General features: G+C 54.5%; 43 protein-coding genes and 2 pseudogenes. 17 read left to right on the forward strand and 28 right to left on the reverse strand.

Translation table 11 applies throughout. The features are described from left to right. Positions 1 to 263, forward strand: a pseudogene (locus tag ACR0FB_RS19980) (hypothetical protein); the annotation flags it as partial. Between the two features lie 474 nt (positions 264 to 737). Here ACR0FB_RS19980 and ACR0FB_RS19985 read toward each other — a convergent pair. Then, entirely contained in the window at positions 738 to 3,389 is a 2,652-nt protein-coding gene (locus ACR0FB_RS19985; protein WP_480621728.1) for an AsmA family protein, read from the reverse strand. 421 nt (positions 3,390 to 3,810) lie between these two features. Here ACR0FB_RS19985 and ACR0FB_RS19990 point away from each other — a divergent pair, with 421 nt between their 5' ends. From ACR0FB_RS19990 to ACR0FB_RS20005, 4 genes are all read left to right on the forward strand, one after another. Then, positions 3,811 to 4,080, forward strand: coding sequence for a potassium channel family protein (locus ACR0FB_RS19990; RefSeq protein ID WP_348539722.1), 270 nt, complete (start codon positions 3,811 to 3,813; stop codon positions 4,078 to 4,080). Positions 4,081 to 4,258: 178 nt separating this feature from the next. Further along, positions 4,259 to 5,338 (forward strand): AI-2E family transporter, encoded by a 1,080-nt coding sequence (locus ACR0FB_RS19995; RefSeq protein ID WP_171634622.1) that lies wholly within the window; start codon positions 4,259 to 4,261, stop codon positions 5,336 to 5,338. After that, a complete protein-coding gene (locus ACR0FB_RS20000) occupies positions 5,335 to 6,399 on the forward strand; it encodes an HlyD family secretion protein (protein WP_210092780.1) in 1,065 nt (354 codons plus the stop codon). The genes ACR0FB_RS19995 and ACR0FB_RS20000 overlap by 4 nt, the downstream gene beginning before the upstream one ends. Beyond that, positions 6,389 to 7,399 (forward strand): DUF2955 domain-containing protein, encoded by a 1,011-nt coding sequence (locus ACR0FB_RS20005; RefSeq protein WP_480621727.1) that lies wholly within the window; start codon positions 6,389 to 6,391, stop codon positions 7,397 to 7,399. The genes ACR0FB_RS20000 and ACR0FB_RS20005 overlap by 11 nt, the downstream gene beginning before the upstream one ends. A gap of 354 nt (positions 7,400 to 7,753) precedes the next feature. On the opposite strand, the pseudogene ACR0FB_RS20010 reads toward ACR0FB_RS20005, so the two are convergent. The 13 genes and pseudogenes from ACR0FB_RS20010 to ACR0FB_RS20070 form a co-directional block, all read right to left on the reverse strand. Further along, a pseudogene (locus ACR0FB_RS20010) lies at positions 7,754 to 8,894 on the reverse strand (IS3 family transposase). A 576-nt stretch (positions 8,895 to 9,470) separates the two neighbouring features. Further along, positions 9,471 to 11,252 carry a thiamine pyrophosphate-binding protein gene (locus ACR0FB_RS20015; RefSeq protein ID WP_480621726.1) on the reverse strand — a complete coding sequence of 594 codons (1,782 nt, stop codon included), beginning with the start codon at positions 11,250 to 11,252 and terminating at the stop codon, positions 9,471 to 9,473. Continuing rightward, entirely contained in the window at positions 11,252 to 12,661 is a 1,410-nt protein-coding gene (locus tag ACR0FB_RS20020; protein WP_171634635.1) for an aldehyde dehydrogenase family protein, read from the reverse strand. The genes ACR0FB_RS20015 and ACR0FB_RS20020 overlap by 1 nt, the downstream gene beginning before the upstream one ends. Next, positions 12,642 to 13,556 carry a sugar phosphate isomerase/epimerase family protein gene (locus ACR0FB_RS20025; protein ID WP_480621725.1) on the reverse strand — a complete coding sequence of 305 codons (915 nt, stop codon included), beginning with the start codon at positions 13,554 to 13,556 and terminating at the stop codon, positions 12,642 to 12,644. The genes ACR0FB_RS20020 and ACR0FB_RS20025 overlap by 20 nt, the downstream gene beginning before the upstream one ends. 154 nt (positions 13,557 to 13,710) lie before the next feature. Continuing rightward, positions 13,711 to 14,901, reverse strand: coding sequence for a Gfo/Idh/MocA family protein (locus tag ACR0FB_RS20030; RefSeq protein WP_480621724.1), 1,191 nt, complete (start codon positions 14,899 to 14,901; stop codon positions 13,711 to 13,713). Beyond that, positions 14,894 to 15,568 carry a hypothetical protein gene (locus ACR0FB_RS20035; protein WP_171724177.1) on the reverse strand — a complete coding sequence of 225 codons (675 nt, stop codon included), beginning with the start codon at positions 15,566 to 15,568 and terminating at the stop codon, positions 14,894 to 14,896. Before ACR0FB_RS20035 ends, ACR0FB_RS20030 begins: the two co-directional genes overlap by 8 nt. Beyond that, positions 15,558 to 16,745: a Gfo/Idh/MocA family protein gene (locus tag ACR0FB_RS20040; RefSeq protein ID WP_480621723.1), complete on the reverse strand. Its 1,188-nt coding sequence runs from the start codon at positions 16,743 to 16,745 to the stop codon at positions 15,558 to 15,560. Before ACR0FB_RS20040 ends, ACR0FB_RS20035 begins: the two co-directional genes overlap by 11 nt. Continuing rightward, positions 16,735 to 17,550, reverse strand: a complete 816-nt coding sequence (locus ACR0FB_RS20045) for a citryl-CoA lyase (protein WP_480621729.1) — start codon at positions 17,548 to 17,550, stop codon at positions 16,735 to 16,737. Before ACR0FB_RS20045 ends, ACR0FB_RS20040 begins: the two co-directional genes overlap by 11 nt. An 8-nt stretch (positions 17,551 to 17,558) precedes the next feature. Continuing rightward, positions 17,559 to 19,451, reverse strand: a complete 1,893-nt coding sequence (locus ACR0FB_RS20050; protein ID WP_480621722.1) for a bifunctional sugar phosphate isomerase/epimerase/4-hydroxyphenylpyruvate dioxygenase family protein — start codon at positions 19,449 to 19,451, stop codon at positions 17,559 to 17,561. Further along, positions 19,451 to 20,746 carry a TRAP transporter large permease gene (locus ACR0FB_RS20055; RefSeq protein ID WP_171634650.1) on the reverse strand — a complete coding sequence of 432 codons (1,296 nt, stop codon included), beginning with the start codon at positions 20,744 to 20,746 and terminating at the stop codon, positions 19,451 to 19,453. The genes ACR0FB_RS20050 and ACR0FB_RS20055 overlap by 1 nt, the downstream gene beginning before the upstream one ends. Beyond that, positions 20,743 to 21,318: a TRAP transporter small permease gene (locus ACR0FB_RS20060; protein WP_171634653.1), complete on the reverse strand. Its 576-nt coding sequence runs from the start codon at positions 21,316 to 21,318 to the stop codon at positions 20,743 to 20,745. Before ACR0FB_RS20060 ends, ACR0FB_RS20055 begins: the two co-directional genes overlap by 4 nt. A 30-nt stretch (positions 21,319 to 21,348) precedes the next feature. Further along, positions 21,349 to 22,359 (reverse strand): TRAP transporter substrate-binding protein DctP, encoded by a 1,011-nt coding sequence (gene dctP / locus ACR0FB_RS20065; protein WP_171634656.1) that lies wholly within the window; start codon positions 22,357 to 22,359, stop codon positions 21,349 to 21,351. A 100-nt stretch (positions 22,360 to 22,459) separates the two neighbouring features. Then, positions 22,460 to 23,536 (reverse strand): Gfo/Idh/MocA family protein, encoded by a 1,077-nt coding sequence (locus ACR0FB_RS20070; protein WP_216598221.1) that lies wholly within the window; start codon positions 23,534 to 23,536, stop codon positions 22,460 to 22,462. A gap of 213 nt (positions 23,537 to 23,749) precedes the next feature. On the opposite strand from ACR0FB_RS20070, the gene ACR0FB_RS20075 reads away from it, so the two are divergent. Continuing rightward, on the forward strand, positions 23,750 to 24,403 hold the full coding sequence (locus ACR0FB_RS20075) for a GntR family transcriptional regulator (RefSeq protein ID WP_171634661.1): 654 nt from the start codon (positions 23,750 to 23,752) through the stop codon (positions 24,401 to 24,403). Positions 24,404 to 24,906: 503 nt separating this feature from the next. After that, the gene (locus tag ACR0FB_RS20080; RefSeq protein ID WP_480621721.1) at positions 24,907 to 25,638 is read left to right on the forward strand and encodes a hypothetical protein; all 732 of its coding nucleotides are present in this window, start codon (positions 24,907 to 24,909) and stop codon (positions 25,636 to 25,638) included. 509 nt (positions 25,639 to 26,147) lie between these two features. On the opposite strand, the gene ACR0FB_RS20085 is transcribed toward ACR0FB_RS20080, so the two are convergent. Further along, positions 26,148 to 26,819 (reverse strand): GntR family transcriptional regulator, encoded by a 672-nt coding sequence (locus ACR0FB_RS20085; protein WP_480621720.1) that lies wholly within the window; start codon positions 26,817 to 26,819, stop codon positions 26,148 to 26,150. A gap of 117 nt (positions 26,820 to 26,936) precedes the next feature. On the opposite strand from ACR0FB_RS20085, the gene ACR0FB_RS20090 reads away from it, so the two are divergent. The 4 genes from ACR0FB_RS20090 to ACR0FB_RS20105 all read left to right on the forward strand — a co-directional run bounded on the left by ACR0FB_RS20090 (position 26,937) and on the right by ACR0FB_RS20105 (position 30,984). Next, positions 26,937 to 27,935, forward strand: a complete 999-nt coding sequence (locus ACR0FB_RS20090) for a TRAP transporter substrate-binding protein (protein WP_010437266.1) — start codon at positions 26,937 to 26,939, stop codon at positions 27,933 to 27,935. 78 nt (positions 27,936 to 28,013) lie between these two features. Next, positions 28,014 to 28,499, forward strand: coding sequence for a TRAP transporter small permease (locus ACR0FB_RS20095; protein ID WP_170357713.1), 486 nt, complete (start codon positions 28,014 to 28,016; stop codon positions 28,497 to 28,499). Between the two features lie 10 nt (positions 28,500 to 28,509). Then, complete coding sequence (locus ACR0FB_RS20100) at positions 28,510 to 29,793, forward strand: TRAP transporter large permease (RefSeq protein WP_480621719.1); 1,284 nt, start codon at positions 28,510 to 28,512, stop codon at positions 29,791 to 29,793. Between the two features lie 45 nt (positions 29,794 to 29,838). Further along, complete coding sequence (locus ACR0FB_RS20105) at positions 29,839 to 30,984, forward strand: alpha-hydroxy acid oxidase (protein WP_480621718.1); 1,146 nt, start codon at positions 29,839 to 29,841, stop codon at positions 30,982 to 30,984. A gap of 24 nt (positions 30,985 to 31,008) precedes the next feature. Here ACR0FB_RS20105 and ACR0FB_RS20110 read toward each other — a convergent pair whose 3' ends face one another. From ACR0FB_RS20110 to ACR0FB_RS20170, 13 genes are all read right to left on the reverse strand, one after another. Then, a complete protein-coding gene (locus tag ACR0FB_RS20110) occupies positions 31,009 to 31,422 on the reverse strand; it encodes a methylglyoxal synthase (protein WP_480621717.1) in 414 nt (137 codons plus the stop codon). Continuing rightward, complete coding sequence (locus ACR0FB_RS20115; protein WP_170596888.1) at positions 31,403 to 31,921, reverse strand: 2,4'-dihydroxyacetophenone dioxygenase family protein; 519 nt, start codon at positions 31,919 to 31,921, stop codon at positions 31,403 to 31,405. The genes ACR0FB_RS20110 and ACR0FB_RS20115 overlap by 20 nt, the downstream gene beginning before the upstream one ends. A 9-nt stretch (positions 31,922 to 31,930) precedes the next feature. Then, positions 31,931 to 32,632, reverse strand: coding sequence for an SDR family NAD(P)-dependent oxidoreductase (locus ACR0FB_RS20120; protein ID WP_480621716.1), 702 nt, complete (start codon positions 32,630 to 32,632; stop codon positions 31,931 to 31,933). After that, entirely contained in the window at positions 32,629 to 33,255 is a 627-nt protein-coding gene (locus tag ACR0FB_RS20125) for a 2-dehydro-3-deoxy-6-phosphogalactonate aldolase (RefSeq protein WP_480621715.1), read from the reverse strand. Before ACR0FB_RS20125 ends, ACR0FB_RS20120 begins: the two co-directional genes overlap by 4 nt. After that, positions 33,252 to 34,172: a 2-dehydro-3-deoxygalactonokinase gene (locus ACR0FB_RS20130; RefSeq protein WP_480621714.1), complete on the reverse strand. Its 921-nt coding sequence runs from the start codon at positions 34,170 to 34,172 to the stop codon at positions 33,252 to 33,254. The genes ACR0FB_RS20125 and ACR0FB_RS20130 overlap by 4 nt, the downstream gene beginning before the upstream one ends. After that, positions 34,153 to 34,842 (reverse strand): RraA family protein, encoded by a 690-nt coding sequence (locus tag ACR0FB_RS20135; RefSeq protein WP_108861947.1) that lies wholly within the window; start codon positions 34,840 to 34,842, stop codon positions 34,153 to 34,155. The genes ACR0FB_RS20130 and ACR0FB_RS20135 overlap by 20 nt, the downstream gene beginning before the upstream one ends. Positions 34,843 to 34,854: 12 nt before the next feature. After that, on the reverse strand, positions 34,855 to 35,886 hold the full coding sequence (locus ACR0FB_RS20140) for a C-terminal binding protein (RefSeq protein WP_480621713.1): 1,032 nt from the start codon (positions 35,884 to 35,886) through the stop codon (positions 34,855 to 34,857). Next, positions 35,879 to 36,373, reverse strand: coding sequence for a lactoylglutathione lyase family protein (locus ACR0FB_RS20145; RefSeq protein ID WP_480492535.1), 495 nt, complete (start codon positions 36,371 to 36,373; stop codon positions 35,879 to 35,881). The genes ACR0FB_RS20140 and ACR0FB_RS20145 overlap by 8 nt, the downstream gene beginning before the upstream one ends. Before the next feature lie 22 nt (positions 36,374 to 36,395). Then, positions 36,396 to 37,184: an SDR family NAD(P)-dependent oxidoreductase gene (locus ACR0FB_RS20150; RefSeq protein ID WP_480621712.1), complete on the reverse strand. Its 789-nt coding sequence runs from the start codon at positions 37,182 to 37,184 to the stop codon at positions 36,396 to 36,398. A gap of 1 nt (position 37,185) precedes the next feature. Then, a complete protein-coding gene (locus ACR0FB_RS20155; RefSeq protein WP_480621711.1) occupies positions 37,186 to 38,187 on the reverse strand; it encodes an ABC transporter permease in 1,002 nt (333 codons plus the stop codon). Beyond that, positions 38,184 to 39,707, reverse strand: coding sequence for a sugar ABC transporter ATP-binding protein (locus ACR0FB_RS20160; protein ID WP_480621710.1), 1,524 nt, complete (start codon positions 39,705 to 39,707; stop codon positions 38,184 to 38,186). The genes ACR0FB_RS20155 and ACR0FB_RS20160 overlap by 4 nt, the downstream gene beginning before the upstream one ends. A gap of 84 nt (positions 39,708 to 39,791) precedes the next feature. Then, positions 39,792 to 40,826, reverse strand: a complete 1,035-nt coding sequence (locus tag ACR0FB_RS20165; RefSeq protein ID WP_480492532.1) for a sugar ABC transporter substrate-binding protein — start codon at positions 40,824 to 40,826, stop codon at positions 39,792 to 39,794. Between the two features lie 26 nt (positions 40,827 to 40,852). Next, positions 40,853 to 41,803, reverse strand: a complete 951-nt coding sequence (locus ACR0FB_RS20170) for an SMP-30/gluconolactonase/LRE family protein (RefSeq protein WP_480621709.1) — start codon at positions 41,801 to 41,803, stop codon at positions 40,853 to 40,855. Positions 41,804 to 41,828: 25 nt separating this feature from the next. Here ACR0FB_RS20170 and ACR0FB_RS20175 point away from each other — a divergent pair, with 25 nt between their 5' ends. From ACR0FB_RS20175 to ACR0FB_RS20200, 6 genes are all read left to right on the forward strand, one after another. After that, complete coding sequence (locus ACR0FB_RS20175; RefSeq protein ID WP_170663106.1) at positions 41,829 to 42,500, forward strand: GntR family transcriptional regulator; 672 nt, start codon at positions 41,829 to 41,831, stop codon at positions 42,498 to 42,500. Between the two features lie 135 nt (positions 42,501 to 42,635). Next, the gene (locus ACR0FB_RS20180; protein WP_480621708.1) at positions 42,636 to 44,201 is read left to right on the forward strand and encodes a sugar ABC transporter ATP-binding protein; all 1,566 of its coding nucleotides are present in this window, start codon (positions 42,636 to 42,638) and stop codon (positions 44,199 to 44,201) included. A gap of 2 nt (positions 44,202 to 44,203) precedes the next feature. Then, positions 44,204 to 45,190, forward strand: coding sequence for an ABC transporter permease (locus ACR0FB_RS20185; RefSeq protein WP_174818509.1), 987 nt, complete (start codon positions 44,204 to 44,206; stop codon positions 45,188 to 45,190). Between the two features lie 56 nt (positions 45,191 to 45,246). Beyond that, complete coding sequence (locus tag ACR0FB_RS20190; RefSeq protein ID WP_480492529.1) at positions 45,247 to 46,242, forward strand: substrate-binding domain-containing protein; 996 nt, start codon at positions 45,247 to 45,249, stop codon at positions 46,240 to 46,242. Between the two features lie 51 nt (positions 46,243 to 46,293). After that, positions 46,294 to 47,196, forward strand: a complete 903-nt coding sequence (locus tag ACR0FB_RS20195) for a hypothetical protein (protein ID WP_480621707.1) — start codon at positions 46,294 to 46,296, stop codon at positions 47,194 to 47,196. After that, on the forward strand, positions 47,184 to 47,993 hold the full coding sequence (locus tag ACR0FB_RS20200) for an NAD-dependent epimerase/dehydratase family protein (protein WP_480492527.1): 810 nt from the start codon (positions 47,184 to 47,186) through the stop codon (positions 47,991 to 47,993). Before ACR0FB_RS20195 ends, ACR0FB_RS20200 begins: the two co-directional genes overlap by 13 nt. The last annotated feature ends 575 nt before the right edge of the window (positions 47,994 to 48,568 follow it).

Raw genomic sequence — 48,568 nt, forward strand, 5'->3', positions numbered from 1 at the left:
CATGTGCATCCCAAGCCGGAAGCAGCCAAAAAAAGCGGTGAAGTACGACAAGCGTCGCTACATAGTCGCACCCCCCCTCTCGTGACATTGCCGTGCAATGCACTGTCGGGCAGTGATACGAGATCATGTTCGGAAGGTTGAAAGATTGGCGACGTGTGGCAACCCGATACGACAGGTGCCCAAAGGTCTTCCTCTCAGCCATCGCACAGGCGGCTACCGTCATCTTTTTGGCTATGAATTCTGACCCTAATGGCCAGTCTTAATCAACCCAGGTACTTATCCAAACCTTGATTTGTGTCCATAAGATCGCGTGGAAACTCAAGGGCATATCACGGGCGCTATTTGATCGGATTCATCGAAGGCTGCGGAGAGAAATCGCGATGGTTGGAAACACAATCTTCGTGCAGCCATTCAAATCGGTAGGTGGGTATGTTGGCGGGTAGCTGGTAAAAACCGCCAATTTTTCCAATGGATTCAAAGTGTCGGGCGACACATAGTTCTGCCACTCACGCTTCACTAAGCTATTGATTTCGCTTTAGCTACCATTTCATCAGAGCACACGTTTTTCCATTTGCGTCTCAAAGGTCTTCCATCATGTCCGCTGAACTCCACGAGAGTCTCTATTCGCCTAACGTGCGGAATATATCGAGAGAAAACCCAAAGCAAAAATCGCTTTCAGAAAGCGATGCCATTCTTTTTGAACTTTAAGAATGGTCTTTTATCGACTGCCTCCGCCACTACTGCAGTTGTAAAATGTCCGGAACGCAAAGCTGTCTTCTTGCCGGCATTTTGTCCGCACCATCCGATCGTTTCAGCCGCTTCGGACCGTCTTTGACCTTGATCTTCGGCTTTGCTAGTGGACCCTTCAAGGTCACGGGCCAAGGGCTCTTCGAAAGAGGTTCGCCAATCTTGCGGGGCTGCAGATTTAGGTCCAAAACCTTGCCCGCCACATTAACACCGCCAAAGACGACGACTTGGACATGATCTGTCTCCAATGTGGTTTGTTTCGTCGAAATACTTCCATTTGAAATACTAATCGGCGCGCGCAAACATACAATTGGAGCAACCTTCTGTTTCTCTTTGGTAAACACCCAAGGTAGCACCCCCAATCCTGCCAGATCTAAAAGCTGGGTCTCGATCGAGCCGTCACGCATAGAAACTGTGGCATTGCCGCTCATGCTATTGGCAAAATGCTTGACTGAATCGGTTCCGCCGGTCACCGAAAAATCTGCATAGATCGTACCGCTTGCGCCCTTTTTGAAGTTCAGGCTGTGAAGAATTTCATCCAGTTGCCAGCCACCTGCCTTGCCGGTCAACGTGAGCAGATGTGCGTCGTTCGATAGATCTATTTGCCCACTGACGTCGAAATGAGCGCCTCCGTATTCAAACTTCAGTGGTCCTGCCTTAAGCGCGTTTTTGTTGAGCGTCACTTCGCTCTGCAGACTGCTGATGCCCTTGGCACCTTCGATGTGCCGAAGGTCAACGTCGACATCCATATCCATGCCGGACAAGAGAATTGAGCGCCCGATAGGTTTAAGCGTTACATCTCTTAACGCGCCTTGGTTGCCCTCGTCTTCTTTCTTAGGTTCTTTCTCTTCCGGATTTGGGCCGCCTAATTTCCGCAACTGTGCGGCAGCCTGAACGATAGTTCGGATCTGATCTATCATTATCAGGTCACTCTCAATGGAACCCTGCAGCACCGGGTCGCTTGTTGCATCATCAAGATCGGCCATAATCTGCAAGATAGAGTCGGCGACCTCAACATTGGCACTCGCGTTCCAATCAGTGCCTTCGCTAACAAGATTGATTTCAAGGCGAGCCTGCCCGGTTTCCACACGTTCAAGCGATAGTGCCTGCAAAAGATCCGCTCCGGATGGAACTGCGACATCAATTGCCAAATCCAGGTCCTCGAATTTGAGTACATTCTCGACAGTGCCATGCACCTCAAGGTTCCAGACGTCTGTATCGCTTGTCTTTCCATCCAAGTTCGTCAGCGAAAGCTGATTGATGTCGCCGTTCAAATGGAAGTCACCGGAAAACCTGCCAAGCTGGTCGTCTGGTCCCAACAATTCTGGCGAGATCAAACTGCTTGCCGGTATATCCACTAGGCCTTCTGCTGAAATGCCTTGCAACTGAAGCGCGTCATCGACCGAACCGTTCAAAATGATAAACGGATCGGCTGGGTTGCCAATTCTAAGGTTGATGTTTCCGACTTTTAAAGCGCCTTCTGGTGTTCTGGAAAGCTCGGAGAACTTAATCGGGGGCGGGCCTTCGCCGGACGTGTCCAACGTGAAACCGTTGGTCTTAATGACCATTTGTCGCTGCGGCACCTGCCCAGGCACGCTGTCGATAACCATGTCGACTGCGATAAGTTTAAGATCATACCGCGAGGCGGCTGGGGCTGGTTCCGCATCTTCTGGGTACAACCTAATTCGGGTTGTCAGGGATACGTCTTCTGGGTTTCCCAACTCTCCGATTTGTCCCGTCAGCGAAAGGCTTTGCCCACCATCCAATTCAGTCAATACAGCCAGGTCATCAATCCGGGCTACGCCGTCGACTGATTTGAATGCTGCACCAATACTCCCTGAACCCTCCAGAACGCGATTGAGTTTCAGGATATCAAGAAGCTGACCAAGTTCGGCAACCTCTATGGTCGTATTCACTTGTAGCCCGTTCTCTTGAGGGACTTCCTCGGCGGCAATCGCAATCTGATCGAAGTTCACCGCGACCTGAAACGAGTCGTCCGCAGGAATGCTCGCGTTCAGAGTAAACTTCTCTCCGTTTAGTGCACCAGCCCCAACCGCGGTCACAACGTCGGTTTCCGTATCACGCTTTAAATTCAGCTCAGGAAGCTGCAGATCCAGACCAAGCCCGTTTAGATCGTTCTGGTAAAGAACGGTGACGTCGGTCAGGTCAATTTTGTGGTCCGTTAGAATTCCAGCCACAGACAGGTTTGCAGGTTTGGCCGGATCCCCGGCTCTAGCGCCCGTTTGGGAAGCGGACTGCCAGTTTCCGACACCGTCTTTGTCCGTGATCAAGTTGAGGTGAACACCCGAGAGAGAAAGCTCACTCAGCGACAATTTGCTGTTCCAAAGGTCGCGGGCAGAAATTTTGAACTCAAGTTTATCGATTGCTGCCAGATTCGCTTCGGCTCTGATCGCGCCGGGTAGTACCAATCCCGCTGCTGATACATGCAGTTGCCGACCAAGGCCTAGACGCACTTCATCATCGATTAACACGTCCTGACCAAGTTTCTTCGAGATCAGGTTTTCAACAAAAGTGGTCCTGACAGAAGAAAACAACGCAGAGGACAGGAAAAGCCATGCCACAACAACCGCGACGAACGCGACAGCGCAACAAACCATGACACCTTTTGTGATGAACCGCACGCTTTTCTCCTAAGGTTCTGATTCCTTTTTTGGGCAGACTAGACCATTAAAGCATCATGTTAATGGAATATGTGGCTTCTCATTTTGCTGAACCCTAAATGACCTTGACCATTTAACCGACTGCTCTTGCGGAATTGGTCGGGCGGCTAAGAAACGGTTAAAGGACTAAATTTAGGATGTGCTGCTGACCCAGTTTCAAAATAGCTGGCTTGAAACGCGTTTAACGATTCGTAAACGGGCACATTGCATTAGCTTTGATTACTGCGACCCGACGCCCAACCAAACTAGTGGCGGCTAAAATACTTCAATTCTCACATCCATCTAATTACTGTTATATGTGAATTATTCAAACGATGGGGACACAATGAATTCGCTAACTAGAATCACACGTGGGATTGGCGTTGCTTTCAAGGATGGTAGAGTGAAAGGCCTTCTTGCCTTTACAGTCGGAATGATTTTATGGGCCTCGGTCTTCTACCACTTTGTCGAAGGTTGGAGTTGGCTCGACTCAATCTACTTTTCTGTCGTGACCATTTCGACCGTAGGGTTTGGTGACTTCTCACCCGAAACCGCGGCAGGGAAGATCTTTACGATGGTATACATCATTGTAGGACTCGGTGTCTTCGTGACTGCAGCAACCACAGTGGCGGATACAATCTTGTCCCAAGACGACAAAAAAGCGGACAAGTAGATTATCCCAATTTGGCCAACCCGAACTCATGCCCAGGCATTGATTTGACTGGGCATCTCAAGCCGTGGCCCGGATTAATTTGTGTCTTCAAGCTGATAGATGACCACTAAATTCTAAAAAAATATACATATTAGGTTTTTTGAGTGTAACATTCAAAAAAAGTTCACGGAGGGATGGAATGGAAAAGACTCAGGACGCGAAGATTGTCGATCTAGCGATACGATTGCTATTTCTTGGACTATTCCTCTACAGCGCCCTGGTTATGGTGGCCCCGCTTGCGAGCGTGGTTATCTGGGCAACGATCCTCTGTGTGGCGCTTTACCCGGCATTTGATTGGCTCCAGTCCAAGCTGGGAGGGCGGAAAAAACTTGCCACAACGATCTTGGTTTTGTTGGGCCTTGTTCTGACCCTCGGGCCAGTCGCAACTGCGGTGTCCGGGGCTGCTGAACTAGGGTCCGAGTTTGCGGAACAAGCAGACAAGGGTGAGTTGAAAATCCCCCCTGCCCCTGAGGGGATCAAGGAACTACCACTGATCGGAAGCAAGATTGCCGATGTCTGGAGTATGTTTGAACGGAATCTGGACGGTGCGCTTGCAAAATACGGCGCGCAAATCCTTGAAATCACCAAATCGCTCTTCGGAAAGGTGTTGGGCATTGGTATCGGGCTTCTTGGCTTAGCTCTGTCCGTGTTGATTATGGGGGCATTGTTCAGCCCCGGGCCAAATTTGGTCCAGGGTCTTCAGCGCTTTGCCAACCGTGTCTTTGCGCCGCGCGGCGGTGAATTCGTGACACTGGCAGGCGCAACGATCCGAAACGTTACAAAAGGCGTGATTGGCGTAGCAGCCATTCAGGCAGTTTTCGTTTGGATACTGTTGGCATTGTTTGGGATTTCTTCGGCCGCCACGCTGGCATTTATCTGCCTCATACTCTCAATTATCCAAATCGGGCCCGGACTGGTTCTGATACCAGTTATTATCTACGCGTGGAGTTCTATGTCCGGTGGAACTGCTTTGATCTTCACCATATTGGCCGTTCCCGTCATGATAATGGACAGTTTCCTAAGACCCGTGTTCATCTCAAAAGGCCTTGAGACTCCCATGCTGGTCATCCTCATCGGTGTTCTCGGAGGTATGATGGCGTACGGGTTGATCGGCGTTTTTATGGGGCCGGTACTCTTTGCTGTCTTCTATGAGCTGTTCAAGGTTTGGATTGATACCTCACCTGAAGCCGAGGGCACTGTCGAAGGTGCGACGAAATGAGGAAAACGATATGGACAACCCTGGCTGTCATTCTGATTTTCCTTGTCTGGTATCTGGTCGCTGATCGAAAAACACCATTTACTGGGAACGCCAGAGTAAAAGCTGTAGCCACCCAAATCGTGCCTCAGGTGACCGGAACGGTAACGGAAGTCTTGGTAGAAAACGGCCAAATCGTTTCGGCAGGTGATGTTCTGGTTCGAATAGATTCCAGACCCTACGAAATCGAGCGTTCAAAGGCGGAAGCTGATCTTGAAGCGGCAACCCAAGAGGTGGGTGCGTCTTCGGCAGAGGTAAGTGCGGCACAAGCCAAACTCGCAAGGGCGCAGAGCGATCTGGATACGATGCGCATTCAGACGGAACGTGTATTTGCGCTCGAAAAGAAAGGGTTGATTGCCGTCTCAAAAGCCGATGATGCACGAGGACAACTGGCAGAATCCGAGGCAAACTTTGAGAACGCAAAAGCTGATCTGGAAAAAGCAAAGCAAAGGCTTGGTGACGATGGGATTGAAAACCCGAAAATCCAGCGCGCACTGGCGGCCTTGGCGGATGCGGAACTGAACCTTGAATGGACCGAACTGCGTGCTCCTGCGACAGGTGTCATTTCTAATCTGCTGATTGCCCCCGGAACGTATGCGCGATCCGGCCAGGATCTTTTGACGTTTCTGGATGCAACCGACGTCTGGATCGAGGCGTATTTTACCGAGAACAATCTGGGAAGAGCTTCAATAGGGTCTCCGGTTGATGTGGTGTTGGATATGCATCCAGGTAAGATTGTTCCGGGCGTCATTGAGAGCTTTAGTGCTGCTGTTTCTTTGAGTGGCAGTGATGAGCCAGGGCAATTGGCGAGCCCGCCAAGCACCAAGGGATTTTTGCGGGAGCCCGAAAGGTTTCCGGTCAGGATTGTTTTACCCGGCTATGAAGCTGGAAGTGCCGAAGACGATCTTCGATTTCAACTGAACGGGCAGGCCGATGTAATCATGTATCTAAGCGACAACTCGTTGCTGAACCTTGTAGGTCGCGCCTACATCCGCGTGGTTTCAATCTTCTCCTATGCATACTGAGAACCAACGCTCTGTCACCCGACTTGCGCTGGGTGTTACCGGTGTATTTGCATTGGGCCTGTTTCTCGGGTGGCCACTCGCCATCATTGGAGCGGTTTTCACTGCCCTTTTTCTTCAAGCGCCTGCCGCATTGCCTTTGGCGGCGTTTGGCAAGCTGTTTGTCTTCTCGATTGGATTGATGTTCACTTCATTCCTGCTTTCCTCAACCTTCTCACCATATCCTGTTGTGTTCCTGATCCTAGTGGCGATTGGAATAATCCTGTCTTTCATATGGTCCGTTTCCGGTGCCGGAGTATTGCCCGGTGTCATCGCCCTCATGGGAGCGTTGATGATCCCGAACTTGGTTTTGCAATCACAGGATCTGGCCTTGGTGCTCGTGTATTGGATACCACTGAATCTGCTGTTTGCAGGCTTTGTATCGACGCTGATGTTCGTGTTGATACCCGCTGCACCTCAAACGGCACCTCAAAAGAAAGCTGCAACATCGCCGGACTTCGACTCACATCGCCGAATAGTCAGGATGTCTCTGGTCACAGTGCCCTTTGCTATGGCGTTCTTTATTTCCGGCGCTTCTGCTTTGTTGGTCCTGTTTTTTGTCGCCCTGCTGAGCCAGCAACTTGCGGCAATGCCTGCTGCAGGCAAAACAGTTGCAAAAGCTATGCTGACGGCAAATCTACTTGGGGCCGCAGTATCCATCATTTGTTATGAAATAAACGTAATAGCTCCGGTTATTCTCACCCCCGTTTTGCTGTGTTTTTTCTTTTGCCTAACACTCGGAGCACTTGGAAAGTCAAAAGTCCCGCTCGCCGCCGCCGCCGGTTCCGCTATTACGACAGCTCTGATAGTATATGGCGGTTCGGTTGCACCATTTTCAGACGAGGCTGACGTCAAGAGCATCACTCGCGTATTGCAAGTTGCCAGCGCCGCTTTTTTCGTAATCATCGCATATGTTGTGGTAGATGAGTTTTGGCCGGAGAAAGAGCGCCAGGCGACTCAATGAAGTTAGTTGCGACAAAACTTGGCGCTGAAACCAGCAGAGTTCCCAGTTTGACCAATTTTCGCAACCACCGCACGAGTTGCAGCGCCATAACAAACCGCAAACATCGCAGTAGTGGTTTATTGTGAAGCGATCTCTGGTTGAGTGCCCGACCTGTTCTCACGTACCTTCGACAATGGCATTTCAAGCCTTGGCAAATTCCTTAACGATGTACCGCAGCAAGTTATTACCCTCGTCAATGAGATCGTGGCGATCTTCTTTCTTTGTCACCACAGCTGCCCATGCCATTTGATCTTTGACCCAGCCCCTTGATCCGGGCCGTTTGGATGTAGAATCCGTTCCTGTTTTTTCTCGTGATTAGGTTGCGGTCAAGGCCTGCTGAGCGGAGCCTTTGCGTAGCTCAAGCGAAGCAGACCGGGCGGCACGGTTGAGATTGGCGTAAACGGCCGGTGCCAGTCCGCCAAGCGATGTGTGTGGTCTCTGAGTGTTGTAGTCGATCCTCCAGGTTTCAATGATCTTTCGGGCTTCTGCGAGATTGCCGAAGATATGTTCGTTCAGGCATTCGTCACGCAGTCGACCATTGAAGCTCTCCACGAATGCGTTCTGCATGGGCTTGCCTGGTGCGATGTAGTGCCAGCCAACGCCAGTGTCTTGGCACCATCGAAGAACGGCATGAGATGTCATTTCCGTTCCATTATCGCTGACAATCATGTCCGGCTGGCCACGCCTGCGGATCAGATCATCCAGTTCACGGGTCATCCGCGCGCCTGACAACGAACGATCCACGACAGTTGCCAGTGCCTCTCGGGCGCAGTCATCAATGATGCACAACACACGGAACCGCCGACCATCCTCAAAGGCGTCGGACACAAAGTCAAACGACCACCGCTGATTGGCCCGATCCGGCACAAGAATAGGCCTTCGCGTGCCCAAAGCTCGTTTGCGCGACCGACGACGGCGCACAGCCAATCCTTCCTCACGGTAGAGACGAACAGCTCCTTGTGGTTCACTTCAAAGCCCTCTCTGGCCAATAGGATGCCCAAACGCCGGTAGCCGAACCGACGACGTTCGTTCGCCAGTTCGCGCAAGCGCTTGCGCAAGGCCGCGTCATCCTCGTCCTGTTTCTGATACTGGAAAACAGACCTGTGCAGGTCGGCCAGTTCACACGCCCGACGCTCAGACAAATCGTGTCGATCCATCACGTCTGACACGGCCCGTCTTTTGACATCGGGCGTCAGTAGTTTTTTGTCGCGAGATCCTTCAATGCCGCATTGTCGAGCATCGCATCTGCCAGCATGCGCTTCAGGCGGTTGTTCTCATCCTCAAGTGCACGCAGCTTCTTGGCATCCGACACGTTCATCCCGACGAACTTGGCCTTGTATTTGTAGAACGTTGCATCGCTGATCCCGTACTTGCGGCACAACTCCTGTGCTTTAACTCCAGCCTCGTATTCCTTGATCATTCCAATGATCTGTTCGTCCGAAAATCTGCGTTTCATAGTCCATCCTTTGCTTGGACGGATTACTAACACTTCAGTGGCCTGATTTCAGGTGGTTGGGTCATGAGGCAAGTGTGGTGAACAGCTGTCCAGCAGTGACCGAGGATATTCGTTAGTTTTGGCAAAATTCAAACTAACCAGTTCAGCCAAAGAAAACTCGGCAAATCGTCGTTACGCGCACGCACCTCAAGTGAGCATACCCAAGGTCATGAAAAATGCGACCAGGTCCAACCACCTCTGCCCAATCCGATTCCGGCATCAGCCATCACCGACTGGCACATAGCGAACCAACAAAAAACGAAGCGTCTATCACCAATGGAACGACTATGGCTGCCAAATGGCAAAACTATGTGTCGTCCCACAAGGAATGTCGGGCGACACATAGTTTTGCCATTCATCGACATCTAAGCCTTTGATTTTAAATTTCCCTAGAATAGCACGAGGCACGAGTCTTGCCATTTGCGACTCAAAGGTTTTCCATCAAGCTTAAGCCATCGCATAGCGGCAATTGCCCTTCTGTTAAACAGTTACAGGCAAAAGCCGTATGCACAGGCGGATCGCACACTCCAAATTGATCTAGGTGGCAACGTGCGAAACATCCCTGTCCGGCGAGTATATGTCCAAGATGTTCCAATGTCCGGTCGTTGGTGTTGGGTTGTTGATCATTGGGACATCAAGAACGGTTGGTTTGCCGCTGGCGATTGCCGCTTCCAATGCGGGCAACAATTCATCAGCAGCACTGAGCCTGTGCCCTTCTGCACCATAAGCTTTTGCAATATCTGCATAACCCGGTCCGTTTGCGGGTGCGGCGGCTGATCCGGGGAACGTGGTTCCATAGGTCAAACCGTAATGAGCTTTTTGAAGGCCTGCGATCGTTCCGAAGGCGTTGTTGTTCATGACCAGCCAGATGATGCCCAGATTGAGTTCGACGGCCGTTGCGAGCATCGACGGGTTTTGACCGAAGCCACCATCGCCAACTAAACTTAGTACGACTCGATCAGGTGCTGCCAATTTTGCGCCGATCGCGCCCGGAGGGCCAAAACCCATCGTCGCGAACCCGCCCGGGGTCAGTATTGAGCCAGGGGTCAGGATATCGAATTGCTGTCCGACACCGTTCTTGTTCCACCCAACGTCCGTGGTGATGATGGCATCCTCAGGCAGTGCCTTGCGGGCATCTGCCAGAATGCGCTCGGGCATCATCGGAAAGGCTGATGAGGTCGCCATTTCCACATTGCGCGCTTTGAAGTCCGTCCGAAAGTCAGCGATCTTCTGCTCCAGCACGGGGCGTTGGAGGCCCTCCGGATACATCTCGCGGGCGACCCGGTTGAGGACTAGTAAAGCGGCCTTGGCGTCAGCAACGACTCCGATCTCGGTGGGGTAGTTCCGGCCGATCTCCTGCGGTTCAATGTCGATATGAATGACCTTGGAACCGGGGATGTTGAACGTATAGCCGGGGTACCAGCTGGAGCAATCGGCCTCTTTGAACCGAGTGCCCACGGCAAAGATGTAGTCCGCATTCAAGCAGGACTGGTTGACCAATTCGGTGCCCCAAAACCCGGTCATTCCCAGCACAAGCGGATGGTCGTCTCGCAACGCGCCTTTACCCATCAGGGAATGCGCGACTGGAAGGCCCATATGTTCAACAAATTCTCGCAACTCCTCACTGGCCTGCGCCAACAGGATACCGCCGCCGACATAGGCAACCGGGTTTTCGGCCTGTGCCAGAGCCTCAATGATTTCACGTGCGGTTTCATCGTCAATCGACGGCTTCTTGAGCGCGCGCGTGTTATCGCGGATACGGTCGAAGCTGTCCGAGGGGATCACCTCGGAGAAGATGTCCATCGGCACATTGACCAGCACCGGCCCGGGCTGACCGCTTTCAGCCAGATGGAACGCCTTTTCCAAGATTTCGGCCATCAGGTCGGCGCGATCCACCCGCCAAGCACGTTTGACGAAGGGGCGATAAATCTCCCATTGGGCCGCATCTGCGTGCAGGTTCACTTCCTGATGCGGATGCTTGCCATAGTAATGCGTGGGAATATCGCCCGCGATCACGACCATGGGGATACAGTCCAGCGCCGCGTTGGCGACCCCGGTGGCACAGTTTGTCAAACCTGGGGAGAGGTGTGACAACACCACCGAGGCCTTGCCCGTCACGCGGGCATATGCGTCCGCCGCGTGGCTGGCGATTTGTTCGTGCCGCACCGTGACAAAATCAATCGGACTTTCGGCCAGTGCAGCCAGAACTGCGATGTTTGTATGGCCACAAAGCCCGAACACATGCTTGACATCACGGCGTTCGAGGAAATCAACGATGTGTTCGGCGACGGTTTTACCGTCGAGTTTGCTTGCGTCCATCACGCGACCTCCTGTCCGTAGAATTCACCGAACAGGTCCGGCTCCGAGGGGCGATCCTCAGGGATCGGACGGCTGACCCAGGTGTAGTTCATCATGTGTTTCATGGTGACGTTTTCATTTGTGATGTTGCCGCCCCAGATGCCGCAACCAAGGCTGCTGGTCATAGGCATGCCATTGGTCCACGCACCCGCGTTGGCCTTGGACTGAGGCTGTCGAACCATCATGCGACTGACCGGAGCCAGACGCGCCAACCGGTCGATGTGATCGTCATTGTGGCTGTAGATGCCGCAGGAATGGCCCTTGCCCCCGGTGTTGTAGATCTGGCTGACCGTTTCCAGCGCATCATCGAAAGTTTCGAAGTGATATAGCGCCATTAGCGTGGTCAGTTTTTCCTTGGAGAACTTATGCTGCGGGCCGATTTGCCCCTGATTTTCAACCATCAGGAATTTGCGATCTTCGGGGATCGAGAACCCGGCGACCTTGGCCGTTTGCTGAGGCGGACAAGCTATGGTCGGGAACGTGCGGTTGCCCCTATCATCCCACATAGCCGCTTCGAGCATGGCCTTCTCTTCATCCGAACAGAGATATCCACCTTCGGCCTCAAGTGCCTTGATCATATCGTCGTAGACCGAGCGCTGGATGATGATGTTGCCATCTGCCGAGCAGCCAGACCCAAAGTCAGAGGTCTTAGAAATACGAGTGTTCTGAGCGGCAATGTCCAGATCTGCGGTCTCATCGATGACGATGGACGAATTGCCCGCGCCCACGCCATAGGCCGGACGTCCCGAGCTGTAGGCTGCTTTGACCATGGGCTTGCCACCCGTCGCCAGCGTCAGGTCGCAGATCTCCATCAGATGTTGCGTCAATGGGATCGACGGTTTGCGAATGGATTGGAACAAGTCCTCGGGGGCACCGGCAGCACGACAAGCTGCACGCATGACCTCGACCATTTCAAAGGTGGTATGGGCGGTTCGCGGATGCGGGCTGAAGACGACCGCATTCCGGGCGTTCGCGGCGGACACGCCGGTCACTGGTGGAGTCATTGCCGGGTTGGTCATGGGGATCAGGGAGGCGATCACACCGGCAGGTTTGGCATATTTCACCAGACCTTTTTCCTCATCCACCTCGACGATACCCGTCGAGGGTGTGCGCAAGACATCTCGCAGCACCATGTGAATCTTGAAGCGCTTCGCAGGACGCCCTGCGCGATCTCCGATACCGCTTTCGTCCACGCCCTGCTGGGCCAAACGCGTGAAGGTCTTCTCGTTCCCCGCATACCACGCAATGGCCTGAGACAGGCGGTCCAGCCTGTCCTGACCCCAATCCTCGATCTCGGCCATGGCAGCGCGGGCGCGCGCCAGCATATCGGCCGCCATGTTGCGGTCTTTCTCAGTGAGCTCTTTGCCCATGATAATCCTCTTGGTGTTTTGGAATTGCTGCATCGGTCATACGACGCTGAGATCGCGCCGCGCCGAATGTCCGCTTGGCGTGGCTGAGACAGCGACGCGCGTGTTCTTCATATCCCAACTCGGCAACGCGGCTTTGGTTGGGCAGTTCGATGGAATAGTCGACGGGCGGCATCCGTTCGATGATGCCGGTGAAGTCAATCCAGCCTTCGCCGGGATAGAGCCGCGCATCGCGGGCCAGTTGGATCATGCCCTCTCGCGTATCGGCGATCCCGGGCAGGCAATCGGAGATATGCAGGAAGTGAAACAACTCCGAGGGGACGTGCAGAAGCTCTCCGAGATCAACGCGACTGAGGTGCAGATAAAGCGTATCGACCAGAATACCGCCATTCGGTTGATCGGAGGCGCGGACAATATCCAGGGCCTCATCCAGAGTGCGCAAGCGAGAGAAGCTTGGGAATTCCAAGTCCACTGTTAGCCCGTAGGGCGCCGCCAGTTCGCAGGTTTCAGAGTAGACGTCGATCAGAAAGTCACGATCATCGCGGGTGTTGGTCCACGCGCTCATGATCATGCGTTTGGCGCCCAGTTCCCCACCGATCTCAAGAGAAGGTTCAAAACTGCGCGGATCGACATCTTCGGTGATGCGCGCAATCTCGATATCCAGAACCTTCAGGCCAGTGGCAGAAAGAGCAGTTTTGGTGGCCTGCACCTGCGCCTTGTCGATTGGAGATTGAGTGAATTCACCGGGCACATGCATCGGAATGAATCTGGGGCTGACGGCATCGTAACCGGCCCGCGCGGCGATATAGACCAACTCGGGCGGCGTACAGCCAATCAGCGTCAGATGCGCCAAGGAATAGAGAGAGGGGCTTGCGCCAGCCTCTTCGGGTTTCACCATGAACGACAGCTCCACGTGTCTGCGAATCTTAAATTCATCACACGTAGTTAAAAATATCTGGTATTTTTCGAAATATCAACTTTTAATACTGAGCAGGAAATGAAAGCGCCCAGGCAACTGCCCGGGCGTGTTTTACATTTGTGTTGGCAGAGCCTTAGAGAGTGACCCAGTCACCTCCGGACTGGTGAGAGCGCACGGAGGCTTCAATAAACCGGACGCCATCTGCACCTTGTTCGACACTGGGATAAGTAAGCCAATCATCCGGAACGGTAACGCCATCCCGACGCGCGGCTACGGCCATAGCAAATTCCGTATAGAGGATGGCCCAGGCTTCGATAATCCCTTCTGGGAAGCCGCGCGCGGTCCGGATTAGACGTTCTGCGCCGGGGCCGATGCCATGCCCGTGACCTCGGCTGATGATACGATCCGGCTCACCGAACCGATTGAACTTCAGCTGTTCCGAATTCTCCAGGTCCCACTCGAGACCTCCTTCGTTCCCGAATATGCGCAACCGCAACCCTCCCCGATTCCCAGGGGCCAGGCGTGTCGCCATCAGAGTTCCCGGAACCTCGTTTTGATAGCGGGTGAACATGAATGCTGTGTCTTCCAAAGGCTTTGGCGCGCCGCAGACATGAAACTCGGCCCGTAGGTCGGTCAAGGGCAGGCCCGAGACAAAACTGGCGAGATGAGCTGCATGGGTACCGATATCGCCGACACAACTCGTTGGTCCTGAAATCTTGGGGTCCAGCCGCCACTTTACATGAGGCGCATCAGCCACATCTTCGGGCGTCATCCAGTCTTGCATGAACTCAACATGGATTTGGTTGATTTTGCCGATGCCTCCTTCGGTGACAATTTGCTTGGCCTGCCGGATCACTGGAAAACACGACATTGCATAACCGACAGCAAATACCTGCCCCGTACGCGCGGTGATCTCCTCAAGCCCCTCGGCTTCGGCGACTTCGTTGGTCAGGGGCTTGTCGCACAGCACGTCAATGCCCGCCTCAAGAAACGCTTTGGCAGCTTCGAAATGAACGTGGTTCGGGGTCGTGATCATGACGGCATCTACGCCATCCGGGCGCGCCGCCTCGGCCTGCGCCATCTCGTCGAACGACGCATAGCACCTGTCTGCCGGCAGGAACCACTCGGCCCCGCGCGCCTTGCTTCGCGCGGCGTCAGAACTGAGCGCGCCTGCGGTGACCTCCCACCGGTCGGTCATCCGCGCGGCCGTTGCCTGCGTGACAGAGATCCGTCCGCCGCCAACAACGCCCAGCCGCAAACGGCGAGACAACCGGGGGAAAGGTCCGTCAAAGTTCAGGTCTTTGGGTAAAAGTCTCTCAGCCATTCTGAACCTCTATTTCCGGGGCCCGTACGCCTTCTGGCAGTATTTCCACCGCCATGAAGATGCTGGGGGTAATCGTCTCGTATTGATGCCAGGGATAGTTGCCTTCAGCGTCATACATCGGTTTGTGCGTCGTGCCGGGGGCCATGAATTCTTCGAGGTAAAGGGTTTCAACATCCCGCTCACGGCATTGCTGCATTTTGCCAAAGCCTACGATTTGTGTATGCACTTCGCGAAACCCCGGTACCGGGCAGAACGGATGATCCTTGTGCAATCCGACATTCAATGGGACCGAACCGGAATGGTACATGGTCAGTCCAACGTTACCCACGAGAACCTTTGGCGACATGTAGTGGCTGACACCGCGCAAACGCTCCTCTTGGCGAACATCAAAAGCAGATGGCCATGTATCTTTCACCCATGCGAACAACTCGTTCTCATCCGCATGGGCGTCGAAATCGTGGACAATGACTGCACGTTCCACGCCGCTAAGCGTGCTGTCTTGCACGATCACAGACGAAAGCGGTGCAATGGTCTGATCCTCGACAGAGAGATTTCGCCCCCCAAGGTTAAGGACGATGGCGCGACCCTCTATGGAAATTCTGCGCTCGTCAGTTATGTGCTGGACGCGAAAGAATGGCTGAGCAAAGTCGAGTGTCTCAATCGGCATGGACCAACTCCTTCCTCTCATCGTTCAGGAAATCGACCGGCAAAGGTTCCGGAACCGCGCAACGGCTTTCTATCGTCTGATAGGCACCAAATTTCGGCGCCCGTTCAATCGCGTCCATGACCTCGAATACATGGTAGGCGAGCGCTCCACTTGCACGGGGTTGGCGTCCTTCTTGCGCCGCCAGGGCCAGATCCAAAAGGCCGAGCCCGCGGCTGTCTTCATTGAACCCATGTTTGTTTTCGACCACCTGCCAGTCTTCGCGACCGGTTGGACGAGGCTGATGAGACCAGCGCGAGGTCTCCCGCGTTTTCAGCCAGACATCCCCTTGAAAGATATTGGCACCATGAACCGGGTCTGGGTCTGGGATGCTGATAGTGCCGTTTTCACCGTAGATCTCGAACCGTGGAGTTTCGCTGTCCCAGACGTCGAAGCTCATGGTCATCGACCCTATAGCTCCGGAAGAGAACTGCAGCAGGCTTAGGGAGTGCGTGTCGACCTCGACATCTATCCATTCGCCGTTGCGAGGGCCGTTTTCGATCATCCTATTGTCGAACGTGCGCCGAGCCATTCCGGCAACCCGGTCAACGGGACCAAGGCAGCAGATCATGGCGGTCAGGTAGTACGGCCCAAGGTCCAGCAATGGCCCACCACCCGCCTTATAGTAGAAATCCGGGTTGGGATGGTGGCGCTCCGTCCCGTGGGTCCCGACATGGGCAAAAGCCCCTGTCGGTTTGCCAATGGCACCCTCGTCGATCAAGCGCCGAACGGTCTGCCAGCGACCGCCCAGAAATGTGTCGGGTGCGCAACCGACCAGTAACCCCTTTTCAGAGGCCATGTGCAGGATCGCCTTACCATCCGTTCGGTTCATGACCAGTGGCTTTTCGGAATAGACGTGTTTCCCCGCCTCCAACGCGCGCAAACTGATTTCCGCATGCGCCGCCGGGATTGTCAGATTCAGAACACAGTCAATCGTCGGATCGTCAAACACCTCATCTGGCGCACAGGCCTTGGCGACACCGTATTGATCCGCTTTGGCGCGGCTTTCAGAAGGGTCAAGGCTTGCGCAAGCCACGACCTCAACGTTTGAGGATTTGGATAGTGTTTTTAGATAAATATCGCTGATACGACCACAGCCGATAAGGCCGACCCGGAAGGATTTCGATGTCTCACGTGTCATCATTCCTGTCTTCGTAGAGGGGTAAGTAATTCGGGGGCATCGGTCCTTTGTTCCGACCGCCCTGGTTCATCTGTTCCCAGGCGTGGGCAAGTATTCCGACCGAGCGGGACAGGCAGAACAGCCCCCGCGACAAGGGCGCAGGAAAGCCAAGTTCGCAGAAGATCACAGCTGTCGCGCCGTCGATATTCATGGCAATTGGCCGACCGCCGCGTTGACGACCGAGTTCGGCGCGAACCTCTTCTCCGATATCGGCAAACCGGCCAGATACTGTGCCTTCTGCCGCCGCATCACGAACAAGTTGCATCAATCGTGGTGCGCGTGGATCGACAGGCTTGTGAAACCTGTGACCAAAGCCCGATACGATCTTGCCGTAGGTCTCGCGCCAGCTGTCCAAGCCATCCCGAACAGCGTCATTCAGCGAAGCTCCCGCATCCATGCGGACTGCGATATCATAGTACAGCTCTGCACACTGCTCTCCCGCCCCGCCGTGCACGTCGCCCAGCATGTTCACCGCAGTCGCCATCGCATTATTGAGACCTACCCCGCAGGTGGCGGCCATACGCGCAGCCGCGATTGAGGGAGCCTGTGGGCCGTGATCCACGCCTGCGACCAAAGCGGCTTCGAACAGGCGCGCTTGCGCGTCGCTGGGTAGATCGCCCCGCACCATAAGCCAGATCATCTGCGGGAAAGATACGTTTCCGATCAGGTCCTCTATGGCGTTTCCACGAAAAGAGATCTGTCCGGGTTTCATGTCGATGATGGAGGTACGCCACCATTGGCGAACGGCGCGCTCATCGTCTTTCATCTGCGCGGTCATTGCGTCTGCACCTCTTTCACCGGCTGGGTTTTGCTTTGCGCAGCAAGGCGAATGGGTGCATTGCGCGCGCCATAACCGGCATAGCCCATACGGCGTTCAACAATTTCGAAGAAGAAGCCGTTAAAGATGGGGCGGCTGTATATCTGAAAATACTCAGCACCCGCCGCCCGATCGTAAAGAATGTTCCCCCTGCGCAATTGGGCGACCAAATCGTCATCCAATCCGAATGTCGCTTGCAGATCAGCGTAGTAGTTCTCCGGGATGGACAGGCTGGGAAAGCCGGACTTGAGCAACTGGGCTGAAGTTTCAAAAATATCGTCCGATTGGAAGGCAATGTGCTGAACACCGGCGCCAAAGCCATCTTCAAGGAATGACGCCGCCAGAGTTCGGCGCCCAACGGCCCCGTTCAGGTTCAGGCGCACTTCGCCTTCTGGACTTTCGATAGCCTGGCTTTGCACGACGCCGGACGGATCGGCGACGTTCACAATAGGAGACTTTGCCATCTCAAAAGTCGAAATGTAGTAGAGCAACCAGCTCTGCATCTCATCGTGACGCATCGTCTGTGCCAGATGGTCGATGCGGCGCAGACCGGCGGGCTGGGTCGCTTTGGTCTTGGCGACTGGCTCAAACTCGATGTCCCAAACCCGATGCAGATCGGATTTCTCATCGATGAAATGAACGACGTTGCCACCAACACCCCGAATGGCCGGGATATCCAGTTCCCCTGTTCCCACCGGCTGTGAGAAATTCGGCGCGCCCAACGCGGTCGCCCGCTGAACCGTCTGATCCGCATCTCTGACACGCAACCCCATGTCACAAACGGAGGGACCGTGACCCAGGAACGCCGAATGGGCAAAACCTTCCTTTTCGGTATTCACAACGATGTTTATGGCACCCTGCCGCCACAGCTCGACGGACTTGGTGACGTGTTTTCGCTCCATTCGAAAGCACATTGCTGACAGCATCTCTGCAAGCTGCGCGCCGCTTAATTCATCAGCTGTAAATTCGACGAACTCAAAGCCTGATACATAGACGCGTTCCGGCAGGTCCGGGATACCGAAATCGGTTCCCGGTTCGGTCCGAGATACCTCATCCAGGAGGTTCACCAGCGACCTGTAGCTGTCTCGGGCCAGTGTGCGGCCACCGGGTTGAGGAGCTGCTTCGTTGACGCGCGCAATGGACCAAGGCCCCTTGTAACCGGCGCGCGACAACACCCGCACGAAGCCCGCAAGGTTCAGCGATCCGAGCCCGGGCAAAAGCCCGAAATGCCGCTTGAGCCTGCGGATATCCATCTCAAGCCGGGGTGCATCGGACAGTTGCACATGGAACAGCCGCTCTCCGGGAATGTCCCGAAGGCGGGCTGGTTTGGACCCATCGGCAAGCGAGAAGAAGGAATTCAGGGCCAGCCCGAAATGGGGGCTGTCGATGGCTTCCACGACGCGTAACGCCTGCTCATCCGAGCGAATAAGATCCGACCATGGCAAGCCCATATAGGCCAGACGCATCCCTATTTCTTTAGCGATTTGGGCCGCCTCGCCAAGATCTGCGATTACCTGTTCTTCGGTTGCAGCGGCATCGACGTCGAAGGCAGACCCGATTAGCAGTAATTCCGTTCCCAACTCGGTCATCAAGTCGAGTTTGCGTTTCAGCCGATCAAAGGCGCGCTCCCGTCCACCTCCGGACTGGCCTTCAAGGTTATGGAAGGGTTGCAGCAGGCAAATCTTAAGGCCGAGATCTGACGCAATGTTCCGGATCTGAGATGGCGACCCGTCAAAAGCAGTCAAATCCGGCTCGTGTAATTCGACACCCCCGAATCCCGCGTCAGCGATAGTACTCAGCTTTTCAGCCAGATCACCGGGGATCGACGTTGTCGAAACCGAGAGGCACATTATCCCTGATACCCAAACATACGCGGCAACCACAGGACCAGATCCGGCATCAGCATCATGATCACCAATGCGAAGATGAGAACCGCCAGGAAGGCCCAGATTTCCGAGATGATTTCACGCAGCGGAATGTCCGTCACGGCGTTGATTACAAAGAGTAGAATGCCATAGGGAGGCGTGATCAGGCCGATCATCGAGTTCACGACGACCAGCACTCCGAAATGCACCAGATCAATTCCAAGCGCTTCGCAGGTTGGAATGAACAGGGGCACGATCACAAGAATGATCGTTGTCGCGTCCAACACGCAACCCAGCGCGAGGATCAGCAGGTTAACCAGGATCAGGAAAACAATCGGACTAACATCTGAACCCTCCAGCAGTACCGAGATCGACTGTGGAATCTGTTCCTGAATGACGATGAAGTTCAGAATGAACGCGCCGCCAATGACCACCCCGACGGCGGCGGAAGAGCGCGCGCTGTCGACGAACACTTGATACAGGCCACGGAAAGTCAAGGCACGATAGAACAGGGCGGCGAGAAGCAGCGCATAGAAAGCAGCCACTGCTGCAGCCTCGGTCGGAGTGGTGACGCCGCCGTAGATTCCGTACAGCAGGATTGCAGGCATCAGCAGCGCCGGAAACGCGTTGGCGGTTTTTGCGGGCAACTCGCGCAGCGGAACAGGTTCTTCCAAAGCAAAGTTCCGCTTTCCGGCCAGATAGTAGTTCATCGCCATCAGAACGACGCCCATGATCAGACCCGGCAGAATACCGGCCAGGAACAGCGACCCAATAGAGGCCTTGGAAACGAGCGCGTACAAAACCATCGGGATCGAGGGTGGAATAATAGGGCCGATCGTTGCCGACGCCGCCGTGATTGCAGCTGCGTAGCCTCGGCTGTAGCGGCCATCTTTGGTCATCATTTCAATGATTATCTTGCCGATCCCCGCGGCATCCGCGACAGCCGAGCCGGACATACCGGAAAAGATCAGAGACGCTACCACATTGACGTGCCCGAGGCCGCCCTTGAAACGACCGACAGCGGCTACGCAGAAGTTCAGCAGACGGTCCGTGATCGACCCAGCATTCATGATATTCGCGGCGACGATGAACAAAGGCACGGCAAGCAGGATCGTGCTTTTGTAGAAGCCTTGCAGGATTTTCTCGCCCGCGAGGGCGACGTCCAATCCGGCCGTGCCCAGATACACCAATGAGGCCAAAAGGATGGAATAGCCGATAGGTGTCCCGATGCCTGCCAGAAGAAAGAGAGCGAGCAGGCAGGAAAGAAGTTCAAAACTCATTTCTTAACTTCCTCGCCCTCTTCGACGTCGACTCGCGGATGGTCGTCAACGACGTTGTACCCAACGACCAGTTCCAACTCTGTCTTTGGTGGGCCATTGCGCATGACGTCGAAGAATAGCCACGCGTACCGCGCTGCGACGACCAGCATGAATACCGCGTAAATCGAGAATACTGTGCGCAGCGGTATCTTCTCGCCGGAGAACGGATTGCGGACAGTCGATGTCTTGCGGATTTTCATCCAGTCGATGTAGTCCCACGTCGGAAGGAAGCTGTAGAGCATACCGACCACGATCGCTGCGGCCGCCAGCATCGCAAAGACCTGCCGCACGCGCATCGGTACGGAAAGGTAGATAATGTCGAACTTCACGTGATCCCGTTCTCGCACTATGAAAGCGCAACTGAAGAAGATCACCCAGACCCACAGAATGCCGATGAGTTCAAGCGTCCATCCGGCGGGGGTAAAGAAGTAGCGCAAGAGTATTTGCAATAGGAAGATCAGGAAGATTGCCGCCAGCATCCCGCCGGCAATCGCTTCGGTCAGTCGGGAGAACCCCTTCATAAAGGCTTTCATTATGGTTCTCCCTCCCTTCTTCAGACGACTTTAGTTGCCCAGAGCGTTGATCTGCTCAAGCACACCGTCCGGCCATGATCCGGCGAATTCACTTTCCAGGTACATAGACTGTACCTGATCGCGGAACGCAGCGAGATCGGGTTCGTAAATCTCCATGCCCTGCTCTTTCAGGAAGCTGACAAGATCCTCTTCTTTCTGAAGCTGTTTCTGGCGGCCTGATTCAGCTGCTGCGTCCGCAGCTTCCTGAACCTTGGCTTGCTGTTCCGGAGTAAGCCCGTCCCAAACCTCTTTGCCGATGGCGATATAGTTCAAGTCGACCAGATGCGATGTCAGGACGATCTGATTGGTCACTTCATAGAACTTGGCGTCGACGACGGTCGGCAACGGATTATCCTGCCCGTCAACGGCACCGGTCGACAGCGCGGTATAGACTTCGGAGAAGGCCATCGGTGTCGGCGCGGCACCCAGCGCTTTGCCAAGGAACTGCCATGCGTCGGTGCCCGGCATCCGCAGATTCACGCCTTCCAAGTCTGCTGGCGTCGTGACTGTCAGCTCATCCTTGGGTTGGCGCAGGTTAACCTGACGACGGCCCAGATACATGACCGACAGCAGTTTGACGCCCAGCTCTTCTTCAGCTTTTTGCTTGAAGGCATCCATCAAGGGATCGTTGAAGACAGCCACCTGATGCGCGGCGTCCTGGTGGACATAGCCTGCGGTAAAGATCGAAAACTCGGGGAAGAACTGGGCCAGTTCCTGCGCCGAGGTGATCGACATTTCCAGGTTACCCCGGCTGATGGCGTCCAACTCGGTGCCTTGGGCGAAGATGGTTCCATTATAGCTGGGCTCGTAGCTTGCGAAATCAGCGACCATGGGCGCGAAAACCTCGGCCATAGCGACCGAGCGCTGATCGGTCTCCGATCCTGATGTTGCGAGGCGAAGTTGCACTTTGTCTTCCGCCAGCACACCACTTGTTGCGCTAAACAGAACACCGGTTGCGACCAGGGCCGATACAGCAGCCCGGCGGGTAAGTTTGGTAATCACTTTGCTCCTCCCTGAGACATCATGATGCTTCTTTTTTGCGATTCAGAGTTTTGACCTATTTTGGACATTTTGCAAGATGTTTTGCAAAATATCTGATATTTTAGACTGCCGTCATACCTGCCATTGGTGTTTTTTGTAAGTTTTTGATCTTGACCGTATCACCTGTTCTGCAGGAATTCTGAATAGCTTCAATGACTTGAAGTGTTCTGAAGCCTTCCCAGCCGGACACAATCGGATCTGCTTCGTGCCGAGCAACGTCAACAAAGTGCCCGAGTTGATTGACCAGTGGGTCAGAGGAACCCTTCTTCAGCGCGGTTGACGAAATTGGAATCCACCAATCCCTTTCCTCACCCTGGTAGGTCCATAATCTTAGATCAGGGACAGACAACGACCCATGAGAGCCACCGATCATGTAGCTACTCTCAGTGGTCGACGGATAGATTGGATATTCCTGAGACGTCATCTCCCAGCTCCACGGAGCAACAATGCTGTCGGATACGCTAATGGTCCCAATCGCTCCGCTTTCAAACGTCAATAGCGCTCCGGCGACATCTTCGTTGTCATAGCCGCGTTGCGAGGTAGCCGACTGCGCCTGTACGGTCACGACCTCTCCGGCCAGGTACCGCAGAAGATCGACATCATGGACAAGATTGACCGAGATAGGCCCCGCACCGGGTTTCTTACGCCAGGGTGCGGCGTCAAAATACTCATCGGGCTTGTAAAACCAGCAATTCGCATGGACAGCGCGCACATCTCCAATCTTCCCGTCGACAATGGCTTCCTTCGCTGACTTGATCAGAGGATTGTGCCGACGATGATGTCCGACCATCAGTGGCACATTGGCCTTTTCCGCTTCTTGGACAAGCTCCAGTGCAGCGGAGGCTTCCACGGCGATCGGTTTTTCGACGAGTACGGGACAACCATGCCGAACACATGTGAGCCCTTGTTCGACATGAAGCGTCGTGGGCGTCGCGAGCACAGCTCCGTCCGGCGTCTGATTTGCAAACATATTCTCGAGGGTCTCGTAACACGCAACGCCATGCTCCGCAGCGTAGGTGCGCCCTTCGTCACTGGGATCAACAACCGCAACAAGATCGACATGACGCAACGCGCGGATCGCGTCTGCGTGGCGGCGTCCAACAAGGCCAATGCCGACAATGGCAATACGAAAGTTCATTGACACTTTGCTTCCTTCCAGAGGGTTCGGAAACTCCGAAACCAATGTTTATGACTGAGCTGCTTTGCCCAACTTGAATTCGACCGTATTGGGGTTTTTGCGATTCCACAATAATGTATGATATTTTTATTTCTACCATACATCAGATTGGATTGCTGATAACTCTATAAAGTGGTATTTGAAGGAGGAATCTAAAAATATCGGGTGAAACGCATGGCGAAACAGCCGTCTACGATAGGTGCAAGCACCTATCAGCGCATCAAGCGGGATATCATCTTCGGAGAGTTGCAACCCGGCTCCAAACTGAAGCTGGACGCATTGAAAGAGCGCTACTCAGCAAGCCTTTCAACACTTCGTGAAACCCTGAACAGGCTTGCCAGCGACGGTTTTGTCGAAGCTCCCGAGCAACGGGGTTTCCTGGTCACGCCGGTCTCTCGCGAAGACCTGACCGAGATATCAGAGTTGCGTGTCCTGCTGGAATGCCACGCGTTGGAGTTGTCCATTGCGAATGGCGACACGGACTGGGAAGGCAACCTCGTTGCTGCACACCACAAACTGCACCTGATGGAACAGCAGCTTCTCAAGGGCGACGAGTCCGAGAAAGAAACCTGGAAAAGATATGATTGGGAGTTTCATCAAGCGATGATCGCGGCCTGCAACTCCAAGAACCTTCTGTCTCTGCACTCCATCATCTACGACAAATACTTGCGGTATCAGATGCTTGTGCTGACTTATCGCGGCGAAGAAGCGGTCAAGGAGCACAAGGGCATGTTCGATGCCGCGCTGGCCAGAGACGCCGACACGGCAAAGAGGCTGTTGGAAGATCACATTCGAAACGGTCTTTCACATACGCTGGAGGCTATGTAGCTCGCTGTTGTTGCCGCCTATCTCCATCACCTGAATCAGCGGCACGGGACCTGAAAGGCAAGTTTAATTACTGTGCTTACCAGACGAATTCCGTAAGTTTATGATTCGACATCCGAACCCGCTACATCAGGCAGCCGTTTAAACAGAGATGAGAACGCTAAGCTTCCGCAACCAAGGGTTGCTTTGCACCACCACAACAAACCGCGAACATTCTTGAAACGGTTTTATGTGAAGCGATCTCTGGTTGAGTAGTGGCCCTTCAGTGGAACGAGTACATAAGGCATGTTCGCGAGTTGATCCCAACGCTTGATTGGGAGGGCGGTTCCCTCGGTGTACGTCTTCGCTTTGAGCCAAGCGACGTCGAAGAGCTATTTAAGGACTTCATATCTGCAACAAGGGATGCAGAAGAACTCAAAAGCGCCGCAGAAACGAAGCACGTAGATAGCTCCGAGACTACGGACACAAAACAGCCTGCACCGAAGCTTACCCTCTGGCCGAGAACCTTGACCGACTTTCTTCGAAAGCGACTATCAAAATACTTTATTGTCCGCGTCTATCCGCTTGACCCTGCAAAAGCTGCCGACCCTGTACGTGGACAAGCGGCCTTGCAGGAATTGCCGTCAAACTGTCTTCCTTACGAAGGTGAGCCATTGAAAGGGCTAGTACGAATTCACGATATCCCTGCGCAGCGTGGATTCGGTGAAGAAGCGGCAGGCGAGGAAGACGACGACGCTCCCGCAGGATCTCCTGGTAGCAAGCTTTCGGATCAACTCCGCAGCTACTATTCAAAACACCTCGATCCGGCGAAAGGACCTGATGCAAATGATTTAGGCGCGCTTCAAGCCATTGAAGCGGCGCAAGACGCGTTTGATCAAAAGCTAACCGAAAGCTTCGCAGCTGCATTTAGTGAAGTTGAAGAAATGAGTCACCCAGGCGTAACAGACCCGAAACCAAAGGTTTCTACGAGATTAAAGGCAATCGACGGGTTAAATCACTCTTCGGCTGTAACATTTGTCGTTGATGTGGCCCCTACGGAAAGTGAAGATATGGTGCCGCTGCTGCGGCTTCCAGAAAACAACAATGGGCTCGGATACCAAAACCTAATTTCGATGATTTTCAGGTTGATGAGCTTTCGCGACTCTTGGATGCGCGTCGGCAAGGCTGCCAATGCTAACGATGACGTTCAATACGAACCACTACATCTGGTGCTGGTTGAAGAACCGCAACCCTATTAGACAACACCGTGTCCTCGCCTGAGCCTGCGGGCCGCACCACTATTGTCGAATAGCATTGCCTCGCCCCCATCCGCGTTCGCCACGTGGCAGATCAGCAGGAACAGGTGCCTTCGGCGTCTGATCTGCAAATCAGCCCTGATTTCCCAATAGGGAAGTCAGGATCATTGAAATCGGTCTAGGTGCTAGATGAAGGACGTGAGGCGAAAAAGGCAAGGTTCTGTCGCTGGTGGCAGAACTATGTGTCGCCTGACAAGGAAATGTGGAGCGTCACTGATATTTGACTCAATCGGGGGCCAAAACCTCAATAAATCTGTAAATCGCGTCATTCAATTCTGACCCAAACGTCAAGCATTTCTGACCCAACACAAAAAACGCCCTCTAATCGTGGCCACGGCCCATGTCTCAGAACAGCCCAATCCGCTATTTTGAAGTTGGGTTGCCCGCGCACGCAGCATTAGATTTGCAGCCAGATGCGATTTTGGTGAACATAGTGATCAAATGGTGGGCACCTATCTTTGCCTTAGGCCAACCAAATCGGAATAAGAACGCTCACCGCGAGTGATTTGACGTTTGAGGGTGTTCGTTGCTGCTTTTACTTTACCCTCGCCCAATAGCGATGTGATCGCTTGATGTTCCTTGTAAGATTTCTTCGTTCGATCGGAACGTTTGGACAGATGCGTCCGCATAGTTTGGACGATATCACTGACTTTTTGATATCCATCCCGCAGGTAACTGTTTCCGCAGGACCTGAAAAACGCGTCGTGAAACTCGGCGTCAAGTTCCAAGTACTGCTCGAATTCATCCGCTTCCTGCGCTTCTGACATCTTAGAAACAATTGTAGCCAGCTCATTGATCAGAACCGACGGGTTCTTTTCAAGCGCCTGCTCCAAAGCTGCAGATTCTAGGATTAGCCGATACTGGCAAAGCTGCACCACGTCCTCTTGAGAAAGAGAGAATACAAAGGCTCCTCGATGAGGAAAGATCTGAACGAGGCCCTGAAGATTCAAAGCTGATAGAGCTTCGCGAATCGGAGTTTTACTGATGCCCATGGCATTTGACAGCTTCACTTCCGGCAACGATTCACCCAATTGAAACGTGCCATTGATAATGCCTTTTCGGATATGCTCTTCAGCAGTTTTACTCAACGACTCCGGGCGCTTAATCTGCAAAATCTCGGTCATTTTCACTTCGTCCTATTTCGCCTTTCCAACACAATAGCACATGTAAGCTTGATTTCTATATTATATCTGATATCTCAGATGGTAGATCGAAAATGACTAAATCCGTGGGAGGATACCTTGTTCAAGAAATCAACATTGGCGCTTGGCGTCGTCATGTCAGCCGGGCTTGCTTTTGCAGCATCCGCTGAAACAGTCATTAAGGTTGGGCATGGCGCGGCAGAAGCGTTTCATATGCATCGCGCGCTACTGAAATTTGAAGAACTGGTCGAAGCTGGCTCGAATGGTGAGATCGATGTACAGATATTCCCTTCGTCGCAGATGGGCCCTGACCGCGAGATGATCGAAGGTGTTCAGACCGGCGTTCTGGAAATGGCCATTCCTCCTTCCTCTTTCTTCGCGGGCTGGGATCCGGCTTTTGCAGTAATTGAACTGCCTTACATGTATTCCTCCAAGGACATCGCCTTTGATGTTCTTGATGGTGATGCTGGTGATGGCATGCTTGCACGGGTCGAAAACCAGGGATTGGTAGGTCTTGGCTGGCTTGAATTGGGTGTACGCAATGTGACCAACAATGTCCGTCCGGTTGCAACCCCCGCAGATCTCGAGGGTGTCAAACTACGTACTATGAAGGTTCCGGCGCATGTGGCGACATTCGAAACGCTCGGGGCCAACCCGACGCCAATGAACTTTGGTGAGGTCTATTCTGCTCTCCAGCAAGGCGTGATCGACGGCCAGGAAAACCCACTGGCGATCATTACCTCACAGCGTTTCTACGAGGTTCAGAAATACCTTTCGACCACGGGCCATGTCTTTGCGGTCTATATGCCCGTCATCTCCAAACCGTTCTTTGACTCGCTGTCCGCAGAGCATCAGCAACTGGTCCGGGACTCGATGGCCGCCGCACGTGAATATCAGGCTGAACTGGTCGCGAGCGAAGACGCGGAACAACTGGAACAGATTCGTGCTGCTGGTGTCGAGGTTCTGGAACTGACTGCAGAGCAGCGACAGGCCTTTGCCGACAAAACCGAAAGCGTCCGTCTGCAATATCGCGACGAGGTTGGCGCTGAAGCCTATGACGACTGGGTAGCAGCGGTTTCCGCAGCGAGCGGAAGCTGACCCTCGGACTACTCAGCCAATACGGGCACCCGCGCCATGAAAGTTCGGGTGCCCCTTTCGTTCAAGGGGAGGTGAACGGTGTCGGTTATCAAATGGATCGATATGAATGCCGAAAAGGTCTTAGCCAGTGCACTTTTGGCCGCGATTGTCTTGTTGATCTTTGGAAATGTGTTCATGCGCTACATTCTGAATGCCTCTCTTTCTTGGGGCGAAGAGCTAACGCTTTGGCTGTTTGTATGGTTTGTCTGGCTAGGCGTCAGCTATGCGTTCCACACAGGCGATCATGTGCGTATCACGGTCCTGCGTGATGTCCTGAGCGAGCGCGCAAGGCTTTACGCGGATGTTGTGATCGCGCTTCTTGTCCTTGGATTTCTGATCGTTCTGACAATTGAATGCATCAAGCTTATCCGACAGCCTTTTGTCGCCAGCCAGACTTCGGTCGTTTTGGGGCTACCGATTCCGATCCTTTATGCTTCGGCGCCGATTGGCGCGGGCCTGTCCGCGATCCGCGTCACTCAACATCTGATCCGAACCCTGCGTCTGATCGCAGGAACCAAAGCGTGAGGAACCCGGCATGTTTGCAACAACGCTTTTCTTGACGCTCTTTGCCCTGTTGCTCTTCAGCGTGCCTATTGGCATCTGTCTGGGATTGGCCACTATGATCGTGATGGTCTTTGTAGATGGCACGCCACCCATGGTTCTTCTGGCACGGTCGGTGGTAACAGGTGCGGACTCCTTTCCTCTAATTGCCGTCCCTCTGTTCATATTGGCAGGCGACCTGATGCAGCACGGTGGAATGTCTCGCCGACTGGTTGGATTTGCCAATGCGCTGATCGGTCATATCCGGGGTGGGCTGGCTTATGTGAACGTGCTCGCCTGTGTGTTTTTTGCCGCCATATCCGGCTCATCTCCTGCGACCGTAGCCGCCATCGGGTCGAACATGATCCCAGAGATGGAAAAGGTCGGCTATACGCGCAAATTCAGCGGCGCATTGACAGCATCCTCAGGAATGATCGGTGTAATGATCCCGCCGAGTATTCCCTTCATCATCTATGGTGTTACTGCCGAGGTTTCGATCGGCAAACTGTTTCTTGCAGGCGTTGTTCCTGGCATCCTTTTTGCCCTCATGTTCATGTTGGTCGCTCGCGTTCTGCTGCGAAAGGACGAGGTTGTTCAGCAATCGACGACTACGTTCTCAGGCCCGGGCGTCTGGCAGAGCTTCCGGTCTTCCATCTGGGCGCTATTGGTGCCGGTAATTATCCTTGGGGGCATCTACAGCGGTATCTTCACCCCAACCGAAGCCGGTGCCGTGGCCGTAGTCTATGCCGCTTTCATCGGCATATTCGTCTATGGCGACATCACCCTCAAGGACCTGCCAGAGGTTTTGGCGGGCAGTGCAAAGACCAGCGGGACCATTCTGATATTGGTGATCATGGCGACCGCCTTTGGCAGGTTGATCACGCTCGCAAGAATCCCGACAGAGCTCGCAACAACGATCACCAGCCTGTCCGACAACCCAATCATCATCCTGTTGCTGATCAATCTGCTGTTGTTGGTGATCGGAATGTTCATGGAGACGATTTCGTCGATCATCATCATGACGCCGATCCTGCTGCCAGTTGCAACCGCGCTGGGTGTCGATCCGATCGTTTTTGGTGTCATCTTGACGGTCAACCTGGCCATTGGGTTCTGCACACCGCCATTGGGTGTGAACCTGTTCGTGGCCAGTAGCATTTCGAAGATTTCCATCGAAAGCCTCAGCCGGGCGATCCTGCCATTCTTTGTCGGCATGCTGATCTTGTTGATGTTCATCACCTATGTGCCCGCAATTTCCTTGGCCCTGCCATCCCTTTGGTGACCGACTGAGGAGCTTCAAACGTTAGACAACGAACAGAGGACCCGGATGGATCTGGACCTTTCCCACCCGTCGATAGAAGACCTTCGGAAAACCGCACAAAAGCGCATTCCGAAGTTTGCCTTCGAATACCTCGACAGCGCGACCGGCCGGGAGCTGGGGTTGAAGGTCAACCGGGACGCACTTGATGCCATCGGATTCTTGCCGCGTGTACTATGCGGCCGAACAAAGGCCGACCTACATACTACATTGATGGGTAGAACTTACGATCTGCCATTCGGGATAGCACCGGTAGGTATGTCCGGCCTGATGTGGGCAGGAGCAGAGCGGATGCTTGCAAAGGCTGCGGTTGCTCACAATATTCCGTTTTCGTTGTCCAGCGTGGCGGTTGCTTCACCGGAAGATGTGGCACCTTACATTGGAAAAAACGGATGGTTTCAGCATTACCCGGTGAACTCCGGCGATCTGCGTCGCGCCATGCTGCCGAGGATTAAGGCAGCGGGATTTCATACACTGATTATCACGGTGGACGTTCCAGAAGAGAGTCGGCGCGAACGACAACGCCGCGCCAATCTGACGGTGCCTCCAAAAGCTGACCTGCGCACGCTGACAGAAATGGCGTCACGACCCGCCTGGTGCCTTGCACATCTGCGCGAGGGCATCATGCCACGTATGCGGTTCTTTGACGATTACGTCCCGACCCGCGGACGAGAAAGTTTTACCCATGCAGGCGCTCTGATCCGTGGGATTCCAGATTGGGACTACCTGCGCGAACTACGGCAGGAATGGGAGGGTCACCTGATCGTCAAGGGTGTTCTGCGGCCGGAGGACGCGCAAAAAATGGTGGCCGAGGGCGTGGATTGCATCTGGGTCTCAAACCACTCCGGGCGTCAATTCGAAGCCGGACCCGCTGTGATTGACCAACTCCCGAACATCCGCGAAGCAGTCGGAACAAATGTGCCACTGATCTACGACTCTGGCGTGGCCTGGGGATTGGACATCATGCGCGCACTGGCGAAAGGTGCAGATTTCGTCATGGTCGGACGCGCCTTTCAATATGCCGTTGCAGCGTTCGGAGCACGAGGGGTCGACCATCTCGTTCACATCCTGAAGGCTGACATTGAGGCCAACATGAGCCAGCTTGGCAGCGAAAACCTCGGCAGTCTGGCAGAGCACCTTCTGAGAACTGGCTGATCGGCGCTTGCGGCGCGTGGCGTATCACGCAGGCGCGTTGTCACCCTCGTCAATCAGCCCCTTGACGATCAGATCCGCGGTTGAGCGCGAACATGCCATTGGCAGATCATACACTGTTGCGAGACGGGTCAGAGCCTTAACGTCGACATCATGTGGCATGGGCGACAGAGGGTCTACGAAGAAAATCAGTGCATCCAGTTTCTCTTCACAGATCATAGCGCCGATCTGTTGGTCGCCTCCGAGTGGTCCACTTTTTAGGCAGGTCACATCCAGTTCTGGATAGGTTTGCTTGATGCGACTGCCGGTGGTCCCAGTCGAAAAGATTTGTACTCTGGACAGGCGGGCCAATTGCAGACCCACCCAATCAACGATTTCGTCCTTTCGCGCATCATGGGCCACGAGGGCGAAACGCGGCGCATCACCGGATGAACTGTTCAACGTAATCTTCTCCAAGACCGACTTCCGCGAAGTGTTTTCGGCACAGATCAATCTTGGTAAAGACATCTTCGTAGCCAGTGACCTCGCCCCACGGATCAACATAGCACATCACGCCATTGACCTGGAAATAGGTGACCATCTCTTCGACATCGTCGGGAACGACCAAAGTATGAGTCTCACCCGGCGGCTCAAAGACATATCCTCCCTCTTCCGCAACCCAATCATGTTCCAGATAATGCCAGCGCCCTTTCAGGACAAAACCGTGGACAGGCTGTGGATGGCGGTGCCGCGAAAGAACACCAGCTTTGCGCACTTTGAGAAGGTTCATCCAATAACCTTGCGAGCGGTTCAAGCAGAGCGGTCGGAACCAGACGTTCTCTGCCTGCGGAACCCATAGCCTGTCGTCTTCGCTCATGGCATTCGGGATCACGATCTCGTCTTGCGCATCCTTGGGAAACGGCAACTGATATGGCATTCGGGCGGTGTCATCGTCATTCATTGATTTTCCTCACATAGCGAGATAGCCGCCATCGACCGGATAGATTGATCCGGTCACAAAGCTGGCGTTTTCACTCAAAAGCCATTGCACAAGCGCACCGACTTCTTCGGGTTTCCCCCAGCGTTTCATAGGCGTACGCGCCATGATCCCCGCTGTTCTTTCAGGGTCTTCCCGAAGGCCCTGGGTCATCTCTGTCTCAATCCAACCCGGCGCGATGGCATTGACCCGGATACCGTCTTCGGCCCAGCGACCTGCGAGCGCCTTGGTCAACTGTGCCACGCCGCCCTTAGAAGCGGAATACGCCGGAACCAAAGGCCCACCAAAGGTACTGAGCATAGAGGCGGTGTTGACGATGGCCCCACTCGCTTCAGCCAACAATGGATGCGCGGCAAGACAGCAGCGCATGGTGCCTGTCAGATTCACATCGAGCACCTTGGCGAAGACGTCGATGTCATATTCTTCGCCACGCAAAAGAATACCTGCGCAGTTCACCAAGGCATTGAGACCCATGAGTTCGCCGAATACATCATCGATGGATGTCTGGTCGGTGACATCCAAGATCTGCAACTTTATCCCGTCCTGAGGCTCGAATGCATCCAATTCGGATTGGGAGGCGGAAGCGGCAATGACGGACCAACCTGCGTCTGCCAACGTACGTGCAACACCCGTACCGATCCCTCGCGTACCGCCCGTAACAAGGGCCTGTTTCATCCAAGTTCCTCCAATACACTGGTGAAGGCGCGCGCGCGCCTTCCGATATCATCCAATGTATAGCTCGGTTTGAACAGCGCGGAGCCCAGCCCATATCCATCTACACCCGCGGCATGATACGACGCCATCGTATCCGGCGTTATGCCGCCTACCGCCGCGACGACTGCGTCTGCAGGCAATACGGCGCGCATTGCAGCGATGGCAGCGGGTGGCACCATTTCCGCCGGAAAGAATTTGAGGACCGATGCTCCGATATCCAACGCCGTAAAGGCCTCGGAGGGGGTCATGACTCCTGGACACCAATAAAGATCCCGAGCGACAGCCGCGCGCCCGACGTCCGGGTTCATATTGGGCGACACGATGATACGCCCGCCTGCATCAGCAACCGCCGCGACCTGATCCGTAGTCAACACAGTGCCAGCGCCGACGATGGTTTGAGCGCCATGTTTCACGGCGATCTGCCCTATCGATTCCAGCGGGTCCGGTGAGTTGAGTGGCACTTCGATTATCCGAAACCCGGCATCGAAGAGTACATCAGACACCGGGCGCGCATTTTCTGGTGCTAGCCCCCGCAAAATCGCAATCAGCGGGTTCTCGGCAAGAGCTGCGGTGAGATCAATCATCCAACCAACCCCGCAGCGCGAGCAATCAGAAAATGCCCTTTCGCAACGATATCATCTGGCGCGCGACGGCTGTCGAAACCAGCAGTTCGAAGCGCTATTTCGTATCGGTCGGACAAGTCGCTGCGTCCAACAACAGTGATCGTGCCGACGTCTTTTTCTTCGCCGGTCGCGGCAGCAACCTCGGTCCCGATCAACAAGCCCGACAAGTAGTCGGCCGTGGCAACCTTTGGGATTTTGCCCATGAGAGGAAGCGTCCGAACATGAAACAGGCTGTGCAGCAGGTTCGACTCACCACTAAGGCCCGCCTTGACGCCCATCACGAATGCGTCTTCGCTGAAGGCGTCCTCCTTCATCAAGGTGCCAAGGATCGTGTGTTCTTTCAGCGCCGAAAAGATCTCACCTGTCATGTAGGTCGAGAAATCCACGATCTTCCCGTCGGCAACCTGAACCCATTTGCTGTGCGTTCCCGGCATCACGAACATACCTTCGCTCAAACCTAGCGAAGATGCCCCAATGATCTGGGTCTCCTCGCCGCGCATTACGTCCGGTCCTCCGGCATGTTCCGTCGAGGCACCGGTCACGAAATGAATACGCGCACCGTTGGCCGCTTCGTGGGGGACCAGCGCCCGCGCAAGACCGCCAGCACCCAGCGGCATTTCGGCATATTGCGTTTCTACCCAGCCATTGCGGCTGGTGATCATGCCAGATGCCAGGATCGGCAGGTCAGCTTTGGCGACCCAAGGGCCGATAAGACGATCAAGGACCGCGTCAAAGGTTTGTCCCGCAACCTGCATGATACCTTCAGGCGACGAGACCCCATCGATCACTTCGCCCTCCGCACCAATGAGAAATGCACGGAACGATGAAGTGCCCCAATCTACGCCGATCAGCGCTGGCTCAGATGCGACCGAATTCATTCAGCAGATCCTCAACGGTTTTGCCTTGGGCCACCCATTTACGGGTTTCCTCTTCACGGTCAGCCTGCTCTTGAGCAAGGCGCACGGTTTCTTCGGCAATTTCCTGTGGAACCACGACGACGCCCATAAGATCAGCTACAATGAAATCTCCGGGGTTTACGACGACGCCCCCACAGGCGATTGGCACATTGATCGAAAGTTCTTCTTTACGTTCCGAGAACATCGTGTGCGTTCCGCGCGGCGTGATCGCGCGCGTCCAGATTGGCCAGTTGATGTCTTCCAACTCATCTGTGTCACGCCCAGTGCCATCTACGATCATACCGCGAATGCCACGGTTCTTGGCCAGACCACCCATTAAACCGCCGCAGACTGACGTTTGACGATCACCACCCGCGTCCACGACGATCACGTCCCCGGGTTGTCCCATTTCAAGCGCTCTCAATGGGTCGACCAGATCGCCTTTTGAAAGCTGAACCGTCACGGCCTGGCCTGTCACCTTGGCGCGGAAGGCGGGCTTGATGGCGCTGTCCATCACGCCTGTTCGGTACTGCACATCCGCAAAAATGGCGGCAGCGGAGTACGCCTCCAACACTTTGTCGAATTTTTTGAGAAGTTCCGGGTTTCTTTCAAAATCATTGAAAACCCTAAGGTCCGTGCTGACGTCTGGCATTCTTGTCTCCTGTTATGCGGTAGATACGGCCAACGCGTCGGCATTGACTGTGTAGTCGGGGTTTTGTCCTGTCAGGACCTTGGCCACCTGAGTGGCCGCGGTTACCCGCGCTGCGTGTATGGATTCCTCGGAATAGTAGGCGGCATGTGGCGTTACGAGCACGTTGGGCAGTGTGAACAACGGGTTGCCATCAGGCGTCCAGTTGGCGCGCTTGGCCGGCTCTTCTTCGGGGTCGTCGAGCCCTGCAGCGGCCAAATGGCCTTCGGTCAGCGCCCGGAACAGGGCTTTGTTGTCGACCGTTGGTCCGCGTCCGGTGTTCACGAGTATCGCCCCGGGTTTCATGACCGAGAATTCGGCATCCGACAAAAAGTGATGCGTGTTCGGCGTCATCGGTGCCTGCATCAGGATATAGTCGGACCTTGCCAGCAATTCGGGCTTGCTCACCAGCTCGACCCCAATCTTTGCCGCGACTTCTCTTGGCAAATACGGGTCGTAGGCGATGACCGTAACCCCGAAAGATTGCGCCCGCGCCACGATGGCTTGCCCGATTTTACCCAGCGAGACGACACCCATCGTCCGCCCGCGCAAACGGTAGACCGGCTGCCCGCTTTGCCATTTCCAGATCCCTGCATGAGTGGCCCGATCATAGTCAGGCAACTTGCGCGCCAGGGTCAGCCAAAGGGCAATCGCATGATCGGCGACCTCCTCGGTGCAATAGTTTTGCACATTGGTGACGAGGATACCTTTTTCCGTCGCCGTGCCGACATCCACGATATCCACGCCTACGCCATAACGCGCGATGACCTCGCAGTTCCGCATCCGCGTAATCGTTTCTTTCCCGATCCGGGCATATTGGTTCATCATCGCTGCGCAATGCGGCGCGACATCAAACAGGTCTTCCTGGCGCTTGGCCTGAAGCGCAATCACCTCGGCTCCTGCGGCTTCCAGGATTTCCGTCTCAACGGCAACATCACCAAAGTCGTAATCGGTTATCACGACCTTGGGTTTGTCCGTTCTGGGGGGAAAGGCGGCGCGGTCAGTCATAGGCACCCGCCGAATAGGTCAATTCGTACGAGTGGCTGTAGAGCTCGAAGATGTTGCCAAACGGGTCTTCCATATAGACCATGCGATAAGGCTTTTCACCTGGGTAATACTTGCGCACTTGGCTCATGCGCTGGCGCCCGCCAAGGTCTTCGATAACCTTGATGCGGCCTTCCAGATCCTCGTCCTGTACGCAGAAATGAAACAAGCCACGCCGCCAATATTCAAACGGTCGTTCTTCTTCGACGGTCTTCGGGAATTCAAACAATTCGATGCCAACACCGTCGCCCATTGACAAGTGAGCGATGCGGAAGCTTCCCCATCCTTCCCCAAATACATCGTCGCACATCTGACCGATGGCGCTTTCGTCATGCATGATTTCAGTTGGTTCCATCAGCACGTACAGGCCGAATGCCTTGGAATAAAACTCCACGGCTTTTTCCAAGTCGGGAACTGTGATGCCGATGTGAGAGAAAGTGAGAGCGGCCATGTAGGGCTCCTCCAGTTAGCAGTTAAAGAATGTTGCGAACGATGCCGCCTTCGATCCGATGCGCCGAACCATTGGAGGCTGTGCTTGCTGAGATCGTGACGATCATGCGGGCGACTTCGTCTGGTTGGACAAAGCGCTGTATGAGCGATGTGGGCTCATCTGATTTGAAGTAATTGTCGACGATGGTGTCGAGCGGCTCACCCTTCTGATCGGCGAGGCCGTCAAAATAGGCCTCGACACCTTCTGTCCAGGTCGGACCAGGCAGGATCGAGTTAACCCGGACTTTTGTACCCTTTGTCAATTCTGCCATGCCACGTGTCAGACCTAACATGGCAGTTTTAGTGACAGAATAATGCACCATCTGAGGTAGTGGTTTCACTGCCGCTTCGCTGGCCATGTTGATGATAGATCCCTTATCCCGGCCAAGCATGTCTGGCAGGAAAATTCGGCTCATCCGAACGGCAGACAGGACATTGATGTTGAAATAGTGCATCCAGTCGTCATCCGTGAGATCCTCGAACGGCTTAACCGAAAAGATGCCGACATTATTCACAAGAACATCCACCGCACCGCGTGCGCGGGCAAACTCCGCCAGAGTTTCCGCATCAGACGTCTTGGTTAGGTCGGCCGCAATGCCTTCGACGTCGCCCAGAGATGACAGGTCTTCGACGCAGTCGGACACTTCCGCTGCGGTCAGACCATGCACGATGACCCGCGCGCCCTCTTCCAGGTAGATCCGGGCAGTGGCTTTGCCGATGCCGGAACCTGAACCAGTCACCAGGACCAGTTTATTTTTGAGCCCCAGATCCATCTCAGGCCTCCTTCTTAACGTTAGATGACTGCTGCGATGAAGGGCGGCCGAACATTCGACCCATCAAGGCCGAAATCTCCGAGCGCCACATGTCTATGCCGACGGCCAACAGAATGATCAGGCCCAGCACGATATTCTGAACCGAAGATGGCGCAGCGTTTAGGTTCAAACCATTCTGGACGATAACGATTGTCATCGCCCCCATCAGCGTGGCGAGGATGTTGCCGCGGCCACCTGCAAGGCTGGCTCCGCCGACAACAGCGGCGGCAATGGCCTGAAGTTCCAGCGTCTGGCCATAGTTGGGCGAACCAGAGTTGAGGCGCGCTGACATCAGGATCGCACCAACCGCAGTCATGAAACCTGCGATGACAAATGTCGTCGTCTGAACTTTACGTACGTTGATACCCGTCAGAACGGCAGCGGCTGGGTTGCCACCCACGGCATAGATCTCACGGCCGAGTTTCGTGAAGTTCATAGTGAACGCGGCAAGGACGTAGAAGAACACGAGGTAGAAGAAAGGCATCGGAACGCCGAACAGCTTGCCGTAAAATATTGGCTCCAGCGCCGGATCCAGCGAAAAGATCGGCGATCCATTGTTGAAGGTTAGGGCAAGGCCCCTGAAGGCAATCAACGCTGCCAATGTTGTGATGAAAGACGGGATACGCCCGTAGGCTGTTATTAGCCCAATGAACAGACCAAGCAATCCGCCCATGAGGAGAATGAGTGGCAACGCCAGAACCAGTGGAATGCCAACAAATTTCAACATCTGCGCAAGGATCATGGTCAGCAAAGCCACCATAGACCCGGAGCTCAGATCGATGCCCGCAGCGAAGATCACGATAGTAGACCCGATTGCGATCAAGGCCACGATGCTTACCTGAAGGGACAGGTTTGAAAGGTTACCCGGGTTCAGGAAGCGTTCCGTCGTAAGGGCCACGATCAGTGCGACGATCACCATTGCTGCAAATGGTCCGATCAACTGGGTGTCAAAGATCCGCTTCATGCGAAAGCCTCCTTAGGCTTGGATTGAGGAGTGTCGGCGGACGCGCGCACAAGGTCGTCATGAGTAAGGTCGGATGCATCGACCGTGCGCACGATCGTTCCGTGCTGCACGACGGCAATCCGATCGCTCATCGCAAGCAACTCATCATGGTCTGAACTGATCAGAATGATCGATTTTCCCGCCCGCGTGAGCCTGTTAATCAGCTTGTAAACAGCGATTTTCGCGCCGATATCGATCCCCTGCGTCGGCTCATCAAGGATCAGAATGTCCGAGGCTGAGAACAGCCAACGCGCAATAACAATCTTCTGTTGATTGCCACCAGACAAAAAGTTGACCGTCTTTTCCTCAGCCTGGGTTGAGATTTCCAGATCGCGGATCAGGTCATGGGTAGCTTGCTCTTCGGCCTTGAGGTTCAGCACTCCGAACCGACTTAACCCGCCAAGCGACGCTGCGGTGACGTTCCCACTTGCGCGGAAATTGAAGAACAAGCCGTCGAATTTGCGGTTTTCCGGAACAAGGGCCAAACCAGCACGGATCGCATCGATTTCCCGGCGGAAGCGTACTGGTTTGCCATGCAGTGTTATCTGTCCGCCCGTCAGCTCGTCTGTCCCGAACAGGGCGCGAGCGATCTCTGTGCGGCCACTGCCCAATACGCCACCCAAGCCAAGAACTTCGCCCCGATGCAACGAAAATGATACATCTTTCACGCCCGAATTGGTGGCCAGACCCGCCGCCTCCAGCACAATATCCTTGGTCGCGTTCTGCTCCTTCGGATAATGCTCACCAATGTCCTCACCGACCATTGCGCTGACAATCTCAGAGACGCTGATCTTGGTCTCGCCACTTGCGCGCACAACACAGCCGTTGCGCAAGATCGTCACTTCATCAACGATCCGTTCAACCTCATCCAGCCTGTGCGACACATAGAGAATAGCGGTACCGCGCTCACGCATATTGCGCAGTAGCTGGTGCAGGCGCTCAATTTCATCTTCACCCAATGCCGCTGTCGGCTCATCCAGGATGATCATGCGGGCATCCATCGCGACGGCTTTCGCGATCTCGACCAGTTGTTGCTCGCCTACCGATAGCGAGCCGGTGATGGTTTCGGGTGAAACATCGACATCCATTTCCGCCAACACGCGCGCGGCTTCGTCGTGGACCTTGGCCCAGTCGATCACACCAAAGCGGGACCGAGGCATATTGCCAAGGAAGATGTTTTCGCCAACCGACAAGGTGGGCACGATCGAGAATTCCTGAAAAACTGTTGCGATACCCAGTTCGCGTGCGGCCTGCGGGTCGCTGATCGTGACCGGCTTGCCATTGTGCAGGATTCGACCGCTATCGGGTTGCTGTACGCCGGACAGAGTCTTGATCATGGTCGACTTGCCACAGCCATTTTCACCCAGCAGCCCATGAATGGAACCGGGCATAAGCCGGATGCAAACCTTGTCATTCGCCAAAACCCCGGGATAGGCCTTGGTGATATCGACAAACTCCCAAAGTGGCGTTGCGGGTGTCATTACGATTGCCTCGATAAAAGCGAAACTCGGTTGAGTTGCGACCCGGCAGCACGCGCACGCGCCACCGGGAAGCGGGGAGAAAGTTCAGTACTCTTTGGACGGCTGCGGGAAGAGCTTTTCTGGCTCTTGCAGCACGCTGATCGCACCATCTTTGTCTTCAATTGATGTGGGCGTTTCGATCCAGCCGCCGGGATAGGACCCGTTGAGCGCATCAATGGTTGCGTGCATGGCCGCTTTACCCATTAAGAATGGCGAGGTGTTGACGGTTGCCGTGATGTTGCCAGCCGCAATTTCTTCAAGGCCTGACGTGTCGCCATCATTGCCCAAAAGGACGATGTCATTGCGGCCAAGCGCTTTCGCCGCAAAAGATGCCCCGATGATCATGTAGTCGTTCGCCGCAAAGATCATGTCGAGATCGGGGTTCGACTGCAGGATATCCATACCAGCAGTGTTGCCGCCTTCAACGTTCCATTTACCATCAATGGATACCACAACGTCGAAGTTATCATTGCCCTCGATACCGTCGAGGAAGCCGCCCACACGTTCGGTCGAGTGATAGCCAGGCTGCCCTTCGATAATGCCGACCTTCAGCGGTTGATCACCATAAGTTTCAATGGCCCAATCAGCGATAGCATGCGTGCCGTTACGCTGAGAGTACCCGACAACGCCATGAATTGGTGTCGGGAAGTTCGGGATGTCCGAATTGATCATCAGAACTGCCATGCCCTTGTCTACTGCCTGCTTTAGCAATGGTGCGGCAGCAAATTCATCGTGTGTCCCAAAGATGATTGCATCCACATCCTGCGTCAGCACATCCTGGATCATTCCCATTTGGCCGTTGATGTCCGCACCGGACTGGGGCGCAAGCATGAAGACTTCGACCCCGGCCTCAGCAGCAACCGCTTTGATGCCTTCACCGATGGCGATGTAGTAGTTGAACTCGGTCGCCGGCGGCATATACGCGATCCGGAACGTATCGTTCTTGGGTTCTATTGCATCGATTGGCGCTTGTGCCCCGTCCTCAAGTGGAACAGGTGTTGGATAATTTTCCGCCAGAGCGACCGTTGCCAGCGTGGCGAACCCCGCGGCAAGCGTAGTGGTCATTAGCGTTTTCAACATAGTTTTCTCCTCCAGAATTTCGTTGGTTATCCTTTGAATGGCGCGTCTATCACGCCACGAACGCCGGGTTTCACAGCAAAGAGGCCGCCGGATTCCGGTTCTTTTGTTAAAGCTGCTTCGTCACTCATCAGCCTTGAGCTCGTGATGAACAGCGTGTCGAGATCAGGCCCACCGAAAGCGCAACAGGTGGGCTTCCAGACCGGCACCTCGATCACTCGATCTATCGTGCCGTCAGGTGCGACGCGAACAACGCGATGGCCTTCCCATTCGGCGTTCCAGACGCCCCCTTCGGCATCGACACAGGACCCATCAGGCAAGCCTGGCTCATCATTGAAAGAAGCGTGCTGCCGACGGTTCGAAACGGTTCCACCGCGTGTGTCGTAATCAAATGCAACGATTTCCCGATCCGGGGTATCCGCAAAGAACATCGTCTCACCGTCGGACGTAAAGCAAGTCGAATTGGCGCAAGACACTCCTTCGATAATCGTCCGTACACTCAAATCCTTATCGACGCAGATGACTGACGAATCGGCTTTACCAGAAACTTCGTTCATGCCTCCAACAATCAATCGCCCTTGGCGATCGGTTCGCCCATCGTTCAGCCGTGTCTCCGGATTGTTCGGCTCGAATCGTGCCACGAGGGTTTCCTCGCCATTGGGCGAATCGAACAAGACAACTCGATCCGCATAAGCAACAATCAGACCGCCAGACGCGCGCGGCGCGAAGCAACACACACGCTCCGGCATTTCATGAGAGGCGGTTTCTGACGTTGCAGGATCAAATGACCAAAGCGCGCAGCCCTCAATGTCGGTCCACCAGATAAGGCCATCGGCGGGATTCCAGAAAATCCCTTCCCCGTGCAGGTTCTTACAATCGACGACCAACTCTGCGCGCACTTTTTGATCTCCTAAGTACATTCTGATATCTGATATACCAGCTTGCCTAATCTGGTGTATCAGATATCTTGCATCTGGCAACACCTTTTTTTGGAGATATCCTCAGATGGCGCTTGAGAGACCCAAGTCTTTGCGTGAACTCGCACTGGAACACTTGCGGAATAGTATTATCGATGGCTCCCTGAAAATGGGTCAGGTTTTGTCGGAGCGAAAAATCTCCGAAGAGCTGGGCGTATCGAAATCGCCGGTCCGCGAAGCACTCGCTCAACTACGTGACGAAGGGTTGGTCAGTATCGAGCCTCAAAAAGGCGCACGTGTTTTTTCACTGTCTGAGCCGGAAGTGACTCAGATCTGCGATTTCAGACAGGCCATCGAAACTGCCGCCTTTGAACTTGCGTTGTTGCGGAACCCGGAAGGTCTTGCCGGCGACATGCAGCGTGTCGTGAAGGACATGGAGAAAGAACGCAGGCGAGGTAATGAAAAGGGCTACCTTTCACTGGATACCACATTTCATCAATTGATTTTTGAACATGCAGGTAACGACTACCTGACGGCCAGCTATACACGCTACATCGGTAAGATTGCCGCATTGCGAACCCATTTGGCGAAGCTGCCACAGCATACTGAGCTCTCCTTCGATGAGCATTCGAAAATCGCTATTGCCGTTCGCGAAGGCGACATGGCCAAAATCAAATCTCTTCTCACTGCGCATATTGACCGCACCAGACAAGCCTACAAAAGCGCCGCCATCGTCCTCGAAGGAGCGACCGCATCCTAGCAAAAACGTAGCTTCGTTGTGACGGGGGCGGGCCAAAACGGCGCCGCCCCTTTCTCTTGGGCACCTCACGGTCTTTTCTTTTTCAGTTGACATCTGAGATATCAGATGCCAATCAAAAGGCGGGAGGAAGCTTGTATGACGCCAGTAATGAAACCTGACTCACCGGGGCTACAGCCACTGATCCAGCTGGATCGGGTTGGCAAAAGCTTCGGCACGAACATTGTTTTGGATGGCGTCGACTTTGAATTGAGACCCGGCGAAGTTCACGCGCTATGCGGGGAAAACGGCGCCGGAAAATCCACTTGTCTCGGCCTGTTTTATGGACTTCACCAACCTTCTGCTGGGCGTATCCTGTGCGACGGCAAGGAACAGCGAGTCGAAAGCCCATCACACGCGCAATCCTTGGGCATCGGCTGTGTTTTTCAAGAACTCAGCCTCGCTGGCGCGCTCTCTGTTGCGGAAAACATCTACGCGGGGCGCGTACCCACCCGGTTTGGCGTAGTTGACTGGCCTGAACTGCGCCGCCGTGCGGAGGCGTTACTGGCGGAATTCGGTCTGGATATCGACGTCTCAACACCCGTGGAAAACTTGCCAATAAGCTCCCGCCAGATTGTTGAAATCGCCAAGGCGCTGTCGTTGAATTCCCGCGTCCTTTTGCTGGATGAACCGACATCAGCATTGGCACCCGACGAAGTAGACGCACTATTCGAAGTCCTAAAGTCCCTGACAAAGAAAGGGATTGGCATCGTCTATGTCAGCCACCATATGGCCGAGATTTTCCAGATCTCGGATCGCATTACCGTTTTGCGAGATGGGCGCCACATCAGCACTTTACCGGTTTCGGAAACTTCTCAGGAACAAGTCGTCGCCGAGATGATCGGCGGTGCTCACCCCGGTGATGTCACGCGGTCAGGTAAGGTTAACGGCGAAGAGGTTTTGCATGTCCGAGAATTAACCCATCCAGATGAATTCGAAGACATTTCTTTCTCCATTAAAGCCGGAGAGATTGTAGGGATGGCAGGGTTGATGGGCGCTCGCCGCAGCGAGATTGTTCGATCGATTGTCGGGTTGATGCATGGCGCGACCGGGGAGATCAGACTGCACGGCAAGCCTGTTAACTTTGCGTCCTTGCGGCAGGCGATGCGTGCTGGGGTCGGGTTTGTTCCCGAGGAACGCAAGACTGAAGGCCTCTTTCTGGAACAATCACTCAGCGACAACCTGATCGCGGCCAGTCTTTCCGATCATGCGTCTGCTGGGTTCATGCGTTCGGGCTCGATCAAAGCAGCTAGCCAAACAGCCATTGACGCCTTCAGTGTCAAAACCAGCGGGATCAACGAACTTGTTGGTGATCTCTCAGGGGGCAATCAGCAAAAGATAATGTTGGCCAAGTGGCTCAAACGCGCGCCAGCTCTTCTGATCATTGAGGAGCCCACAAAAGGGGTCGATGTCGGAGCCAAATTCCAAATCCACACGGAACTTTTGCGTCGAGCAGCCGAGGGAATGGCCATCCTCGTCGTGTCATCCGATTTTCCCGAACTGGTCTCTCTCTCGACCCGCATCCTTGTAGTCCACGACGGGCGCCTCATGGGAGACATCGCAGCCGCTGAGGCAACCGAAACCACGCTTCTTCAAATGGCCGCTGGAAATTCCGTTCCTATTGTGGACGCACCCCAAACCAATCAATCAGGAGTCGCGACGTGACCATGACCGCTCAAGCCAACTTGCCCATGAAGCGTCCGCTGCTGCGCCGTGTTCTACAAGCTTTTGTCGATATTCGTGAACTGACGCTGATCGTTCTGATCGCCGCCATCATCATCGTGATGTCCAACGTTAATCCCTATTTCCTCAGCTTCTCGAACTTTCGAGCCGTGGCCGTGGGCATGGCCCCCACCGCGATCATCGTGATCGGTATGGCGATCCTACTTGCATCCGGCGGGTTCGATCTTTCCGTTGGATCGGTTATGGCTTTGTCTTCTACCGTCGTAGCCATGCTGCTTTTGACTGGTATGCCAATTCCGCTCGCTGTGGTATGCGGATTAGTGTTGGGTGGAATTGTCGGGGTAGTCAACGGTTTGCTCGTGACCGGCCTCGGGATCAATCCGCTTATCGCGACCCTCGGCACGATGTCGATCGCGCGAGGCATCGCTCTTGTCCTGACCGAAGGTTTTTCTGTCTCAAGCCTGCCGGCATCATTTGCCTGGATCGGCAAAGCTGACATAGGCGGCTTTCCGGTAATCGTCTTGTTCACCATTCTGCTCGTCGTTCTGTTTGACCTGGCCGTCCGCCATACGCGCTTTTTCCGTCAGGTCTATTTCATCGGCGCCAATGAAAAGGCCGCGATGTTGTCAGGCATCCATGTCACACGCGTACGTATCATTCTGTACGCACTGACCGGTATTCTGGCTGCTTTGGCGGGTGTATTGCTGGCCTCCCGTCTGATGAGCGGCACGCCCACGGCAGGAAACGGTATCGAACTTCAGGTTCTGGCAGCGGCTGTCATCGGTGGCGCATCTCTACGCGGCGGCGAAGGTACTATTCTTGGTGCTTTCCTCGGCGTCGTTTTCGTTGCGTTGATCAACAACACTATGACGATGCTGGCTGTATCGATCTACTGGCAGATGATCGTCATCGGCGGTGTACTCGTTACAGCGGTCGCCTTGGACATGCTGATCCGAAGCAAACGGGGCTAATCCCGAAGCTTTCCAAAACTCAACAACAACCAAAGATCCAAAACAGGGAGACTACGATGACTGAATTGAACGTGAATCGGCGCAGGCTGCTGACAGCGGGCACCACCGCTGGATTGGCCGCAGCGTTCGGACTGCCCATGCTGTCCAAAGAAGCCATGGCGCAAGCGGCCGGCAAGGAGTATGTGTTCCTGTCCATCGTCACGCAGGTGCCGTTCTGGGTGGACTATCGAAATGCAATGGAAGACCTTGAGGAACTGATGGGCATCAAGGCCACATTCACGGGCCCCTTGGATTTTGACACGGCCGCACAAGCACGCCAATTGGATGAACTGATCGCTAGACGTCCCGCAGGCATCCTTATCTTCCCCGGTGATCCGGCCACTCTGGCTCCCGGCGTCGAACGTGCGGTCGAGGCGGGCATTCCGGTCACATGTTGTATTGGCGATATTCCCGACAGCCCCCGGTCCACATTCCTTGGTATCAACGGCGTTCAGGCAGGACGTGTCGGCGGTGAAATGCTCGCGCAAGCGATTGGCGGGAAAGGCAAGGTTATCCTCGGCACTTTCCCTGCCCCCTCCACGTTGGAGCGGGTCGAGGGGTACAAACAAATCTTTGCTGAGAAATACCCAAATATCGAGGTCGTCGACGTCGTCAACGATAAGGCCGACCCGTCCTATGCGCCGACAGCCTACCTTCAGGCAATTCAGGCGAACCCGGATATTGTTGGCATTGGCGGCACGGACGGCGACAGCGGCAAAGGCGCGGCAATTGCCGTCAATGAGGCGGGACGCAAGGACATCAAGATCGTCGCGATGGACCGAAATGATGATATGCTTCCCTATATCGAAGACGGCACAATTCACGGCGCTGTGGCTCAGAAATCCTATCTTGAGATCTTTCTCGCCTTCCACATGATGCATTGGCAGAACACTGACGCGCTGAAGGTCTTGCCCGATTGGAAGGCGGCTGGCATCAATCCTTTGCCAGAGCGTGTTGAAACCGGGGTTATGCCGATTACGGCCGAAAACGTCGTCCAGTTCAAACACACCTAAGCGATTGTCCCGGCGCATTCTGTCGCGCCGGGAACCGATAGGAGGGGGTACATGTCGGACAGATGGAGCGTTCTTCACCTGCAGCAAAACGATCTGCGGCTGACACTCCTGCCCGGCATCGGGGGCCGCTTATGGGACATAAACTTCCAAGGTCGCTCCCTCCTATTTCAGAACGCAGATCTCATCGGGTTGGATGTCGATGACACACGGCTTGCTGATCTGCCCACACGCTCTCCACAATTTGGTTTTCCGCTCTGGGGCGGCGAGAAGACGTGGATCGCCCCGGATGCATCATGGATAAACGGCGCTCCGTTTCCCGTGTTGGACAGCGGCTCTTACCAGATCACTTCAAGAAGCAGCACTCGTATCGACGTGACCAGCGCAGTATGCCCGACCTCGCACTTATCGGTGTCGCGCCGCATCACGCTGACCTCGGCGGAAAGCTGGGAAATAGAACACATCGTGGTCAACCATGGGACCTCCTCGCGCCTGACCGGCATTTGGTCAGTCATGATGCTTAACACCCCCACCAAGATCGGTGTCGAATTGGAAGACCCTGCATTTTATCCTGTTTTTGGCTCTGCCGAAGGGATGATAGCTACGCACGGCAAAGGCATTGTTGTGGATTGCAACAGACAGCAGGAATTCAAGGTCGGGGTACCGAACCCCAACGGTCGTACATTGATACGGTGCGGCGCTGATACCCCTTTGCTGATGTGCTCAGTACCAAAACCACAACAGGGTGATCAATTTGCACACGACTATCCGTTTGAGGTCTTTAATTCAGCCGATTACGCCTATTGCGAAGCGGAGTGGCACTCCCCGGCACGCAAGCTCGCACCGAATGAAACGCTGAGTTTTCGGCAAAAGTTTCACGTTTTGGCGGACGAGAATGCACCCCAAATGCCATTGGGCCTCACAATCAACAAGGAATTCCTGTCATGCATGTCTTGATCACAGGCGCTGGTGGGCATCTCGGCCGCAAACTTTTCGACGCGCTAGAAAGCGAACCAGACTACGTCGTTTCCGGCATCGACATTCGCCCCGTAGATCATCCCGACATACACACTGCAGACCTGTCCGACGACAGCAGTTGGGTCAGTTTGCTAAAGGGAGTGGACGTTATCGTGCATCTTGCCGGAGACCGAGAGCCCTCCGCCACTTGGGCCTCCGCGATCAAACACAATATGGATGCAACGCTTTCTCTCTATCACCATGCGGCAGCCATGGGCGTCAGCCGCGTGGTTCTTGCCAGCTCCAACTGGGTTCACGGCGACAAAAGGTTCACGCATGAGGTGCTCAACAGCACGACACCACCAGGGCCAGTAAACGCCTACGGCATGTCAAAGCTATTCTGTGAACGGACAGGGGCCCATTTCGCCGAGCATCACGGACTGTCGGTCATCTGCTTGCGCATCGGCTGGACGCAATGGACTCACGGCAACCAACCCGGCACACACATGGCGATGGGCCGGTGGGGTCAGGAAATGTGGTTGAGTGATCGGGACTTTCTAGGCGGAATGCGCGCCGCAATAGATGCCAAGGATATTTCCTTCGCAGCCCTGAACCTAATGTCAGATAACCCAGGTATGCGCTGGGACATCACCGAAACACGACAAGCGATTGGCTATTCTCCAAAGGATGGAAGCCCCGCAAAAATAACAGTGGGCATTTCCTTGAGATCAATGCTGCAGCAGCTGTTTACAGTCCGGCTCCCCAGCTATTTCACAACACGTTTTCCGGATTGGTAGAGTACAAGGCCCGGGTATTGTTTTCGCGTCGCGCAATCAGTTTCCGAAACCTCACATCGAAGTAAGCGCTGAAAAGGTCAGCGTTGTCCTCTTCGCGGTCGACGGACAGCGACATAACGAGCGCCAGATTTGGCAACCATTGATGTTTGATACTTCGATAACAAACCGCAAACGTCGCTGAACGGGTGTTATCTGAAGCGATCTCTGGTTGAGTGCGAGCCTTATCTGCGGACCGAACGAACCATCATTTCAACCCCTCAGATAACCGTCATTGATCCAATGTGCATAGAACGCCTGCGATGAGCCCACTTTGATCAGTGCTTCACGGTGCCCCAATGACCGTACTGCGTAGAAAGCGGATTTTGCCAAGACTGAGCAAACGACCCTTATCTCACTTTCTGATATCGAACTCGACTCTGCGCTGGTGATTTGAGTGTCGACCTGATTGCCCGTGCCAGTAGCGATTATTTTGACCTTGGCACTGCTACCAGCTGTTGTGCATCATCCTATTGTGCAGGGTTTACCCATCCTTGTTTTCGCAACTCGCGTAGCACGGCTTCTGCGTTCTCGACATC

The organism is Ruegeria sp. P10 (assembly GCF_056534925.1).

Bases quoted from the DNA above. Each gene is read 5' to 3' on its own strand.
- ACR0FB_RS19995 (WP_171634622.1), top strand. From the start codon at position 4,259: ATGGAAAAGACTCAGGACGCGAAGATTGTCGATCTAGCGATACGATTG.
- ACR0FB_RS20000 (WP_210092780.1), top strand. From the start codon at position 5,335: ATGAGGAAAACGATATGGACAACCCTGGCTGTCATTCTGATTTTCCTT.
- ACR0FB_RS20005 (WP_480621727.1), top strand. From the start codon at position 6,389: ATGCATACTGAGAACCAACGCTCTGTCACCCGACTTGCGCTGGGTGTT.
- ACR0FB_RS20015 (WP_480621726.1), bottom strand. From the start codon at position 11,252: ATGGACGCAAGCAAACTCGACGGTAAAACCGTCGCCGAACACATCGTT.
- ACR0FB_RS20020 (WP_171634635.1), bottom strand. From the start codon at position 12,661: ATGGGCAAAGAGCTCACTGAGAAAGACCGCAACATGGCGGCCGATATG.
- ACR0FB_RS20025 (WP_480621725.1), bottom strand. From the start codon at position 13,556: ATGGTGAAACCCGAAGAGGCTGGCGCAAGCCCCTCTCTCTATTCCTTG.
- ACR0FB_RS20030 (WP_480621724.1), bottom strand. From the start codon at position 14,901: ATGGCTGAGAGACTTTTACCCAAAGACCTGAACTTTGACGGACCTTTC.
- ACR0FB_RS20035 (WP_171724177.1), bottom strand. From the start codon at position 15,568: ATGCCGATTGAGACACTCGACTTTGCTCAGCCATTCTTTCGCGTCCAG.
- ACR0FB_RS20040 (WP_480621723.1), bottom strand. From the start codon at position 16,745: ATGACACGTGAGACATCGAAATCCTTCCGGGTCGGCCTTATCGGCTGT.
- ACR0FB_RS20045 (WP_480621729.1), bottom strand. From the start codon at position 17,550: ATGAAAGACGATGAGCGCGCCGTTCGCCAATGGTGGCGTACCTCCATC.
- ACR0FB_RS20050 (WP_480621722.1), bottom strand. From the start codon at position 19,451: ATGTGCCTCTCGGTTTCGACAACGTCGATCCCCGGTGATCTGGCTGAA.
- ACR0FB_RS20055 (WP_171634650.1), bottom strand. From the start codon at position 20,746: ATGAGTTTTGAACTTCTTTCCTGCCTGCTCGCTCTCTTTCTTCTGGCA.
- ACR0FB_RS20060 (WP_171634653.1), bottom strand. From the start codon at position 21,318: ATGAAAGCCTTTATGAAGGGGTTCTCCCGACTGACCGAAGCGATTGCC.
- ACR0FB_RS20070 (WP_216598221.1), bottom strand. From the start codon at position 23,536: ATGAACTTTCGTATTGCCATTGTCGGCATTGGCCTTGTTGGACGCCGC.
- ACR0FB_RS20075 (WP_171634661.1), top strand. From the start codon at position 23,750: ATGGCGAAACAGCCGTCTACGATAGGTGCAAGCACCTATCAGCGCATC.
- ACR0FB_RS20085 (WP_480621720.1), bottom strand. From the start codon at position 26,819: ATGACCGAGATTTTGCAGATTAAGCGCCCGGAGTCGTTGAGTAAAACT.
- ACR0FB_RS20100 (WP_480621719.1), top strand. From the start codon at position 28,510: ATGTTTGCAACAACGCTTTTCTTGACGCTCTTTGCCCTGTTGCTCTTC.
- ACR0FB_RS20105 (WP_480621718.1), top strand. From the start codon at position 29,839: ATGGATCTGGACCTTTCCCACCCGTCGATAGAAGACCTTCGGAAAACC.
- ACR0FB_RS20115 (WP_170596888.1), bottom strand. From the start codon at position 31,921: ATGAATGACGATGACACCGCCCGAATGCCATATCAGTTGCCGTTTCCC.
- ACR0FB_RS20120 (WP_480621716.1), bottom strand. From the start codon at position 32,632: ATGAAACAGGCCCTTGTTACGGGCGGTACGCGAGGGATCGGTACGGGT.
- ACR0FB_RS20125 (WP_480621715.1), bottom strand. From the start codon at position 33,255: ATGATTGATCTCACCGCAGCTCTTGCCGAGAACCCGCTGATTGCGATT.
- ACR0FB_RS20130 (WP_480621714.1), bottom strand. From the start codon at position 34,172: ATGAATTCGGTCGCATCTGAGCCAGCGCTGATCGGCGTAGATTGGGGC.
- ACR0FB_RS20135 (WP_108861947.1), bottom strand. From the start codon at position 34,842: ATGCCAGACGTCAGCACGGACCTTAGGGTTTTCAATGATTTTGAAAGA.
- ACR0FB_RS20140 (WP_480621713.1), bottom strand. From the start codon at position 35,886: ATGACTGACCGCGCCGCCTTTCCCCCCAGAACGGACAAACCCAAGGTC.
- ACR0FB_RS20145 (WP_480492535.1), bottom strand. From the start codon at position 36,373: ATGGCCGCTCTCACTTTCTCTCACATCGGCATCACAGTTCCCGACTTG.
- ACR0FB_RS20150 (WP_480621712.1), bottom strand. From the start codon at position 37,184: ATGGATCTGGGGCTCAAAAATAAACTGGTCCTGGTGACTGGTTCAGGT.
- ACR0FB_RS20155 (WP_480621711.1), bottom strand. From the start codon at position 38,187: ATGAAGCGGATCTTTGACACCCAGTTGATCGGACCATTTGCAGCAATG.
- ACR0FB_RS20160 (WP_480621710.1), bottom strand. From the start codon at position 39,707: ATGACACCCGCAACGCCACTTTGGGAGTTTGTCGATATCACCAAGGCC.
- ACR0FB_RS20165 (WP_480492532.1), bottom strand. From the start codon at position 40,826: ATGTTGAAAACGCTAATGACCACTACGCTTGCCGCGGGGTTCGCCACG.
- ACR0FB_RS20175 (WP_170663106.1), top strand. From the start codon at position 41,829: ATGGCGCTTGAGAGACCCAAGTCTTTGCGTGAACTCGCACTGGAACAC.
- ACR0FB_RS20180 (WP_480621708.1), top strand. From the start codon at position 42,636: ATGACGCCAGTAATGAAACCTGACTCACCGGGGCTACAGCCACTGATC.
- ACR0FB_RS20185 (WP_174818509.1), top strand. From the start codon at position 44,204: ATGACCGCTCAAGCCAACTTGCCCATGAAGCGTCCGCTGCTGCGCCGT.
- ACR0FB_RS20190 (WP_480492529.1), top strand. From the start codon at position 45,247: ATGACTGAATTGAACGTGAATCGGCGCAGGCTGCTGACAGCGGGCACC.
- ACR0FB_RS20195 (WP_480621707.1), top strand. From the start codon at position 46,294: ATGTCGGACAGATGGAGCGTTCTTCACCTGCAGCAAAACGATCTGCGG.
- ACR0FB_RS20200 (WP_480492527.1), top strand. From the start codon at position 47,184: ATGCATGTCTTGATCACAGGCGCTGGTGGGCATCTCGGCCGCAAACTT.